Source organism: Streptomyces sp. NPDC056144, assembly GCF_042264145.1.
In the GTDB taxonomy this organism is placed as follows: Bacteria; Actinomycetota; Actinomycetes; order Streptomycetales; family Streptomycetaceae; genus Streptomyces.
Genome location: NZ_JBHJVF010000013.1, coordinates 1 through 55487 on the forward strand (window position 1 = coordinate 1; position 55487 = coordinate 55487).

The window sequence follows — 55487 nt, forward strand, 5'->3', positions numbered from 1 at the left end:
AGCTCGCCGCCTCCGGCTCCAAGGTGCTGCTGCACCGCTGCGTCGAGTACGCACGCCGCTACAACATCCCGATCCACGTCCGGTCCTCCTTCTCGGGACTTCAGGGCACGTGGGTCAGCAACGAGCCGCAAGGGGACCGCAAGGTGGAGCAGGCCATCATCTCGGGCGTCGCCCACGACACCTCCGAGGCGAAGATCACCGTCGTCGGCGTCCCGGACAAGCCGGGCGAGGCCGCGGCCATCTTCCGCGCCATCGCGGACGCCGAGATCAACATCGACATGATCGTGCAGAACGTGTCCGCGGCCTCCACGGGCCTCACGGACATCTCCTTCACCCTGCCCAAGGCCGAGGGCCGCAAGGCGATCGAGGAGCTGGAGAAGGCGAAGTCGACGATCGGCTTCGACTCGCTGCGCTACGACGACCAGATCGGCAAGATCTCGCTGGTCGGCGCCGGTATGAAGACGAACCCCGGCGTCACCGCCGACTTCTTCAAGGCGCTTTCCGACGCCGGTGTGAACATCGAGCTGATCTCGACCTCCGAGATCCGCATCTCGGTCGTGACCCGCGCCGACGACGTGAACGAGGCCGTGCGCGCCGTCCACACCGCCTTCGGTCTGGACAGCGACTCGGACGAGGCCGTCGTCTATGGAGGCACCGGCCGATGACGTCGAAGCCGACGCTCGCGGTCGTCGGTGCGACCGGAGCCGTCGGCTCGGTGATGCTCCAGATGCTCACGCACCACGCGGACGTCTGGGGCGAGATACGCCTCCTCGCCTCCCCGCGCTCGGCAGGTCGCAAGACCTCCGTGCGCGGGGAGGAGTGCGAGATCCTCGCGCTCGCTCCCGAGCACGAGGAGTACTTCGACGGCGTCGACGTGGCGCTGTTCCTCGTGCCCGAGGCGGTCGCCGCGCGCTGGGCGCCGGTCGCCGCCGCGAAGGGCGCGGTCGTCGTGGACACCTCCGGCGCCTTCCGGCACGACGACGACGTGCCGCTCGTGGTCCCCGAGGTCAACGCCCACGCGGCGCTCGTACGCCCCCGGGGCATCGTCGCGAGCCCCGGCTGCACCACCCTCGCGCTGATCGCGGCCGTGGGCGCGCTGCACGCCGAGTTCGGCGTCGCCGAGCTGGTCGTCACCGCCCAGCAGGCGGCGAGCGGCGCCGGTGCCGGGCGGGCGGGCGTGGAAGCGCTCCGCGCGCAGCTCGGCCTGGTGGCCGGCGGCGGTGACCTGGGCACGCAGCCCGGTGACGTACGCCGTGCCGTCGGCGAGCGCACCGGCCCCTTCCCCGGCCCCCTCGCGCTGAACGTCCTGCCCTGGTCGGGCACGGCCGGCGAGGACGGGGCCTCCTCCGAGGAGGAGCGCGTACGGGACGAGACGCGGCGGATCCTCGGGACGCCCGGTCTCCGGATCGCCGCCACCTGCGTGCGGGTGCCGGTCGTGACCGGCCACTCCGTCTCCGTGCACGCCCGCTTCGAGCACCCCGTCACGGTCGGGCGCGCCCACGAGGTCCTGGCGACCTCGCCGGGGGTCGTCCTCGTCGACGATCCCGCCGCGGGCGACTTCCCCACCCCGGCCGACGTCGTCGGGACCGATCCGGCCTGGGTCGGGCGGGTCCGGCGGTCCATGGACGACGAGCGCGCGCTCGACTTCTTCGTCTGCGCCGACAACCTCCGCAAGGGCGCCGCCCTCAACGCCCTCCAGGTCGCCGAGCAGATCGCCGCCTCGTTTGTCGGGAACATGTGATTTCTGTGAACGACTTGTGATCAATAATGCGTCAGAACGCTCTTGAACTGCGGTGATGTCGTGGCTGACGATGCACTTCCCCCTCGCTGCAACCAGTAGTTGGGCGGGTCGCGTCTCTGCGTTCACCCACGACCGCGTGGCGCGGACACGCGGTGAAAGCAGGGCATCGGGGGAGAACGGTTACGCATGAGGACAATCGGGTCACCGGCGAATTCGGTGACGTGCGCGTACAACCCCGGCCGGGTCAGACGAGTCCAACAGACGTGGCAGAGGTACTCGACATCGCGACACTCGCCCCGCTGCGCGGCGGCCGGGCGCTGCTCCCCGTGCGGAGCGGCACTCCCGTGCCCGTGCGGGGCGGCGTCGCCGTTCCCGTACGCAGCGCGCCGGACGCGCCGGCCAGGGGCGCCGTGCTCCTCCCGTTCGGCCGGGCACGCGGACTCGGCGGCCTGCCGGTGATCGCGCCCGTCCCCGCAGGACCCCGTACGAACGCGACGGTGGACGGCATCCCCGCCCCCCGCGCGAGCGCCGAAGGCGCGGACTCACCCGGCACCACCGTCGACCACCTCACCGAGACGTACCGTGCCCACTACCGGTCGCTGCTCGGTCTCGCGGCGCTCCTCCTCGACGACACGGCCTCCTGCGAGGACGTCGTGCAGGAGGCCTTCATCCGCGTCCACTCGGCCCGCAAGCGGGTCCGCGAGCCGGAGAAGACGCTCGCGTACCTGCGCCAGACGGTCGTCAACCTCTCCCGCTCGGCGCTGCGGCGCCGGATCCTCGGCCTCAAGCTGCTCTCCAAGCCCATGCCGGACATGGCGAGCGCGGAGGAGGGGGCGTACGACCAGCTGGAGCGGGACGACCTGATCAAGGCGATGAAGGGGCTCCAGCGGCGGCAGCGCGAGGTGCTCGTGCTGCGGTACTTCGCGGACATGACGGAGGCCCAGGTCGCGGAGACGCTCGGGATATCGCTGGGTTCGGTGAAGGCGTACGGCTCGCGGGGCATCGCCGCGCTGCGCGTCGCGATGGAGGCGACGGTATGAGCCACGACGAGCACGGTGGGCACGACGAGTACGGCGGACGCGACGAGTACGGCGGACGCGACGAGCGCGGTGGGCGTGACGACCGCGGTGGGCGTGACGTCCCAGAGGGGCACGACGAGCTGAGCGGGCGACGGATGCTGAACAACGGGGCCGACGGCGAGCACGGCGGCGGGTCCGGCGGCTCCGGGGACCTCGGCGGTTCCGGGGACCCTGAGCACCTCGGCGGTCTCGGCGGTCCTGGCGGTCTCGCAGGTCTCGGAGGTCTCGGCGGTCTCGGTGGTCCCGGAGGTCTCGGTGGCGATGGGGACACCGAGCTCGCGCTGCGGCGGCTGCTGCACGGTGCCGTCGCGGGGCTCGAACCCGCCGGCGGCACGCTCGACCACCTGCGCCGTGCCGTGCCCGCGCGGCGCGCCCGCCGGCGGCAGGCCGTCGTCGGCGCCGCCGCCGCGGCCGTCCTCGTCGGTACGGCCGTCCCGGCCTTCGTGCACGTCGCGAACTCCGGCGGCGTCGCCGCCAACCCCGCCAAGGCCGGTCACGGCGAGGCGGCCCAGGGCGGTACCGGCGCCGACACGGGCGTCGAGGGCGGCAAGGCCGCCACCAAGGGCCCGGCCACCACGGTCTCCCCCCGGCCGGACTCCGAGGCCGACGGGACGCCGGGCACGACGCGGCAGCCCACGCCGAAGGACAGCGCGGCCTCCGCGAGCTCCTCCGCGTCGAAGATCCCGGTGTTCGGCGGCACCGCGCCCTGCACGCCCTCCCAGCTGGGCGTCGCCTCGGCGTCGGTGGGCGGCCCCGGCGCCGAGGGAAGGGTCTACGGCTCGTTCCGCATCGCCAACGTCTCGGCGGAGCGCTGCGTCGTCAACGGCGGCGGAGTCGTCGGCTACGCGGCCGTGGGCGCCGCCGACCCGGCGCGTATCGAGGTCCACCCGCACACCCCGGGAGACGGCACCGGCCTGCCCGACACCACGGGGGAGTCGTACGCGACCGTGCTCGCGCCGGGCGGCTCCTACACGGTGAGGTTCGCCTGGGTGCCGAGCAGCACCTGCCCGACGGCCACCACGCCGCCGCCGACCACCGAGCCGACGACGGCACCGCCCACGACCCCGCCGGTGACCCCGGGGCCCACGACGCAGCCGCCCACGGTTCCGCCGACCACCCCGCCGACGACGGCGCCGACGGCGACCGTCGAGCCCTCGGCGAGCACGGACGCCGGGACGGAGACGCAGACGCCCGTCGGCGGCGAGGGCGGCCTCGCGCCGCAGCTCCTCACGGACGCCGGCGGCACGGCGGACGGCAGCGTCGTGGTCAGCCACACCGCCGAGCCCGGCGGCCCGGGCGCCTCGGTGACCATCCCCAACGCCTGCGCCGGGGCGATCTACCGTACGGGGCTCATCGCCGGCTCCTGAGCCGGAGAGGCGACGCGAGCGGGGGTAGGGCCGGCGCGGGCGGGGCGGGGTGTCGGGCTACAGGCCCAGCGCCTCGTCCCGGGAGGCCTCCGCCTCGCGGCGCACGAGGCGGAACCACATGAAGAGCACGAAGCCGGCGAAGACGAACCACTCCGCCGTGTAGCCGAGGTTCTGGAAGGCCTTCGCGTCCAGGCCGGTGCCCTGTGCCGCGGCCGCGGGGACCGGCGTGAGGCCCGCGGGGGCGTCGGCGAGGGTGATCCAGGCGTCGTACACGTCCTCCGAGACCACGTTCACCAGCGAGGCCGCGCTGATCATGCCGATCTGGCCCTCGGGCAGCCCGCCCTCCGCGTGCACGCCCTTGGTGCCGAGCGTCTCCGAGGCCTGGAGCGCGCCCACCGCCGTGACCTCGCCGGCCGGCGGCGCCGGGGCCTTCGCGCCCTCGGGCAGCCAGCCCCGGACCACGGGGAGCGACCGGCCCTCGTCCGTCCTGAGGAGCGTCAGGACGTAGCTCCCGGTGCGGCCGTCGAGGGCGCGGTCGGGGACGAGGAACTGCTCCCCGTACCGTCCGCGGGCCTCGGCCGACCGCCCCGAGGTCTCCTTGTCGACCGGCAGCAGCGAGTCCAGCGGCGCGGCCGCCGTCGAGCCCGCGGCGGGCCGGTCCTCGGCCTCGCGGTGGGTGTCGACGCGGTCCTCGAACTTGCCCAGCTGCCAGGTGCCCATGAACACGCAGAACGGGATCGCCAGGAGGACGAAGACGTTGATCCCCCACCAGCGGGGCGTTTTCAGGAACCGGTACACACCCCCACGGTACGGGTGCCGGATCAGCCGTCCGTCGGCCGGGTCCCCAGGTGCTTCGCGGCGAAGGCCAGGTCCAGGGCGACCTGCTTGATCCGCTCCTCCACGACGAGCGAGCCGTGGCCCGCGTCGTACCGGTACACCTCGTGGACCGCGCCCCGGGCCGCGAGTCTGTCCACGTAGTTGTCGATCTGCCGGATCGGGCAGCGCGGGTCGTTGACGCCGGCCGAGATGTGCACCGGGGCCGTCACCGCGTCCACGTAGGTCAGCGGGGAGGAGGCCGCGTACCGCTCGGGCACCTCCTCGGGCGAGCCGCCGAGCAGGGTGCGGTCCAGCGCCTTGAGGGCCTCCATCTCGTCCTCGTACGCCGTGACGTAGTCCGCGACGGGGACGGCGGCGAGGCCGACCGCCCAGACCTCGGGCTGGGTGCCCAGGCCGAGCAGGGTCAGATAGCCGCCCCAGGAGCCGCCGGAGAGGACCAGCCGCGCCGGGTCGGCGAGGCCGCTCTCCACCGCCCATGCGCGGACCGCGTCGATGTCCTCCAGCTCGATCAGGCCGACCCGGTGCTTGAGCGCGTCCGTCCACTCCCGGCCGTATCCGGTCGAACCCCGGTAGTTGACCCGCACCACCGCGTATCCGTGGTCGAGCCAGGCCGCCGGGCCCGAGGCGAAGGCGTCGCTGTCGTGCCAGGCGGGACCGCCGTGCACCTCGAAGATCGTGGGGAACGGCCCCTCGCCCGCGGCGGGCCGCTGCACGAGCGCGTGGATCCGGCCGCCCGGCCCGTCCACCCACACGTCCCCCACGGGCAGCGACGGCGGCGCCTTCGGGCCGGGCGGGTCGAGGACGATCCCGCCGTCCGTGGACCGCACCACCGGCGGCTCGGCCGCCGAGGACCAGAGGTACTCCACGCTGCCGTCGGGCCGCGGGGTCGCGCTCGACACCGAACCGGCCGGGGTCTCCACCCGGACGAGCGCGCGCGTGGCGATCTCGTACCGGAAGAGCTCGCTGCGGGCCTCGAAGCCGTGGACGATCAGCAGCCCGGACCCGTCCGGGTACCACTCCGCCGACACGTCGCCCGGCAGGTCGATCCCGAGGTCCGTCTCCGTGCCCGTCGCCACGTCCCACAGCATCGGCTCCCAGCGGCCGCGCCGCTGGTGCGCCACGAGCAGCCGCGTGTCGCCCGCCACCGGGGCGAAGCCGAGGACCGCGAGCCCCAGCTCCTCCGTGCCGCCCTTGGTGTCGTCGAGCTCCGCGACCACGCTCGCGTCGGACGCCCGCAGCACCCGCAGCGCCGAGTGCATCGCGTCCCCGTGCTCGGTGTGCTCGATCGCGACCAGCGAGCCGTCGTGCGCGAGGTCGCCGACCCCGGCGGACTCCCGGTGCCGGTAGATCTCCACGGGCGCGGCGGCCCCCGGCCGGACCAGATGGACCGTCGAGCCGTCCTCGTCCGTGGAGCGGCCGATCACGAGCGTGCCCTCCCGGCCGATCGCGAGACCGCCCGGATAGGAGGCGTCGAGGCCGGGCACGGCCGGCTCGTCGGGGCCGCCGTCGAAGGGCTGGCGCATCCACACGCCGAACTCGTCGCCGTCGGTGTCGGCGAACCACCAGATCCACGCGCCGTCCGGGGACAGCGTGCCCTCCGTCGTCCCGTTCGGCCGGTCCGTCACCTGCCGCTGCCCGCCGGTCGCCCGGTCCCAGGCGTAGAGCTCGTACGTCCCCGTCGCGTTGGAGACGAAAAGCGAACGGTCAGGGGCCTCCTCGGCCCACTCGGGCAGGGAGACGCGCGGCGCGCGGAACCGCTGCTCCCACGCGGGGGTCTCCTCGAAATCCTTGCTCTCGGTCATGGCCCCCATCATGCTCCGCCCGGCAGACAATCCGGTCGCGCTGTCCGCAACCTGTGGATAACCTCGCCGCCATGTACTCTCCGACCCCCGACGACTGGCACGAGGCCAACCGCGCCCGCTGGGACGAGCGCGTCCCGATCCACGCCGCCAGCGAGTTCTACGACCTCGACTCCTTCCGCGCCGGCAAGGACGCCCTGCGCGACTTCGAGCTCACGGAGGTCGGCGACGTCACCGGACGGTCCCTGCTCCACCTCCAGTGCCACATAGGCCTCGACACGCTGTCCTGGGCCCGGCACGGCGCCTCGCGCGTCGTCGGCCTGGACTTCTCCGAGCCCGCCGTCGAGACCGCCCGCTCGCTCGCCGCCGACCTCGGCTTCTCGCAGGACCGGGCGGCCTTCGTCGCCGCCGACGCGTACGACGCGGCCGAGGCCGTCCCGGACAGCTCGTACGACATCGTCTACACCGGCCTCGGGGCCCTGTGCTGGCTGCCCGACATCGACCGCTGGGCGGAGACCGCCGCCTCGCTGGTCGCCCCCGGCGGATTCCTGTACGTCGCCGAGTTCCACCCGATCGTCGACTCGCTCGACGACGAGACCGGCAGCCGGGTCGTCCACGACTACTTCGTCCGCGATCCGTGGGTGGACACCACGCCGGGCACGTACGCCGAGCTCGACGCCGAGACCGTCCACAACCGCAGCGTGGAGTGGGTGCACCCGGTCGGCGAGGTCGTCACGGCCCTCGCGAAGGCGGGCCTGCGGATCGAGTTCCTCCACGAGCACGACGCCACGCTGTTCCCGCGCTACGGCGCGCTCCAGCGCCACGAGGACGGCTACTACCGCTTCCCGGCCGACCGGCCGAGGATCCCGATGATGTACTCGATCAAGGCGTCGCGCCCGGCGTGAGCCTGATGACGGCGCGTCCGCCCTTCAGATCCACCGTGGAGTGGTGGGGCGGCGCGCCGTCCTCCTCGTCGTCACGCATGACGAGGGAGCTCTGCCGCTGCTTGAGCTCGTTCTGCTTGCCCGGCGAGAAGGTGGCGTGCAGCTGCTCGAAGCCGGTGGAGGAGACCTGGCCGGTGCGCTTGCCGCGTCCGGTCGCCCGCAGCAGCTGATCGGCGAAGGCGATCACGGTCAGCAGGATGACGAGGCCGGGCAGGGTCACGAACACGGCGAACTCCATGCCGTCCATCAAAACACGGGCCCTCGCGGGAGTGACAGCCTCTGTCAGGGCCTCCGTCAGGGCCTCCGTCAGGGCCTCGCGTCGGGTCGTACGTGGTGCATCCGCCGTCCGTCGGGCCCGAGGACCTGCGCCCCGATCTTGTGCGTGCGCAGCGCGACCAGGGTGCCCGTGATCCGCAGCGCGGGGGCGGTCCGTACGAGCGTCGCCGTCACCTCGTGCAGCTCCTCGACCGTACGGAGCCACATCGCGATGGCCATGTTGTGCGGCCCGGTGACCGAGGTGATCACCCGGCTGTGCCGCAGCCGGGTCAGCGCCGCCACGGTCTCCGGCACTTCGAGGGGCGGGATGTCGCCGGTGACCAGGGCCCACACGGGCCGCCCGGAGAACCTCGGCGCCGGCAGGCAGTGGTGGTGCAGCGCGCCGCCCGCCATCAGGGAGTCCAGCCTGCGCCGTACGGTCGACTCGCTCGTCCCGCACTGCCGGGCCAGCTCGGCGGCGCTGCGGCGGGCGTCCCCGGCCAGTTCCGCGACGAGCCGCCGGTCGAGGTCGGAGAAGATCGGCTGGGGGCGGCCGGGGACGTGGGCCCGCCGGTCGCCGCTGGTGGTCTCCGCGAGGAGCCGTATCTGGCCCGGGGGGAGCTGCTCGATCCGCGACCGGTACGGGCGGTTGTGCATGCGGGTGACGACCTGCGTGCGGGAGCGGAGCACGCCGCCGAGGCGCCGCACCCGGCCCGCGAGGTAGGTGTCGAGGGCGGGGAGGCTCGGACAGACGACGAGCAGCACCAGATCGGCGTCGCCGGTCACCTGGTGGACGCCGAGGGTGTACGCGTCGCCGGAGAGCTCGACCGCGGTGGCCTCGGTGGCTCCGGCGACGCACTCGATCTCGACCCAGGCGTAGAGCATCGTGTCGTCGTGCGCGATGAGCAGGGAACTCCAGGCCCAGCCGCCCGCCGTGAGGTGCTCCCAGCGGCGGGCGAGGGTGTCGGGGCTCGGTCCCAGGACGGCCGAGAGCTGGGTCCAGCTCGCGCGCGGAGCGATCTGCAATGCGTGGATCAGTGACAGATCCGCTTCTCCCAGGACGGATTCCCCGGTATGCATGTGCCTCCTTGGCCGATCCCTGGGAAACCTTGGGTATGGGCTCCAGGCCGCTCCAGGATGTGGACTGGGGCATATGCATTCAAGCCGGAGTGGCGATTGTTCGCCATTAAGGCAGGCATAAGTCACAGAAATGGACAGGAACAGAACAGAACAGAACAGGACAGGATGGTACGGGGGATGGAATCCATGGGGCACATGGGGAATCCAGGGAACCCGAGCAGTACGGGGAATCAGACGAAGAGCGGGGGCAGGGGGCACAGTCGAATTGCGGAGATTGTGGAGATTGCGGGGGTCGTACGGATTCCCGAACGGGTGGATCCGCCGGATGCCGAACTCCTGTGGGGCGAACCCGTCAGCCCGGACCAGCTGAACGCCGCCGAGCGCGGATACGCGCGGTGCGGCCCCGCCGAGAAACTCCTCTGGGAGCGGCTTTCCGTATTCGAGGGCGCCTTCGGGCGGGACGCCGTCCGCGAGGTCTGCGCCTCGGGCACGCTCCCCGCCGAGACGATCCAGGACGTCCTCGACCGCCTCGCGCCCCTCGCGCTGCTCCCCGTCGACGACCTCTTCGACGGCGAGGACGGCGCCCCCCGCTACTGGATGCCGCACCCCATGCGCGCCGTCGGCGCGCGACGGCTCACCGCGCGCGGCGACCGCTGGGCCGTCGTCCTGCACCACCGGAGGTGGTGCGTGAAGCTCGCCCGCAGGGCCGCCGACTGGTGGCAGAGCGGCCGGCAGACCGACGCCAGGGACCTCGCCCTGCGGGAACTCCCCGACCTGGTCGCCGCCATGGACCCGACGACCGCGCCGATCTCCCCGCGCGCCGAGGCCGAGACGTCCGTCGAGATCGCCGTCTCCCTCTGGTTCCTGTGGGTGGCCTGCGGGCGGATCGCCGAGGGCAGGACCCGGCTGCGGCACGCCCTCTCCCTGCACCCCGGCCCGCTGCCCGCGCGCGCCCTGTGGCTCGCCGCCTACCTGGAGCTGGAGTCCGGCCGCCCGGACGACGCCGACCCCCTCCTCGTCCAGGCCTGGTCGGCGGCGGTACGGGAGGGCGACGACCGCTGCCTGGCGCTCCTGGCCCACCTGCGGGGCTCCACCGCCCTCTTCCGGGGCCGTACGCGGGAGGCGGCGGCCGAGTTCCGCGAGGCGCTCTCCCAGATGGACGACTGCGCCGAGTTCGGGCCGAGCAGGGAGCTGTGCTGGGTCGCCCTCGCGCTCTGCCTCAGCAGGACCGACCCGGAGGCCGCGCAGGAGGCCCTGGACCGCGCCGCCCTCGATCCCGGGCCGCGGCGCGCCTGGGCCGGGCGCGACCTGTGGGCCGACGCCTGGGCGCACCACGCGCGCGCGGAGCTCCTCGCCTGGGACGGCGAACGCGAGCGAGCCGCCGAGCACGCCCGGCGCGCGCTGCGCGCGCACCTGTCGATGGGCACGGTCGTCGGCGCTGCCTCCGCGGCCGAACTCCTCGCCCAGATGCGGGTCATGGTCGGCCGGACGACCTCGGCCGCCCATCTCCTGGGCGCGGCCGACCTGTTGAGGGCCTCCGTCTTCGACGAGGCCTACCGCCCCGCGGCGTACTGCTCGTCGGCCAGGGACCGCAGCGAGACCCTGCTGCGCGCCCGGCTCGGCGCCCAGGAACTGCGCAGAGCGTACGAAGAGGGGGCGCGGCTCGGCCTGTTCGACCTGGCGCGCGAGGCGTAGGAACCACGCGCACCGGCCCCGCGGGAAGCGGCGATGTCTGTCGCGATGTTCGTCGCGATGTCAGTCGCGATGTCAGTCACGATGTCTACGATGTCGGAATGTTTGCCTTCGTCGCAGCCGCCGTGTTCCTGCTGCTCTTCGGGGCCGGTGTGCTGCGCGACCGGCGCCGCTTCGGCAATGCCGTCTATCTCGGTCTCGCCGTGACCTTCCTCGGGATCGGCCTCATCCTGGGGATCGACGCGGGCCCGCCCGGTCTCTCCGAGACCGTGATGATCCTGCTGCTGCTCGTGCTCGGCCTCGGCCCGGTGGTCCTCGCCGGACTGCTCTGCGCGAACGGCGTGAAGATGGTCCGCAAGGAGGGCAGACGCCCGGCGAACCTGCTCTCGCTCCTCGCGGGGCTCGGCATGTTCGGGGTCATAGGCCTGATGGTGGCCGCGTTCCTGACGAGTTCGCGCGCGCTCGGCCTGATCGCCGGCACGACCCTGCTCGTCGTCGGCTACGTGTCGTTCCTGTTCCTCTGCTTCGTCGGGTACGCGTTCCTCTACGGCCGCATGCGGATCCGCCGCGACGCCGACTACGTGATCGTCCTCGGCTCCGGCCTGATCGGCGGCCGCCGCGTGCCGCCGCTCCTCGCGAGCCGTCTGGACCGGGGCCGGCAGGTGTACGAGATGCTCGCCGCGCGCGGCGGCACGCGCCGGCTCATCGCCTCGGGCGGCCAGGGGCCCGACGAGGAGCTGCCCGAGTCGCACGCGATGGCGGACTACCTCGTGGAGCGCGGTTTCCCGGCGGAGGCGGTCGTGCGCGAGGACCGCTCGCGCACGACCGAGGAGAACATGCTGTTCAGCAAGGAGCTGATGGAGGCCGAGCGGCCCGGCTCCTCCTGCGTGATCGTCACCAACAACTTCCACGCGTTCAGAGCCGCCCTGATGGCCCGCAAGGTGGGGGTGGACGGCCAGGTCGTCGGCTCGCCCACCGCCGCCTACTTCTGGCCGTCGGCCACCATCCGCGAGTTCGCCGCGGTCTTCCTCCAGTACAAGGTGGTCAACCTCGGCATCTGCCTGATGCTGATCCTGCTGGGGTGCTTGGTGTGGTGGACGCGCTGACGCACGAGGTGCCTCCTCAGGGCGTGACGATCGGGAAGCCGGAGTCGGGCTTGGTGACGTACGAGAAGAGCCGCCCGAGCAGCGCCTGATCGCCTTCCGCGCCGACCCCGAGCTCCGACGGGCTCTTCCCGGCCAGCAGGCCGAGGAGCTGCGCCTTGCCGAGGGTCAGCGTCAGCCCGGCGGGGGTGCGGGGCTCGGCGACCACCCGGTGGGTGAGGGCGCCGTTGTGCAGGGTCAGCCGCCGCCGCTCGCCCGCGCCGGTCGGGCCGCCCTCGCCGCCGTCGGTCAGGACGAGGTCGATGACCAGGTCGTCGTCCCACGCGCGCGGCCCGTCGATCGCGATGGCGACGGAGTCGATCAGCATGGGGACGGTGAGGGCCATCGCCATCTCGGGGTTGGTCACGTCGACCATGTCGCCCATGACGCCCTCGCGGAGCTCCTGGGCGCCGCGCAGGTAGAAGTTCCGCCAGGTCGCGTTCTCGGCGCCGTACCCGAGTTGTTCGTACACCCCGGCGAGGAGCTGCTTCGCCTCCTCGTTGTCCGGGTCAGCGAAGACCACGTGGTTGAGGAGGGTGGCGGCGAAGCGCGGGTCGCCGTCCTCGACGTACGCGCGGGCCTTGGCGACCGCCTCGACGGGGCCGCCGGCGACCTCCACGTACCGCTGCGCGAGCGCCACCGGCGGGTGCTCCCACAGGTGGGCCGGGTTGCCGTCGTACCAGCCCAGGTAGCGCTGGTAGATCGCCTTGGTGTTGTGGCTGAGCGAGCCGTAGTACCCGCGCGCGTGCCAGGACTTCTCCAGGCCCGGCGGCAGCTCGATCAGCTCGGCGATCTCGACGCCCGTGTGACCGGCGTTGAGCAGCCGGAGCGTCTGGTCGTGCATGTACGCGTAGAGGTCGCGCTGCTCGGACAGGAAGGTCACCACGTTGTCGTGGCCCCAGGTGGGCCAGTGGTGGGAGGCGAAGCCGACGTCGTACCGCCCGTGGAAGTACTCGATGGCCTCGTCGAGGTAGTGCGCCCAGATCCGGGAGTCGCGGACGACGGCGCCGCGCAGGGTGAGCACGTTGTGCATGTTGTGCGTGGCGTTCTCCGCCAGGCACAGGGCGCGGTGGTCGGGGAAGAGGAAGTTCATCTCGGACGGGGCCTCGGTGCCCGGCGTCATCTGGAAGATGATCCGGACGCCGTCGACCGTCTCCTCCTGACCGGTCTCCGTGATGTCCACGGTGGGGGGGATCAGGCTGATGGTGCCGGTGGAGGTGGCCTGGCCGAGACCCACGCCGATCTGCCCCTCCGGGGACTTCGGCAGCCCGACGCCGTACATGAAGCTCGCCCGACGGGTCATCGCGGTGCCCGCGTAGACGTTCTCGCTGACCGCGTGCTCCAGGAAGCCGGCAGGAGCGAGGATCGGCACGCCCTCCTCCGTACCGTGCGGGAGCACACCCCGGACGCCGCCGAAGTGGTCGCCGTGCGAGTGGGTGTAGATCACGCCGGTGACCGGACGGTCGCCGCGGTGCTCCTTGTAGAGCGCGAGGGCGGCGGCGGCCGTCTCGGTGGAGATCAGCGGGTCGATGATGATCACGCCGCGGGTGCCCTCGACGATCGTCATGTTCGAGATGTCGAGGCCGCGCACCTGGTAGATGCCCGCGGTGACCTCGTACAGGCCCTGGCGCGAGCACAGCTGTCCCTGCCGCCACAGGCTCGGGTGGGCGGTGTCCGGGCACTCCGCCTTGAGGAAGTCGTACGCGTCGTTGTCCCAGACCACACGGCCTTCCGCGTTCGTCACGACGCCGGGGACGAGGGCGCCGAGGAAGCCCCGGTCCGCGTTGTCGAAGTCGGTGGTGTCGTCGAAGGAGGGCAGGGTCTCGCTCATGTACCGGGTGCTCCGTTTCCGCGCGTGCGCAAGGTAGCCGTACGCGTCCATCTGAACACCGGGCTACTACGACCGCACTTCGGAGAAGGGGCGGTGCGGCACCTCCGTACCTACCCTGGGAGTAGGCACGGAGGTGACTCATGAGCCGACGCCACCACTTCCACATCGACTACCTGGGGCACTCGATCTCCGCGACGGTCCAGACCGGGCACGCGCCCGTGGTCGAGGTCCTCGTCGACGGCAAGGAGACCGGGTACGCCACGACGAGGGACGACCGGCCCGTCACCGTCGCGATCGAGCTGCCGACCGACCCGCCGACCCCCGTGTCCGTACGGGCGACGCCGGGCCCCGGCGTACCGCGCTGCCTGCTGCTCGCGACGGGGGACGGGGATCCGCAGGTGATGGCGCCGAGGCTGTACTGAACAGAGAGGTCCCGCGGCGGGTCAGATCAGGGACATCCCGATGATCAGGAAGACGACGAACGCGATGGCCCCGGCGACGGCCGCGGTCTTGCGGGGCCGCCGCCGGGACAGCGCGGCGAGCCCGCCGGTGACGTTCCCGACGGCGGACCCGACGGCGGGGGCGGGCTCGCGGCGACGGGAGACGGGAGCGGCCTGAGCAGGAGAGGGAGCGGCAGCCGGGACAGGGGAAGGCGGCGGCTGGTGCCCCGGCGGCCGATGCGTCGGCGGCTGGTGGACCGGCTGCTGATGTGCCGGCGGCCGATGCACGGGCGGCTGCTGAGCCGCCTGGGGCTGGGGATACCCCCGCCACGCTCCGGACGAGAACCAGTCCGCGATCGCCTGCGCCGAGGGCCGCTGCTCCGGCTGCTTGGCGAGCAGACCGAGCAGGTACGCCTCGAAGGCGGGCGGCAGCGCGACCCCCACCTGGCTGGGCGGCACCGGCGGCGTGTCGATGTGCTGGTAGAGCAGGGCGGTGGCCGTGTCGGCGCGGAACGGCGTCTGGCCGGTGAGGAGTTGGTAGAGCACGCAGCCCAGCGAGTACACGTCCGAGGCCGAGGAGGCGGGCTGCCCGAGGGCCCGCTCGGGGGCGAGGTACAGCCCCGTGCCGACGATCTGACCGGTCGTCGTGAGCGCGCCCGAGGGGTCGTCGACGAACCGGGCGATGCCGAAGTCGGCGAGCTTGACGGTGCCCTGGGCGTCGACCAGGAGGTTCCCCGGCTTGATGTCCCGGTGCACGACACCCTGCCGGTGCGCGGCGGCGAGCCCGGCGGCGGCGTGCGCGGCGACCACGGCGACGCGCTCGGCGGGCAGGGCGATCGGGCGGGAGGGGTCGCCGGCGAGGCTGTCGCCGTCGACCAACTCCATGACGAGGAAGAGCTTTCCGTCCCAGGTGCCGAAGTCGAAGACGCCGACGACGTGCGGGTGGCTCAGCCGCGCGGCGGTCTGCGCCTCCAGGCGGAACCGGTCGGCGGCGGACGGGTCCGTGCCGTGACCGAGCATCAGCTTCACGGCGACGGGCCGGCCGAGGACCTCGTCGGTGGCCTGCCACACCTCGCCCATGCCGCCCCGGCCGATACACACATGAAGCCGATATCGGTCCGCGACCAGCACCGGGAGACCACCCTTTCGACGATCGATCAACCAGAAGCAAGGTGACCAGCGTAGAGCCGTCGCCGGGACCCGCTCGCCGCCCGCCCCCTCCAAGGTGAGAGCTGGGTGAACGGAGGGTGTCTTCGGGCGGCTAGCATCACGCCCGGGAGGGCCGTCGAGCGCTCTCGACGATCGTCGGACGGAGTGGGTCGTGGCACGACCGCGTATGGGTGTGGCGGTACTGACGATGGGCACGCGCTCCACCGAGCTGCGGGCCCTGCTGGACGCCGTGGCGCGCCAGGACGAGCCGGCCGCCCGGATCGTCGTCATCGGCAACGGCGTGGGCACCCTCCCCGAGCTTCCCGACGGCGTCCACGGCGTCGAACTGCCGGAGAACCGGGGCGTGTCGGGCGGCCGGAACGTGGCCATCGAGACCCTGCGCGGCTTCGGCGACGTCGACGTGGTCGTGGACCTCGACGACGACGGCCTCCTCGTCGACACGGACGTCTTCCGCCGCCTCGGCGACCTGTACGAGGCGGACCCGGCTCTCGGCGTGGTCTCCTTCCGGATCGCCGACGAGACGGGCGAGACGCAGCGCCGCCACGTCCCGCGCCTGGGCGCCAAGGACCCGATGCGCGGCGGCGAGGTCACGACCTTCCTCGGCGGCGGCCACGGCCTGTCGATGCGGATGCTCGACGAGATCGGCGGCTGGCCGGAGGACTTCTTCTTCACCCACGAGGAGACGGACCTCGCCTGGCGGGCGCTCGACGCGGGCTGGAAGGTCGTGTACGCCCCCGAGCTCCTCCTCCAGCACCCGAAGACCTCGCCGGCCCGGCACTCCGTCTACTACCGGATGACGGCCCGCAACCGCGTCTGGCTGGCCAAGCGGAACCTCCCGGTCCCGCTGGTCCCGGTCTACCTCGCGGTCTGGACGCTCCTGACCCTGGCCCGTACGCGCTCCGCCCCCGGCCTGGCGTCCTGGTGCGCGGGCTTCGCCGAGGGCGTCCGCCGCCCGTGCGGCCCCCGGCGGCCCATGCGCTGGTCGACGGTGGTCCGCATGACCAGGCTGGGCCGCCCGCCCATCATCTGAGGCCGCTCAGGTCCACTGCTCGGACGGCTTGACGCCGGGCAGCGGCTTGCCGACGAGGGCGAGCGGGACGAAGAAGCTGACCTGCCCGATGGCGAGGACGAGCGTGGTGAGCGCCTTCTCGTCGTAGTGCGCGGCGACGCGGGCGTACAACTCGTCGGGGACCCGCTCGCCGTGCGCGGCGGGCAGGAGTACGGCCTCGACGAGCTCCAGGGCGAGGGCCTCGGCCGCGGTGAAGTACGGGGCGTCCCGCCAGGAGGCGACGGCGGTGATCCGCTCCTCCGCCTCGCCGGCCTTCCGCAGGCTCTCGGTGTGCATGACGGTCAGGTACGTGTTCCCGACGATCTGCCCGGCGCGCAGCTGGAGCAGGTCGATCGTGCCCTGCGGTACGGCTCCGTTGCCGACGGCCTTGTAGAGCGCGCCGGCCACGGGGCCGAGCTCGGGGACGAGGCGGAGGGGGTTGGAGAGCCGGGAGGTGGGGACCGAAGCAGCCATGATCATGTCCTCTCAATCACTGGTGAATGCCTTCACCCCTCTGACGGACCGCGAGAGCCGGATGTGACAGCGGACGACGCCAAGGAAATGGCCCGTCCCAGACCAAGATCGCGAACTACGGTGGCCCCATGACACGGGGACCCCACCAGACCGACCTGTCCACGCCCGCCCTGACCGCCGCCGAGGCGCCCAGGCGCCAGGCCCGAAACTCCGCGGCCTTCTGGGCCGCCACCGGCCGGAGCCGGGGCCACGAGGTGATCCGCGAGCGCGGGTTCCTCGCGGTCGAGGGCGGAGAGCGCGCCGGACTGCGCATCCTGATCCAGGAGCCCGACCTCGACGTGGGCGAGCGTGCCGGGCTGAGCTCGCTCGTGCGCCGGGCCGCGGGCCCGGTGAACGTCGAGGACCCCTTCGACGCGACCGACCTGGACCACCTGGGGATGCGCAGCTGGCAGATGCCGGTGATGTTCCGCGGCCCCGGCCCCGCCGCCGCACCGGCACTCGACGTCGCCCGGGCGGAACGCCCCGAGGACCTCGCGGCGGCCGAGCGGATCGTGATCGAGGGCTTCGAGCTGACGGGCTTCGCACCGCACCGCCCCGGCGAACTCTTCCCGGCGGCGCTGGTCGAGGAGCCGGGCGTGGACGTGTTCGTCGCGTCGATCGACGGCGTACCGGCGGGAGCCGGGGTCACGGTGACCGACGAGGGCCTCGCGAGCCACTACTGGGTGGCGACGCCCCCGGCCTTCCGGTCACGCGGAGTGGCCCGCGCGGTCATGCTCGGCTCCCTGGCCCACCTGACGCCCCTGCCGGCCACCCTCACCGCCTCGAAACTGGGCCGCCCGCTCTACGAGTCCCTCGGCTACACGGCCGCGTCCCCCGCAACCTGGTGGTCCCGCCCCCCGGCCGCGAACTGAGCCCGCCGCCCCCTCCGCCCGCACCGCACGAGAAGCGGGCGGAGGGGGCGGGCATCGGCACACAGAAACAGGTGAGGCCGGTACTGGAATCAGTACCGGCCTCACCTGCTGTTACGGCTGTCGGGGTGGCGGGATTTGAACCCACGACCTCTTCGTCCCGAACGAAGCGCGCTGCCAAGCTGCGCTACACCCCGATGTCGCTGCTTTGTTCTTCACGTCGCGGCGACATCGATTACTTTAGCCCACGCGCGCGCTGAGGCGAAATCCGGTTTCGGGAGAGCCGCACCGCAGGTCGGATGCGGTCGAGGCCGACGATGGCGAGACCCAGGGCGTAGAAGGCTGCGCCGAGGACCACCGCGTTGAGGAGGACCTCCCCGTAGCCGAGCTCGGCGACGTCGATGAAGGGGTACGTGTACCGGGTCGGGGCGTCGGGGGAGAGCAGGGCGCCGCGGATCAGGGCGAAGGTGAAGTAGAGGAGCGGGGCCGCGAGCCACTGGGCGGCGTGGCGCCGGCGGAGGGCGCCGGGGAGGGTGAGGAGGAGGAAGTCGAGCGCCACGCCGATCGGGGAGACGGTGTGGAGCAGCTGGTTGGCGACGGCCTTCCCGCCGGTGAGCGCGTCGATCGCGGCCGCCTGGTTGAACTGGCTCGACGGGTTGTCGAGGACCAGGTGGAAGACGAGGCCGACCACCGTGATGCAGAGCAGCGCCCCGCCGGTCCACACCGGAGGCAGCGGAGGACGGCGGGTCCAGGCGCGTACGGCGCTCCAGCCGACGACCACGGCGACCAGGATGTTCGACCAGATCGTGAAGAAGCTCAGGACGACGAGCGGGCTGCCGAGGACGCACTCGATGACGATGCCCGTCGCCGCGCTCAGGGCGATCAGCGCCCGGAACGCCGCCGCGAAGGGGCGCCGGGCGGTGGGTATGACGGCGGAGGCCGGCACGGCCGCGGACCGGGGCTGTGGCTGGGGCGTGATCATCCCCCCACCGTAGGACGTCAGGCGCGCGCCGTCAGCGTGAGCAGCGTGACCTCGGGCGGGCAGGCGAAGCGGACCGGGGTGAACCGGTTGGTGCCGCAGCCGGCCGAGACGTGGAGGTACGAGGTCCGGCCGCCCGCCGTGTGGGTCGACAGGCCCTTCACGCGGTCGGTGTCCAGGTCGCAGTTGGTGACGAGCGCCCCGTAGAAGGGGACGCACAGCTGCCCGCCGTGCGTGTGCCCGGCGAGGACCAGCTCGTACCCGTCCGCCGTGAACGCGTCGAGCGCGCGCAGGTACGGGGCGTGGACGACGCCCACCGTGAAGTCGGCCGACGCGTCGGGGCCGCCGGCGACCCGCTCGTACCGGTCGCGCTTGATGTGCGGGTCGTCGAGGCCGGTGAAGGCGATCTCCGCGTCGGGCAGCTTGAGGCGCCCGCGCGTGTTCGTGAGGTTGACCCAGCCGGCCGCGTCGAAGGCGTCCCGCATGCCCTCCCACGGGTTGTGGACGGCGCCGACGACCGGCTTGTTGCCGTTGAGCCCGTGCCGGCCCTGGACCTTCTCCAGGAGGTAGCGGGCGGGGTTGCGGAGCCGCGGGCCGTAGTAGTCGTTGGAGCCGAAGACGTACACGCCCGGGAACTCCATCAGCGGGCCGAGCGCGTCCAGGACCTCCGGTACCGCCTCCGTGTCGGAGAGGTTGTCGCCGGTGTTGACGACGAAGTCCGGGCGCAGGCCCGCGAGGGACTGGAGCCACTTCCGCTTCTTGCCCTGGCCGCCGACCATGTGGATGTCGGAGACCTGAAGGACCCGCAGGTCGCGCATGCCGCGCGGGAGGACCGGAACGGTCACCCGGCGCAGCCGGAAGGAGCGGGCCTCGATTCCGGCCGCGTAGACGATTCCGGCCGCTGCCGTGGCCGTGAGGCCTGCCGTGACCTTCAGGGGGATCCCGTACCGTGCGCGCATCCCCCCATCGTCGCAGACCCACGGAGGGTAAATGCGCGGGCGGGCGGGGCGGGGCACCTGCCACACTTGTCCCCATGACCACGCTCAAGGAGAAGCTCCAGGCCGACCTCAACACCGCGATCAGGGAGCGCGACGAACTCCGCTCCTCGACCCTGCGGCTGACCATCACCGCGATCCAGAAGGAGGAGGTCGCGGGCAAGACGAAGCGCGAACTCTCCGACGACGAGGTGCAGAAGGTGATCGCCAAGGAGGCGAAGAAGCGCCGCGAGGCCGCGGACGCCTTCGCCCAGGGCGGCCGGCACGAGTCGGCGGAGCGCGAGAAGGCGGAGGGCGTCCTCCTGGACGCGTACCTGCCGAAGCAGCTCAGCGACGAGGAGCTCGACGGGATCGTCGCGGCGGCCGTCGAGGAGGCGAAGGCGGCGGGCGCCGAGGGGCCGCGGGCCATGGGCGCCGTCATGAAGATCGTGAACCCGAAGGTGGCCGGCCAGGCCGACGGCGGGCGTGTCGCCGCCTCCGTGAAGAAGCTGCTCGCGGGCTGACCCGGAGAAGGACAGCGGAAAGGGCGCCCCACCGTTCGGTGGGGCGCCCTTCTCGTGTGCGTTCCGTCAGCGGTTTCCGCCGCGGGGCTTGCCGTGCCCGCCGCCGAGCAGGTCCGGCGGGAGCGTGATCCCGCCGATCGGGTCGGCGTCGGCCGGGGGCTTCGTGTCGCCCGGCTTGTCGTCGCCCCGCTTGCCCGGCTTGTCGTCGCCCTTGTCCTTCGGCTTCTCCTTGGGCTTCGCCCGCGGTACGGGGACGGTGTTGAAGCCCGGAGTCTCGGAGGCGTCGAGGGCGCCGGTCATCGCGATCCGCCAGATGGGGCCGGGGAGGCAGCCACCGCAGACCTTGTCGTAGTACTCGCCACCGATGGTGAGGTCGTACATCGACTTCTTCTCGCCGACGTCGTCACCGACCCAGACGGCGGTGGAGAGGTTCGGGGTGTAGCCGACGAACCAGGCGTCCTTGCGGTCGTTGGTCGTACCGGTCTTGCCCGCGTTGTCGCGGTCGCTGAGGCCGGCCCGGGTACCGGTGCCGTCCTCGACGACGCCCTTCAGCATCTGGTTGATCACGTCGGCCGTGCGGTCGCTCATCGCCCGCGAGCACTTGGTCTGCGGCACGTTCAGCTTGTCGCCGTTGGCCGCCTTGATCGACTCGATGGCGACCGGCGTGCAGTACACGCCCCGGTTGGCGAAGGTCGCGTAGGCGGAGGCCATGTCGAGCGGGGTGCTCTCGACGGCGCCGAGCGTGACGGAGGGGCTCTGCTTGATGGGCTTGCCCAGCTCGCGCTCGTAGCCGACGTTCTTTGCCATCGTCAGCGTCTCGCACAGGCCGGCCATCTGCTCCAGCTTGGCGAAGTACGTGTTGATGGACTTCCCGAGGGCACTCGTCATGTCGTACATGCCCTTTTCCGACTCGAGCTCGTTTCCGATCTCCCAGTCGGCGTACCCGGCGGGCTTCCCGTCGCAGCGGGTGTAGTCCTCCTCCGGGATGGTGATCTTCCACGGCGTGTCGAAGCTCTGCGCCGGGCTGATGCCCTTCTCCAGAGCCGCCGCGGCCGTGATCGGCTTGAAGGTCGAGCCGACCTGGAAGCCGTACGTCGTGCCGCCCATCCTGCTGCCGACGGCGAGGTTGAGCGTGGTCTGGTGCTGCTTCTGGTCCAGGCCGTACGGGCGGGACTGACCCATCGACAGGATGCGGCCGGTCTTCGGCTGGACCTGCACGACGGAGGCGGCGACCGGGTCGTCCTTGTTGATCTTCGCGACGGCGGCCTCGTTGGCGGCGGCCTGGGCGCGCGGGTCGAGCGTGGTCCTGATGGTGAGACCACCGAGGTTCCACAGCTTCGTGCGCTCCTCGGCCGTCTTGCCGAAGACCGGGTCGCTGAGGATCGTCTTGCGGACGTAGTCGCAGAAGAAGCCGGCGCCGTCGACGGCGGTGATGCAGCCGTTCTTCGGCGTCTTGACCTTCAGCTTCAGCGGCGCGGCCTTCGCCTTGTCGGCCTCCGCCTGGCTGATGTCCTTCACGTCGGCCATCCGCTGGAGGACCACGTTGCGGCGCTTGGTGGCTTCCTGGATGTCGTTGATGGGGTCGTAACGGCTCGGGGACTGCACGAGCCCGGCCATCATCGCGGCCTCGCCGAGGCTCAGGTCGGCGGCGTGCTTGGAGAAGTACCGCTGGGACGCGGCCTCGATGCCGTACGCCTGCTGCCCGAAGAACGTGATGTTGAGGTAGTTCTCCAGGATCTTCTTCTTGCCCAGCTCCTCCTCGACCTGGATCGCGTACTTCAGCTCGCGGACCTTGCGGCCGATGGTCTGCTGGGTGGCCTGCGCGACCTTCTCCGGGTCGTCGCCCGCCTCCTCGACGAAGACGTTCTTCACGTACTGCTGGGTCAGCGTGGACGCGCCCTCGGAGACTCCGCCGGACTGCGCGTTCTTGTTGATCGCGCGCAGCACGCCCTTGAGGTCGATCGCCCCGTGCTCGTAGAAGCGGCCGTCCTCGATCGCGACGATCGCCTTCTGCATGTACGGGGAGATCTTCTCCAGCGGGACGACCTTCCGGTCCCGGGAGTACACCGTGGCGATCAGTCCGCCCTCGGCGTCGAGAATCGTGGTGCGCTGACTCAGCGGCGGTGTCTTCAGATTGGAGGGGATCTCGTCGAACCCTTCCACCGTGCCCTTGGCGGCCAGTCCGAGCGCACCGGCCGCGGGCAGGGCGATACCCGCCAGCACGGCTCCGGAGAGCACACTGACACCGAGGAACTTGGCGGCCTGCTGGGTCCCGGTCAGACCACCGCCCGAGCGCTTCTTTGGCATGGGGGCAGCCTAATCCGTAGTTATGAGCGATCCGCAGGAGCAGGGGCTTCTCGGAGCGTTCGAGTACCAGACCGTGACATCCAGGTGCAGTCGGGCCGTCAAGGCCTCAACGTAGATCGGTTCGCGGTCTGGTGCGAGTGGTGGCGGTCACGTGGGCGCCGGGCGGATGCCTTCGCCAGACCGGACCGTGATGTCTCGATGCAGAGCGGCGACGCTCGGCGTCTCCGTGGCCGCCACCACCATCGAGGAGTGTTGGCGTATGTCGGTGCTGGACGGATGCCTTATGCACGCCGGGCCTTGAGGCCTCCTACCAGAGCGGCGGCGTCCAGGGCCGTCATGCGTCAACACCTGCCGACTTGATCATTCGTTGCTGTTGGTGGTGCGAGCCCACCGCACGGTGACCTCTCGATATGCCCGAGCCGTCTGAGCTCTCGTATAGACCGAGGCCCGTGGGATGCGCTGGTGCCACGAACGGCTAGTGAGGTGGCGGCCCGACCGCAACGCGGTCGAGGCCTGGGATTAGGTCGCTGCGTGGCCCGCATGCGCTCGTGACCAGCGCAAATACCGAACTCTGGGGAGGGAATCTTGATCTACTGCGGAATCGACTGGGCGGAACGCACCCACGACGTCGCCCTGGTCGACGACACCGGCCAGCTGCTCGCCAAGCGCCACATCAGCGACGACGCGGCCGGCTACAAAGTCCTGCTGGAACTGCTCGCCGAGTACGGCGACACCGCCGAGAACCCGATCCCGGTCGCGATCGAGACCTCCCGCGGCCTGCTCGTCGCGGTGCTGCGGACCGGCACGCGGAAGGTGTTCGCGATCAACCCGATGGCCGCCGCCCGCTACCGCGACCGACACAGCGTCTCGCGCAAGAAATCCGACCCAGGCGACGCCCTGGTCCTGGCTAACATCCTCCGAACCGACATGCACGCCCACCGGCCCCTGCCCGACGACTCCGACCTCGGCCGCGCAATCGCCGTCCTGGCCCGCGCTCAGCAGGACTCTCTGTGGAACCGGCAACAGCTCGCCAACCAGCTCCGTTCCCTGCTGCGCGAGTACTACCCCGCCGCCCTGGCCGCCTTCGCCGCCTGGGCCAACGGCCTGTGCAGGCCCGAGGCCCGTGAACTCCTCAAGACCGCCCCGACCCCCACGCGGGCTGCACGGCTGACCCGCACCCAGATCCAGGCCGCGCTCAAGCGCGCCGGCCGCCAGCGCGGCATCGAAGCCGAGGCCGACCGCCTCCGCGAAGTCTTCCGCGCCGAGTGGGCCCACCAGCCGCCACTGGTCGAGGAGGCGCTCGGCAAGCAGATGCTCGCCCTCCTCATCCAGCTGGATGCCGCCTGCACCGCCGCCGACCAGCTCGCCGAAGCGGTCGAAGAGGCATTCCCGCAGCACCCCGACGCCGAGATCCTGCTGAGCTTCCCCGGCCTCGGCATCCAGCTCGCCGCCCGCGTCCTGGCCGAGATCGGCGACGACCGCACCCGCTTCGCCGACGCCCGCGGCCTCAAGGCCTACGCCGGCTCCTCACCCATCACCCGCGCCTCCGGCAAGAAGTCCGCCATCACCAGACGCTGGGTGAAGAACGACCGGCTCAACCACTCCGGCTACCTCTGGGCGTTCGCCGCCCTGCGGCATTCGCCCGGGGCTGGCACCCACTACCGGCGTCGCCGCGAGGCCGGGGACTGGCACGCCGCCGCCCAGCGCAATCTCTTCAACCGCATGATCGGACAGCTCTACCACTGCCTGAAGCCGGGCAGGACCTACGACGAGTCGCTCGCCTTCGGGGCCCCTCCCACCGAGGCCGCTGTCACCGCAGCTTGATCCGGTCAGCGGGGAGCGAGGCAGGCCTCAAGGGCGGCTCGCTGTTGGGGTGGCAGGTGGTCGCCCAGCGGGACTTTGCGAGAGCTGTAATCGCCCTCGCAGAGCCAGCTCCGCTCGTCATCGTCGAACCACCACTCCTCGGCGCCCCACATGGGGTGCTCCTGAAGCAGCTGTCTGGCCAACCCCTCGCTCGCCGCTGGCGCACCCTGAGCGACCAGAGCCTCGACCACCGCCGTCACGGCCTCCTCCGAAACCGCTGCGTCGCCGAGAACAGGCAGAAGAAGGAGGAGACGGGCGTGAGGGTCGGTGACGCATGCCGCACCCGGTGGTGCCTCCAGCAGGGCGGCGAGCTCGGGCCAGCACAGCCCGGGGCCGATGCGGTCCTGATCGTCGCTGGCCAGGACGAGGTCCTGGCTCCAGTCGGCATGCGTGAGGAAGTAGTCCGTGGTCGTGAACTCCTCGCCGCTGTTGAAGTGCACGACGATCGCGAAGCCGCCGGCCAGCGGCACCGTGAACATGGGCCATGCCGACGGGTCGTGGAGCGTGTCCAGCACGGCCTCCGCGTCGCCCGCGTCCGATCCGAAGGCCTCCGGCGCGAACCCCTCGGCCAGGTCCGCCAAGTACGCAGGCCAGAAGCCCGGCTCATCCAGGAGCGGGTGCCCGTCCACGACGGGCGACGAGGAGTACCAGTGCCGTGCCATCACCATGCCGGGATTCTCTCCAAGCCCGGTCGGGGCTGTTCGAAGACCCCGGCCCTCAGAGCCGTCCGGCTTGACGGCATAGCAACGTGAGGTGTCTACGTTCTCATTCGCCGGACACGCGTATATGCCTTGGCCTAAGCTGCTCACAACTGTCACAGCAGTGTGGTCTCGCATCAAGACCCGTGCGTGACATCGGCATGAATTCCCGTGACCCCGAAACACGGGAAGCTCGTGTCCGTTTCCGAATCATGCGTCACTCGATGCCCGGAGTAGGGCCGACGAGGAAGGGCATATCCGCGAGCTATGTCCTTTATCACGCACATGTCCTTCGATCACTCCCCTGGGTGATCTGACGCGTACGCATAGTCCGTTCGGGCCATTCAAGATTGGGCCCGAAGGGGGTGTTGCGCTGTGCCCGCCTTCCGTAACGTCCCAACTGGCAGCGGTGAATATGCCGCTACCGCCGTGGGGGAGCCTCGATTCGGGAGAGGACGGCGCCGGTATGGGCTGGGTAGCTGACTGGAGTGCGCAGGCGGCCTGCCGCACTACCGATCCGGATGAACTTTTCGTGCAGGGAGCGGCGCAGAACAGGGCCAAGGCGGTGTGTACCGGATGCCCGGTGCGGACCGAGTGCCTGGCGGACGCCCTCGACAACCGCGTGGAGTTCGGCGTGTGGGGCGGCATGACGGAGCGCGAGCGCCGCGCCCTGCTGCGCCGCCGGCCGACCGTCACCTCGTGGCGTCGGCTCCTGGAGACCGCGCGCACCGAGTACGAGCGCGGCGCGGGCCTGCTGCCCGTCGCGATCGACGACGACGCGACGTACGAGGCATACGCGGCGGTCGGCTAGTCGCGGTCGGGCCGGACGCAGCCGGGTCAGACGCGACGCGCGCGACCGGCCGTGAGCCGGTCGCCTATGGCCCGCAGCCCGGCGAGGTCGTGCACATCGCCGGGCAGGGCGGCCACCTCGACGACCGCCACCTCGGGGTGGCGCGCGGTGAAACCGTCCCGCGTGCGCTGCTCACGCGCCAACACCCGCATGCGCTCGGCATGCAGGCGGAGGAGTCCGGCGGTGAGATGTCGTACGTCTTGTGCTGCTTCTTGCTCTTCGGCTGTGGGGGCAGCCTCGGGCGCGGAAGATGCGGAGTGCGCGGAAGATCCGGAAAGTGCGGCGGCGGTGGCGAGGTCGGAGTCCCGACCTGAGTCGCGGACAGTCTTCCCGCCCCCCGGATCCGTCATGCGCCCCGCCTCAAGATTTTCCGCGGCGGCCCGCGCCCGCTCGGCCGACAGGCCGGCCGCTTCGCTGCCGTGGACACGGTTGAGGACGAGACCCGCCAGGGGCATCCCCTCGGCGGCGAGCCGCTCCACGAAGTACGCGGCCTCGCGCAGCGCGTCGGGCTCCGGCGTGGCGACGACGAGGAAGGCCGTGCCCGGCGCCTGGAGCAGCCGGTACGTGGCGTCGGCGCGGGTGCGGAACCCGCCGAACATCGTGTCCATCGCCGCCACGAAGGTCTGGACGTCCTTGAGGAACTGACCGCCCAGCAGCTTTCCGAGCGTCCCCGTCATCATCGACATGCCGACGTTGAGGAACTTCATCCCGGCCCGGCCGCCCGCCTTCGCCGGGGCCATGAGCAGCTTGATGAGCTTCCCGTCGAGGAACGAACCGAGCCGCTTCGGCGCGTCGAGGAAGTCCAGGGCGGAGCGGGACGGGGGAGTGTCGACGACGATCAGGTCCCACTCGTCGCGCGCCCTGAGCTGGCCCAGCTTCTCCATCGCCATGTACTCCTGCGTACCGGCGAAACCGGCCGACAGGGACTGGTAGAAGGGGTTCTCCAGGATCGCCCGGGCCCGCTCGGCGTCCGCGTGCGCCTCGACGATCTCGTCGAAGGTCCGCTTCATGTCGAGCATCATGGCGTGCAGTTCGCCGCCGTCGGATCCCTTGATCCCGTCCACCTTGCGGGGCGTGTTGTCGAGCGAGTCGATGCCCATCGACTGGGCGAGCCGGCGCGCCGGGTCGATGGTCAGCACGACCACCCGCCGCCCGCGCTCCGCCGCCCGCACGCCCAGCGCCGCCGCCGTGGTCGTCTTGCCGACGCCCCCGGAGCCGCAGCAGACGATGATGCGGGTGCCCCGGTCGTCGAGGAGCGCGTCGAGATCGAGGTCGAGGCCTGGCACGGGAGTGCCCGGCGCCGTGTCGGCGTCGTCCGTCACTTGCTGCGTCACGCCTCGCCCACCCCTTGCTTCCGCAGTTCCTTCGCCAGCCGGTAGATCCCCGCGATGTCCCCGCCGTCCCCCAGGTAGGGCAGCTCGTACGACGGGACGCCGATGCCCGCCAGGACCGCCCGCTGCTCCCGCTCCAGCTCCACCCGCCGGGCGTGCTCGGCCGCCTGGCCGAGGAGCGGGTCGACGAGCAGGGCGGCGTCCGCCAGGCCGACGGAGGCCAGGCTCCGCGCGACCGCGTCCCGGTGGTCGCCGGAGGCGGCCCGTACCGCCTCCTCGTCGAGGACGTGCGGGCGGACCATGTTCACCACGACCCGTCCCACCGGCAGTTCGGCGGCGCGGAGCTCCGCGATGCCGTCCGCCGTCTCCTGGACCGGCATCTCCTCCAGGAGCGTCACCAGGTGGACCGCCGTCTCGGGGGACTTGAGGACCCGCATGACGGCCTGTGCCTGGTGGTGTATCGGGCCGATCCTGGCCAGGCCCGCCACCTCGTCGTTGACGTTGAGGAAGCGGGTGATGCGGCCCGTGGGCGGCGCGTCCATGATCACGTGGTCGTAGGTGTGGCCGCCGTGCTTCTCCCGGCGCCGCACCGCCTCGCACGCCTTGCCGGTCAGCAGGACGTCACGGACCCCCGGGGCGATCGTCGTCGCGAAGTCGATCGCGCCGAGTTTCTTCAGGGCCCGTCCCGCGCTGCCCAGTTTGTAGAACATCTGGAGGTAGTCGAGGAGTGCGCGCTCGGCGTCGATCGCCAGCGCGTACACCTCGCCGCCGCCCGGTGCGACGGCGATCTTGCGCTCCTCGTACGGCAACGCCTCCGTCTCGAAGAGCTGTGCGATGCCCTGTCTGCCTTCGACCTCGACGAGGAGCGTCCGCTTCCCCTCCGTCGCGAGGGCGAGGGCGAGGGCGGCGGCGACCGTCGTCTTACCGGTACCGCCCTTGCCACTGACGACCTGGAGCCTGCTCACGTTGTCGAGCCTAACCACTGGCGGCGTCCGGCAATCAGCAGGCCGCCCCGGAGAAGCTCCCTAGGGGAAGCCTCGGGGACGGCCTCGAGGAGCGACCTCGGCCACAGCGGATACAGTCGGTCCCATGACCAAGTGGGAGTACGTCACGGTGCCGCTTCTGGTGCACGCGACGAAGCAGATTCTGGACACCTGGGGCGAGGACGGCTGGGAGCTCGTCCAGGTCGTGCCCGGGCCGAACCCCGAGCAGCTCGTGGCCTACCTGAAGCGGGCCAAGTCGTGAGCGGGGCCGTGGAGGCGAAGCTCGCCGAACTCGGACTGACCCTGCCCGACGTCGTGCCGCCGCTGGCCTCGTACCAGCCGGCCGTGCAGTCCGGCGTGTACGTCTACACCTCGGGCCAGCTCCCGATGGTGGACGGCCAGCTTCCGACGACCGGCAAGGTCGGCGCCGAGGTCACCGCGGAGGAGGCCAAGGAGCTCGCCGCCCGCTGCGCGCTGAACGCGCTCGCGGCCGTGAAGTCCGTCGCCGGTGACCTGGACCGCATCAAGCGCGTCGTGAAGGTCGTGGGCTTCGTCGCCTCCGCCTCCGACTTCACCGGCCAGCCCGCCGTCATCAACGGCGCCAGCGAGCTGCTCGGCGCCGTCCTCGGCGACAAGGGCGTGCACGCGCGCAGCGCCGTCGGCGTGGCCGTGCTGCCGCTCGACGCGCCGGTCGAGGTCGAGGTCCAGGTCGAGCTGACCGAGGCCTGAGCCCGGCACAGCCCGTACGCGCACGCGTGGAGCCGGTTCTCCCCTCCCGGGAGGATCGGCTCTCGTGCATTCCGGTGCTTGCGCATAGCATCCGCCCATGTCGAAGCAGACGAACGGCCAGTGGTACCCGCCGGAGTGGCCCGACCGGATCCGCGCCCTCGCCGCCGGCGAGCTCACCCCCGTGAGCCCCCGGCGCGCCGCCACCGTCCTCCTCCTGCGGGACGGGGCCGCCGGGCCCGACGTCCACATGCTGCGCCGCCGCACCTCCATGGCCTTCGCGGGCGGCGCGTACGCCTACCCCGGCGGCGGCGTCGATCCGCGCGACGAGCAGCCGGTGCGCTGGGCCGGCCCGTCCCTGGAGAGCTGGGCGGAGCGGCTCGGCCTCGACGACCCCGCCCAGGCCCAGGCCGTGGTCTGCGCCGCCGTGCGGGAGACCTTCGAGGAGGCGGGCGTCCTGCTCGCCGGGGAGGCCGCGGACACCGTGGTCGGCGACACCACCGGCGAGGACTGGGAGCGGGACCGCGAGGCGCTCGTCGCCCGCGAGCTGTCCTTCGCCGACTTCCTCGACCGCCGCGGGCTCGTCCTGCGCTCCGACCTGCTCGGCGCGTGGGCCCGCTGGATCACCCCCGAGTTCGAGCAGCGGCGGTACGACACCTGGTTCTTCGTGGCCGCCCTCCCGGCGGGCCAGCGCACCCGGGACGTGTCGGGCGAGGCGGACCGCACGGTCTGGATCCGCCCGGCCGAGGCCGCCGCGGGCTACGACCGGGGCGAGCTGACGATGATGCCGCCGACGATCTCGACGCTGCGGACCCTGGAGCCGTACGGCACGGCCGCCGAGGTGCTCGCGGCGGCGCGGGACCAGGACATGGCCCCCGTACTGGCGCAGGCGCGACTGGAGGGCGACGAACTGGTGCTCAGCTGGCCCGGGCACGAGGAGTTCACCAAGATCATCTCGATCGGGACGGGGCTCGGGGGCGGACGATGAGCGACGCAGCCGCCCTCCCCGGCCAGCCGCGCGGAACCGTCTCCTCCGGGCCCGCGACCGCCCGCGCCGTGAACGTCCTGGCGCCGAACCCCTCCGCGATGACGCTCGACGGCACCAACACCTGGCTGCTCTCCGAGCCCGGCTCCGACCTCGCCGTCGTCGTCGACCCCGGGCCGCTCGACGAGGGCCACCTGCGGCAGGTGGTCGACACCGCCGAGCGGCTGGGCAAGCGGGTCGCGCTGACCCTGCTGACCCACGGTCACCCGGACCATGCCGAGGGCGCCGGCCGCTTCGCCGAGCTGACGAGGACGGCCGTACGGGCCCTGGACCCGGCGCTCCGCCTCGGTGACGAGGGGCTCGGCGCGGGGGACGTACTGGCGGTCGGCGGCCTGGAGCTGCGGGTCGTCCCGACGCCCGGCCACACCTCCGACTCGCTCTCCTTCCACCTGCCGGCCGACCGGGCGGTGCTGACCGGCGACACGATCCTGGGGCGCGGGACGACGATGGTCGCGCACCCGGACGGGCGGCTCGGCGAGTACCTGGACTCGCTGCGGCGGCTGCGCTCGCTCACGGTCGACGACGGCGTGCACACGGTCCTGCCGGGGCACGGGCCGGTCCTGGAGGACGCCCAGGGGGCCGTGGAGTTCTACCTCGCCCACCGCGCGAGCCGCCTGGCGCAGGTCGAGACGGCGGTCGCGGCCGGCTACCGGACGGCGTCCGAGGTCGTCGCGCACGTGTACGCGGACGTGGACCGCTCCCTGTGGCCGGCGGCCGAGCTGTCCGTACGGGCGCAGCTGGAGTACCTGCGGGAGCGCGGCCTGGCCTGACGGTGGGTCGGCCTGATGGTGGGTCGGCTTACCGGAATCATCAAGTCCATTTATCCGACCCCGGGAACCTCGGGGTCTTCCCCGATGTCTTACGCTCCGCCTACATCCGGCCATAGCTCTCCATCGGGGGAATCCGTGTTCTTCATAGCCATCCTGCTGGTGATCGCCGCAGTGGTGCTCTTCTTCGTCGGTCGCGCCACCGGCTCCAAGGGCCTGAGGTTCGGCGCCCTCGGCGCGGCGCTCGCCGGCCTGTTCTCGCTGGTCGCGAGCATGACGTACGTGATCAGCGCGTACGAGGTCGGCGTGCCGGTCGCCTTCGGCAAGGTGGGCTCGCCGATGACCTCGGGCATGCACGTGAAGTCCCCGTTCACCGACGTCACGACCTTCTCGACCCGCCCGGTCGACCTCAACCTCTCCGACAAGGACGTGGTCGAGGTCCGCTCCTCGCAGGGCGGTGTCATGTACGCCGAGGTGACGGTGAAGTGGGCCGTCGTCCCGTCGAAGTCCGTCGAGCTCTACAAGCTCGCGGGCAGCGAGGACGCCATCCAGCAGCGGCTCGTCTTCCCCGACAGCCGGGAGATCGTTCGGAACGTCTTCGCCCGCTACACGAGCGAGCAGGGGTACGCCTCCGACCGCGAGGAGATCAACGCCGAGATCGGCGCCCTGATCAAGCAGCGCCTGGCCCCGCGCGGCATCGACGTCACCACGGTCAACCTGCGGAACGTGAAGCCCTCGGAGGCCCTCCAGGGCCAGATCGACCGCAAGATCCAGCAGCAGCAGGCCACCGAGCGGGCCACCGAGGCCTCCCGTACGGCCAAGGCGGAGGCCGACCGGCGTCGCATCGAGGCGGAGGGCATCGCCCGCGCCAACAAGATCCTCAACGACTCGCTGACCGACAAGGTCCTCATGAACCAGTGCATCGACGCGTTCAAGGAGGCCGCCGCGAAGAACCCGGTCTACGCGGTGCCCTGCGGGAACTCCGGCTCCGCCCCCGTGATCGTGGACGGCACGAAGCGCTGACCCCGGAGGCGTGGGTACGCGAAAGGCCGCCCGGGTCCATCGGACCGGGCGGCCTTTCCCGTACGCCCCAGGGGGTACGGAGGAGGTACTAGCGCGAGCGCTTCGCGAGGCGCTCCACGTCGAGGAGGATCACCGCGCGGGCCTCCAGACGCAGCCAGCCGCGCTGGGCGAAGTCGGCGAGCGCCTTGTTGACCGTCTCGCGGGAGGCGCCGACCAGCTGGGCCAGCTCTTCCTGGGTGAGGTCGTGGACGACGTGGATGCCCTCCTCCGACTGCACGCCGAAGCGGCGCGACAGGTCGAGGAGCGCGCGGGCGACACGGCCCGGGACGTCGGAGAAGACCAGGTCGGACATCTGGTCGTTGGTCTTGCGGAGGCGGCGGGCGACGGCGCGGAGCAGCGCGGTGGCCACCTCGGGGCGGGCGTTCAGCCAGGGCTGGAGGTCGCCGTGGCCGAGGCCGAGCAGCTTGACCTCGGTCAGCGCCGTCGCGGTCGCGGTGCGCGGGCCCGGGTCGAAGAGGGACAGCTCGCCGATGAGCTCGCCGGGGCCGAGGACCGCCAGCATGTTCTCGCGGCCGTCGGGGGAGGTGCGGTGCAGCTTCACCTTGCCTTCGGTGACCACGTACAGGCGGTCACCGGGGTCGCCCTCGTGGAACAGCGCGTCGCCACGGGCGAGCGTCGCCTCACTCATCGAGGCGCGCAGCTCGGCGGCCTGCTCGTCATCGAGCGCCGCGAAGAGCGGGGCGCGCCGCAGAACGTCGTCCACGAGTTCTCTCCATACTGTCGACCTGCTCAAAGGACCTGAGTCCCATGATGCCGGACGCACAAAACAGTGCGATCAATCACAACAAGTTTGACGCACTTGGCTACCGGTGCGTACGGCAGGGGCCCGATTGGGGCCCCCTCGGCCATGCCTGAGGCGGATGTCACCGGTGGCCCCTAGGCTGACCGGGTGTCCAACTCGCCGGTGAGAGCACAGGCCAAGGGGGTCGGAAGAGTGCCGGAAGAAGCTGATTCCGCTGTGGGCGAACACGGCGTGTCGAAACGGGTGAAAGCGACAAATCGGAAGCCGAAGGCGGTTTCGAAGGTGTCGGCGAAGGCTCCCGCGAAGGCGTCGGCGAAGGCCTCTCCGAAGCCGACCGCGAGCCCGGCCGCGAAGCCGACCGCGAAGACGCCGAAGCCCGAGTCGCGGCTCGCCATGGTCCGGCGGGCGCGCAAGATCAACCGCGAGCTCGCCGAGGTCTACCCGTACGCCCATCCGGAGCTCGACTTCCGGAACCCCTTCGAGCTGCTCGTGGCGACCGTCCTCTCCGCGCAGACCACCGACCTGCGGGTGAACCAGACCACCCCGGCCCTCTTCGCGGCGTACCCGACCCCCGAGGACCTCGCGGCGGCCGTCCCCGAGGAGGTCGAGGAGATCATCCGCCCGACCGGCTTCTTCCGGGCCAAGACCAAGTCGATCATGGGCCTCGCCGCGGCCCTCAGGGACGACTTCGGCGGGGAGGTCCCCGGCCGCCTGGAGGACCTGGTCAAGCTGCCCGGCGTGGGCCGCAAGACCGCGTTCGTCGTCCTCGGGAACGCCTTCGGGGTCCCCGGCATCACCGTCGACACCCACTTCATGCGCCTGGTCAGGCGCTGGAAGTGGACCGAGCAGGAGGACCCGGTCAAGATCGAGGCCGAGATCGCCGAGATCTTCCCGAAGAGCGAGTGGACGATGCTCTCGCACCGGGTGATCTTCCACGGCCGCCGGATCTGCCACGCCCGCAAGCCCGCCTGCGGCGCCTGCCCGATCACCCACCTCTGCCCGTCGTACGGCGAGGGCGAGACGGACCCGGAGAAGGCGAAGAAGCTCCTGAAGTACGAGAAGGGCGGCTTCCCCGGCCAGCGTCTCAACCCGCCGCCGGGCTACCCGGGCCGCCCGGCACCGCCGCTCGGGGCGAGCGGCTGAGCCCTCCGGCCGCTGAGCACTCAGGCCTTCGGGCCTTCCGGCTTTCGGGCCTTCCGGCCTCGGGAGCCCTCCGGCTTTCGGCCTTCCGGCCTCGGGAGCCCTCCGGCCCTCGCGCCCTCGACCGCGTCCAGGGAACGAACCGGTCCACCGATCGCGTTGGGAAACACGGGGTGTCTATGACGCGCACTGACGAAGACCTTGATCACGGAAACGGCGGCGGTCTCCTCGACCGCTCCGGTCTGCCCGACTGGCTCGCGCCCGTCGACCGGGCCGCCCGCACGGTCGCGCCCGAGCAGCTGAGCCGCTTCCTGCCGCCCGCGAGCGGCGCGGGCCGCCAGTCCGCCGTCCTCGTCCTCTTCGGCGCGGGGGAGCGCGGTCCCGAGCTGCTCCTCATGGAGCGCGCGGGCAGCCTCCGCTCGCACGCGGGACAGCCCTCCTTCCCCGGCGGCGCCCTCGACCCCGAGGACGGCGACCCGGCGGACGGCGGTCTGCTGCGCGCCGCCCTCCGCGAGGCCGAGGAGGAGACCGGGCTCGACCCGTCCGGCGTCCAGATCTTCGGCGTCCTGCCCCGGCTCTACATCCCGGTCAGCGGCTTCGTCGTCACCCCGGTCCTCGGCTGGTGGCGCGCCCCCAGCCCGGTCGGGGTCGTCGACCCCGCCGAGACCGCCCGTGTCTTCACGGTCCCCGTGGCGGATCTCACGGATCCGGCGAACCGTGCGATGGCGGTCCATCCGAGCGGTCACGCGGGCCCCGCGTTCCTCGTCGCGTCCGCTCTGGTCTGGGGTTTCACGGCCGGTGTGATTGACAGACTTCTGCACTTCGCGGGTTGGGAGCGCCCGTGGGACCGGGGCAAGCAGGTCCCACTCGACTGGCGGTCATGACAGGCTGACCCTTCGGGGCGAACGAGGCGACGGAACGAATCTGCGAGGCTAACCACGGTGAACGTGCTGGACATCCTGCTGCTGCTCGCCGCCGTGTGGTTCGCCGTCATCGGGTATCGCCAGGGATTCGTGGTCGGCATCCTGTCGGTGATCGGCTTCCTCGGCGGCGGGCTCGCGGCCGTGCTGCTGCTCCCGATCCTCTGGGACCAGCTGACCGACCACAGCGAGGTCTCGACCACGGCGACGATCATCTTCGTGATGATCGTCATCGTCGCCGCCTCCGTCGGACAGGCCTGCACCACGCACCTCGGCAACAAGCTCCGCCGGCACATCACCCGCTCGCCCGCCCGCGCCCTGGACGCCACCGGCGGCGCCCTGGTGAACGTCGTGGCGATGCTGCTCGTCGCCTGGCTGATCGGCTCCGCCCTCGCCCGTACGTCCCTGCCCACCCTGGGCAAGGAGGTGCGGAACTCCAAGGTGCTCCTCGGCGTGGAGCAGGTGATGCCGGATCAGGCCTCACGCTGGTTCGGCGACTTCAGCTCCACCCTGGCCCGCAGCGGCTTCCCGCCGGTCTTCAGCCCCTTCGCCAACGAGCCGATCACGCAGGTCCTGCCGCCCGACCCGAAGCTCGCCGACAGCCCGGTCGCCGACCTCGCGCAGCGCTCCATCGTGAAGGTCGTCGGCACGGCGCAGAGCTGCGGCAAGGTCCTCGAAGGCACCGGCTTCGTCTTCTCGGACCGCAGGGTCATGACCAACGCCCACGTCGTCGGCGGGGTCGACGAGCCGACCGTCCAGATAGGCGGCGAGGGCAAGCTCTACGACGCCAAGGTCGTCCTCTACGACTGGCAGCGCGACATCGCCGTCCTCGACGTCCCGGCGCTCGACGCCACCCCGCTCGCCTTCACCGAGGAGGACGCCCACAGCGGCGACGGCGCGATCGTGGCCGGCTTCCCGGAGAACGGTTCGTACGACGTGCGCTCGGCGCGCGTGCGGGGCCGTATCAGCGCGAAGGGCCCCGACATCTACGGTCGCGACGAGGTGCGCAGGGACGTCTACTCGCTGTACGCGACGGTCCGCCAGGGCAACTCCGGCGGCCCGCTCCTCACCGAGGACGGAAAGGTGTACGGCGTGATCTTCGCCCGCTCCCTCGACGACGCGAACACCGGCTACGCCCTGACGGTCGACGAGATCCGTCCCGACATCGAGCGCGGCCTGACCGCCAACCAGCAGGTCGACACCCAGGGCTGCGCCCTGTAGAGCCCGTAGGGGGCGCTCAGTCCCGGGGATGGCGGAGGCGGGCCGAGACCCAGCGGGCCCGGCGGCGCAGGATGCGCGAGATCCCCACCCCCTGCGCGGGGATGCCCACCCCCTGCACGGCGTGCACCCGGCCCTGCTCCTGCGGGCCGCCCCTCTCGCGGGAGGCAGGCCCCCCGGCCGAGCGGCGGTTGCGTGCGGTCGTCTCGTAGTCGTGCGTCCAGCCCATACTCCGACGTCTGCCCGTGGCCCAAGGTCGGTAACCGCCCGGGGGCCCGCCAATTGGAGTATGCGCCGGGCACATGGCCGTTCGAGGGACGCCTGTACGCCCTCAGGGGGATTGAGTGACCGTCAGCGCCTGGCTCACGGGGCGTCATCGGGCACCGTACGGACCGTCAGCGATCCGGCTCGGGGTCCTTCAGCCAGTTGACGAGCTCGGTCGTGAAGGCCGCCGGGTCCTCCTCGTGGGGGAAGTGCCCGAGGCCGTCGAAGAGCCGCCAGCGGTACGGAGCCTCCACGTACTCGCCCGATCCGGCCGCGCTGCGCGTCCGCATCACCGGGTCCAGCGAGCCGTGCAGATGCAGCGTGGGGACCCGTACGGGCCGCTTCATGCGGCGGTTGAACTGGATGCCGTCCGGGCGGGCCAGCGAGCGCACCATCCAGCGGTACGGCTCGATCGAGCAGTGCGCGGTCGAGGGGACCAGCATCGCCCGCCGGTACACCTCGATCGCCTCCTCGTCGGCGGGGCGCGGCCCCGACCAGTCCTGGATCAGGTCGCCGACGAGCGCCGCGTCGTCCGCGACGAGCTGACGCTCCGGCAGCCACGGCCGCTGGAAACCCCAGATGTGCGAGCCGGCCCGCGACTGGGCGAAGTCGGCGAGCATCGCCGAGCGCCAGCGGCGCGGGTGCGGCATCGAGGAGACGACCAGGCGGCGGACCAGCTTCGGCCGCATGACGGCCGCCGTCCAGGCGAGGTAGCCGCCCAGGTCGTGGCCGACGAGCGCCGCGTCCGGCTCGCCGAGCGAGCGGATGACGCCGGTGATGTCGAGGGCCAGGTTGGCGGGGTCGTAACCCCGGGGCGTGCGGTCGCTGCCGCCGACCCCGCGCAGGTCCATCGCGACGGCCCGGAAGCCGGCCTCCGCGAGGGCGGGCAGCTGGTGGCGCCAGGTCCACCAGAACTGCGGGAAGCCGTGCAGGAGCAGCACCAGCGGGCCGTCACCCATCTCGGCGATGTGGAAGCGGGCGCCGTTGGCGGCCACGTCGCGGTGGGTCCACGGCCCGTCGAGCCGTACGGGCCCGCCGTTGCCGCTGCTGCTCTCGGGGAGGGTCATACGGACGAGCGTGCCACAGCGGCGGCCTTGTCCTGCGTCGTGGCCGGCTCGGGACGCGGGTGCGGCTTCACGGTGGAGAGCACGGCGGCCGTCTGCTTGGCGGAGGCGATGGACTTCTCCGGCGGCTTCACCTTGCGGAACTTGGCGTACGCGACGACGCCGAGGAGGACCGCGATCAGCACGTTCGCGGCGAAGGAGAGCAGGAAGCACCAGGCCAGGTTCCAGCCGCCCTCGCCGTTGTGCCCGCCGGTCCAGCTGTTGATGCCGTAGGCGAGCGCGAAGCTCAGCATCGGCAGCGAGAACAACAGCACGACGGCTGCCGTGATGCCCGCCGCGCTGCCGATCGCCCCGCGCTTGACGTCCTGCCGGATCTCGGCCTTGGCCAGGGCGATCTCGTCGTGCACCAGCGCCGACATCTCGGCGGTCGCCGAGGCGACCAGCTGGCCGAGGCTGCGCTCGGTTCCGTCGAACGGGTCGCTCATCGCTGCTCCCTTTTCTCTTCTGTGGTCGAGTCAGATCATGCCGGACGGTCGGCCCCGTCGCGCGATGCCCCCGCCAGTTGGGCGCGCTCGCGGTGTTCGGCCGCCTTCCGTTCGTGGATCTCGGCCATCCGGAGGTGGTACTCCGGCGTGTGCTCCTCGTAGACGTCGGGGATGCCGTCCTCGTCCTCGTCGCGCTCCTCCTCGGCGATGAGCGCCTGGTAGTGGCGGACCCGCATCTTCAGCAGGACGGAGGCGAGGAGGGCCGCGACGAGCGAGCCGATGAGGACGGCGGCCTTCACCTCGTCGGTGAGCCGCTCGTCGCCGGCGAAGGCGAGTTCGCCGATGAGGAGCGAGACGGTGAAGCCGATGCCGGCGAGGGTGGCGACGGCGAAGACGTCGGGCCAGCGCAGGTCGGGGTTGAGCTCGGCCTTGGTGAAGCGGGCCGCGAGCCAGGTGCCGCCGAAGATGCCGACGGCCTTGCCGACGACGAGGCCGAGGACGACGCCGAGGGTGACGGGCTGGGTGAAGACGTCGCGGATCGCGCCGCCGGTGACGGTGACGCCGGCGGAGAAGAGCGCGAAGAGCGGCACGGCGAGGCCGGCCGAGATCGGGCGGACGAGGTGCTCGATGTGCTCGCCGGGGGAGTGCTCCTCGCCCTCGCGGGTGGTGCAGCGCAGCATCAGGCCCATGGCGACGCCGGCGATGGTGGCGTGGACGCCGCTGTTGTACATGAGGGCCCAGATGACCAGGGCCAGCGGCACGTACACGTACCAGCCGCGGACTTCCTTGCGGAGCAGGAACCAGAAGAGGACGAGGCCGGCGACGGCGCCGCCGAGGGCCGCGAAGTTCAGGTCGCTGGTGAAGAAGATCGCGATGATCAGGATCGCGAAGAGGTCGTCGACGACGGCGAGGGTGAGCAGGAAGGCGCGGAGCGCGGACGGCAGCGAGGTGCCGATGACGGCGAGGACGGCCAGCGCGAAGGCGATGTCGGTCGCGGTGGGGACGGCCCAGCCGTCCATGGAGCCGTTGCCGACCGTGTTGACCAGGACGTAGACGAGGGCGGGCGCGGCCATGCCGCAGAGGGCGGCGATGACGGGGAGCGCGGCGGCCTTGGGGTCGCGGAGCTCGCCCGCGACGAGCTCGCGCTTGAGCTCGATGCCGGCGACGAAGAAGAAGATCGCGAGCAGGCCGTCGGCGGCCCAGTGCTGGATGGAGAGGTCGAGTCCGAGGGCGGCCGGGCCTATGTGGAAGCCGCTGACGGAGTCGTAACTTTCCCCGAAGGTGTTCGCCCAGACGAGTGCGGCGACGGCGGCGACGAGGAGCAGGACACCGCCGACGGTCTCGGTGCGCAGGGCGTCGGCGACGTAGCGGTGCTCGGGGAGCGAGAGCCGGCCGAGGAACTTGCGGTCGGTCGGGGATGGCGCGGACACGTGGGGAACCTCCGTCAGGTGGGCAGGGCGAAGCACATGCCGACCAGACTTCCCGGCGCACCTTAGGTTTTCCTGTCGCGTCCTTGACGCGGTCCTTACTTTACCTAACGAGCCCCGGGATGTGTCCGGCGAGGTTCACTTTATGGAGATATGCAGCATTCGTCCCGCCGACTCGGTCGACGGGACGAATGCCTGCGGCGGGGGCTGTCAGTCCTCGCTGGACGCGGCCGGGAGCTGCGTCTGGATGAGCGACATGACCGAGGAGTCGGTCAGCGTGGTGACGTCGCCCAGCTCCCGGTTCTCCGCCACGTCACGCAGCAGACGGCGCATGATCTTGCCCGAGCGGGTCTTCGGCAGCTCCGCCACCGGCAGGATCCGCTTCGGCTTGGCGATCGGGCCGAGGGTCGCGCCGACGTGGTTGCGGAGCTCGGCGACGAGGTTCTCGTCGTTGGTCGCCGTGCCGCGCAGGATGACGAAGGCGACGATGGCCTGACCGGTCGTCTCGTCGGCGGCGCCGACGACGGCCGCCTCGGCGACGGCCGGGTGCGAGACGAGCGCCGACTCGACCTCGGTGGTGGAGATGTTGTGGCCCGAGACGAGCATGACGTCGTCGACGCGGCCGAGCAGCCAGATGTCGCCGTCCTCGTCCTTCTTCGCGCCGTCACCGGCGAAGTACTTGCCCTCGAAGCGGGACCAGTACGTGTCGATGTAGCGCTGGTCGTCGCCCCAGATGGTACGGAGCATCGACGGCCACGGCTCGGTGAGGACCAGGTAACCGCCGCCGCCGTTCGGGACCTCCTGGGCCTCGTCGTCGACGACGGTCGCGGAGATGCCCGGCAGGGCGCGCTGGGCGGAGCCCGGCTTGGTCTCGGTGACGCCCGGCAGCGGCGAGAGCATCATCGCGCCGGTCTCGGTCTGCCACCAGGTGTCCACGATCGGACACTTGTTCGCGCCGATGTGCTCGCGGTACCAGATCCAGGCCTCGGGGTTGATCGGCTCGCCGACCGAACCCAGCACGCGGAGGCTGGTGAGGTCGAACTTCGCGGGGATGTCGTCGCCCCACTTCATGAACGTGCGGATCAGCGTCGGCGCCGTGTAGAGGATGGTGACGCCGTACTTCTGCACGATCTCGAAGACCCGGCCCTGGTGCGGGGTGTCCGGGGTGCCCTCGTACATGACCTGCGTCGCGCCGTTGGCCAGCGGGCCGTAGACGATGTACGAGTGGCCGGTGACCCAGCCGATGTCGGCGGTGCACCAGTAGACGTCGGTCTCCGGCTTGAGGTCGAAGACGGCGTGGTGCGTGTACGCGGCCTGGGTCAGGTAGCCGCCGGAGGTGTGCAGGATGCCCTTCGGCTTACCCGTCGTCCCCGAGGTGTAGAGGATGAAGAGCGGGTGCTCGGCCGGGAAGGCCTCCGGGGTGTGCTCGGCGGACTGGCGGGTGACGATGTCGTCCCACCAGACGTCGCGGCCCTCGGTGAAGGCGGTCTCCTGGCCCGTACGGCGGACCACGAGGACGTGCTCGACCTGCGGGCACTTGGCGACGGCCTCGTCGATGGCCGGCTTCAGCGCGCTCGGCTTGCCGCGGCGGTAGCCGCCGTCGGCGGTGACGACCACCTTGGCGTCGGCGTCCTGGATACGGGAGGCCACGGCGTCGGCCGAGAAGCCGCCGAAGACCACCGAGTGGGCGGCGCCGATGCGGGCGCAGGCCAGCATGGTGACGGCCGCCTCGGGGATCATCGGCAGGTAGACGGCGACGCGGTCGCCCGCGCGGACGCCCAGCTCGGTCAGGGCGTTGGCGGCCTTGGAGACCTCGTCCTTGAGCTCGGCGTAGGTGATCGCGCGGCTGTCGCCCGGCTCGCCCTCGAAGTGGATGGCGACCCGGTCGCCGTTCCCGGCCTCGACGTGCCGGTCGACGCAGTTGTACGCCACGTTCAGCTCGCCGTCCGCGAACCACTTGGCGAACGGCGGGTTCGACCAGTCGAGTGTCTCGGTCGGCTCGGTGGCCCAACTCAGCCGCTTGGCCTGCTCGGCCCAGAAGCCCAGCCGGTCAGCCTTGGCCTGCTCGTACGCCTCCGCCGTCACATTGGCGTCCGCGGCCAGCTCGGCGGGCGGCGCGAATCGCCGCTCTTCCTTGAGCAGGTTGGCCAAGGATTCGTTGCTCACGACATCTCCCTTTCCCAGGGCGTCCTCTGTGCGTATGTGTCCCGCGTCATAGCTCACCAGTCGAAGGCCCGGGTGACAAGAGCAACCGGGTAATTGGTTTAGACCTGTGTTCCGACCGGCGAGTCGTCCGACATGCGGTGGCCCCTCCTTCCCGGGGGGCGGGAGAAGGGGCCACACAGTCTCACGGGCGGGAGGATCCGAAGGTTCAGCACACGCGGTGCCGCGCCTCCGGCTCAGGACGCGCGGGCCGTCTCCCGGTGCTCCGAGGGCAGGACCTGCGTGAAGACGTCGTCGTAGCTGTGCACCTCGTCCGTGCCCGAGAGCAGGTACGCCTGCGCCTCGCCCACGTGGAAGTACACGCCGTGCAGCGTGAGGCTGCCGTCGGCGAGACGGCGCGCCACCGACTCGTACGCCCGCAGGTGCTCCAGCTGCTGGACCACGTTGGTCAGGCAGAGCTGCTCGACGGCGTCGGCCGGCAGCCGCCCGGAGATCCGGGCCCAGGCGTGTCTTCTGCTCGCCATCCGCTCCAGGCTGGGCCGGCCGTGGCGCAGCCAGCGGCGCAGCGGGGTCCGGGGCGCCGTCAGGTCCTCCGGGCCACTGCCCAGCAGGGCCTGCATCGCGCCGCAGCCGGAGTGGCCGCAGACGGTGATGGACTCGACCCGCAGGACGTCCACGGCGTACTCGATCGCGGCCGCGACCGAGTCGTCGCCGCTCTCCTCGCCGGGGAGGGGGACGAGGTTGCCGACGTTCCGCACGGTGAACAGGTCGCCGGGGCCGCTTGAGGTGATCATGCTGGTGACCAGGCGGGAGTCGGCACAGGTCAGGAAGAGCTGCGAGGGGCGCTGGCCCTCCCGGGCGAGCCGGGCCAGCTCGTCCCTGACGAGCGGGGCCGTGTTCCGCTGGAACTTGCCGATGCCGCTGGCCAGGCGGAGCCCCGCGGCCTGGGCGGGCGCCTCGCTCTCGGGCCGCTCGGCGACCGGTTCCCCGCACTGGTGGTTGTGCCAGGGCGTCCAGGGGCGGCAGCAGGCGTGCGAGGCGGCGGCCGAGGCCGTGTCGGCGGAGGTGGCGGGCTCGGCGATGCGGACACCGGAGGGGTTGGTCGTCTCGACCGTGCCGCCGTGGGCGATGTGCCCGCTGGTCCAGTCGCTCAGCGTCTCGTAGGCCGCGTGGTCCATGAACGAGCCGTCCAGCTCGACCACCACGTGGGAACCCTGGGGCAGTTGGTGCAGCGCCCTGCTGAGCCGGGGGACGGCGAGGAAGGTCAGCTGGCCGCGGACGCGCAGGAGTTGGTGCCCGTCGCGCTCCTCGCGGGTGATCCGGGTCCGGGCGAGCCGGTGCAGGGCGACCGCGATGGCCACGGCGATGCCGAGGGCGACCCCCTCCAGGATGCCGATCAGGGTGACGCCGGTCAGGGTCACCGCGTACACGACGACCTCGCGGTGACGCGTGACGCTGCGGATGTGGGTGATGCTGACCATCTGGACGCCGACGACCATGACGAGGGCGGCGAGCGCGGGCAGCGGGATCAGGTCGAGGGCCGGCGTGAGCAGCAGGGCCGCGAGCACGACCCACAGGCCGTGCAGCATCGTGGACGTACGGCTCACGGCGCCGGCCGAGACGTTGGCGACGCTGCGGACCGCGACACCGGCGACCGGGAGGCCGCCGAGCACGCCGGAGACGACGTTTGCCGCGCCCTGACCGGCGAGTTCGCGGTCGAGGTCCGCGCGCGGGACCCCGGCGCCGCGGTCCTCGCGGGCGGCGACGAGCTTGTCGACGGCGACGGCGGAGAGCAGCGACTGCACGCTCGTGACCAGCGTGATCGTGAGCACGCCGGCCGCGATGCCGAGCACCGGGCCCTCGGGCAGCCCCGGCAGGGCGTGGCTGCTCCAGGACGGCAGGTCGACGCGGGGCACGGCGAGCCCGGCGAACGCCGCCACCGCCGTCGCCCCCACCACCGCGACGAGCGCGGCCGGCAGCTTCCGGGCGAGGCGCCCGGCCCGGCCGGGCAGTCTCGGCCAGCCGAGCAGGACGGCCACCGTGAGAGCGCTGATGGCGAGCGCGGCCGGCTGGGCGTGCGCCAACTGGGCGGGCAGGCCCAGGGCGTTGGCCACGGCCGAGCTCTGCGGGGTGCCGCCGAGCACGATGTGGAGCTGGGCGAGGGCGATGGTGACGCCGATGCCGGCCAGCATGCCGTGCACGATCGCGGGGGAGACCGCGAGGGCCGAGCGGGCCACGCGCAGGGCGGACAGGGCGAGTTGGGTGAATCCGGCGAGGACGGTGATGGCGCAGGTGGTGCGCCAGCCGTAGCGCTGGATGAGCTCGGCGGTCACGACGGTGAGACCGGCGGCGGGTCCGCTCACCTGGAGCGGGGCGCCGCCGAACCGGCCGGCGACGATGCCGCCGACGGCGGCGGCGACCAGGCCGGACTGGAGCGGGGCTCCGGTGGCGAGCGCGATGCCCAGGGAGAGGGGCAGGGCGATCAGGAAGACGGCGACCGAGGCGGAGAGGTCCGCGCCGGCGATGCGGAAGCGGCGCGGTCCGTCCGGCGGGCTGTGGGGCCGCTGGACTCGGGGCCGGGTGGTCGTGCGGGCGGGGGTGCAGAGGGTCATGTTCCCGTCTCCTCCGGGGCAGCGCGGTCGCGGCTCGTGCGGGGTGATGCGGCGGGGACACCGAAGAGCTAACTCTCGGTAAATGGATAGTAATGGAGAGTAAAGACTGCGGCATTATTTTCAGGGCAAATAGGGCAATGATTCACCGGTTCCGGTGACAGAACGTGCGCATGCCGCTTGTCGTTGACGCTCCCAGGTCCCGGCGGTGCGACCTTGACGCCGCTTGTACGGAAATCCGAGGAACCGAGGAGAGGTGCGGGGATGACAGCCGCCGGGAGAACGACCACAGTCCAGAAGAGGGCGCTCGCCGTCGGCGCCCTCGTCCTGGCTCTCGCCACCGGCCTCGCCGGCTGCTCGGGCTCCGACGGCGCCGAAGCGGGCACGAAGGGCGCGCCGGGCGGCGCGGGCGGCAAGAAGGGCCCGGCCGCCGCGCCTCAGGCCGCGCCCCGGCTGATCGGCGACGGCTCCACCGCCTTCACGGGGGCGCAGCCGCACCAGCCCGTCTGGAAGCGGCTGAAGCCGGGGGAGACCCCGCCGCAGTTCGTGGTCTTCTCGTGGGACGGCGCGGGCGAGGACAGCCAGAAGCTCTTCTCGCACTTCCGTTCAGTGGGGAAGAAGTACGACGCGAAGATGACGTACTTCCTCAGCGGTGTGTACCTGCTCCCGGAGGACAAGCGGAAGCTCTACGACCCGCCGCAGCACAGCGCGGGCCGCTCGGACATCGGCTTCAACGACGTCGAGGGCATCCGTGACACCGTCCGCGAACTCCGCGGCGCGTGGCTGGAGGGCAACGAGGTGGGCACCCACTTCAACGGGCACTTCTGCGGGGCGGACGGCGGCGTCGGCACCTGGTCCGTCGAGGAGTGGAAGAGCGAGATCTCCCAGGCGAAGTCCTTCGTCAAGAACTGGAAGTCGAACGCCGGCCTCCGCGCGGAGCAGCCGCTGCCCTTCGACTACGACAAGGAACTCGTCGGCGCCCGCACCCCCTGCCTCGAAGGGCGGAAGAACTTCGTCCGGGCCGCGGCGGAGCTGGGCTTCCGCTACGACACGAGCGGTGTGAACGACCAGATCTGGCCCAAGCGGGAGCTGGGCCTCTGGGACCTGTCGATGCAGCTCGTCCCGGTCCCGGGCCGCGCGTTCCAGACGCTCTCGATGGACTACAACTTCCTCGTCAACCAGTCCCCCGGTACGACGCAGGGCGACTCCTCGCAGCACCAGTACTGGGGCGACCAGATGCGGGACGGCCTGGTGCAGGCCTTCGAGCGCTCCTACCGGGGCAACCGCGCGCCGCTCATCATCGGCAACCACTTCGAGTCCTGGAACGGCGGCACGTACATGCGTGCCATCGAGGAGACCATCGCGACCGTCTGCGTACAGAAGGACGTCGAGTGCGTGTCCTTCCGGCAGCTCGCCGACTGGCTCGACGCGCAGGACCCCGAGGTGATCGCCAAGATGCGGACCCTGAAGGTCGGCGAAGCCCCCCAGGGCGGCTGGCGCACCTTCCTGGCCGCCCAGCCGCCCGCCCCCGTCTCCGCCCCGGCGCCCGCCAAGCAGGCCGCGCAGCACTGAGCCTCTCGGACACCACGAACCCGGGGTCGACCTGCGCCGCCAGGTCGACCCCGGGCCCCTTTCTCTTCCGCTCTCTTCCGCCTCGCTCGCGCCGCTGGGCGTCAGCCGAGAGCGGGTGCGACCAGCGGTTCACCCAGCACGAACCCGGGATCGACCTGTGCCGCCAGGTCGGCCCCGGTCTTGGCGTTGCCCCAGCTCTCCGCGTTGCGGAGGTGGAAGTGGACCATCTGGCGGGTGTAGCGCTCCCAGTCGCGGTGCGCGTACGAGTCGTCGGCCGCGTCCTGGAGGGCCTGGAGCGCCATGCGGTTGTCCGCCTCCAGGAGTTCGAAGCGCGGCGGGCGGCCCTTCTCCATCGCGCGGACCCAGTCCGAGTGGCCCACCGTCACGAGCAGGTCCTCGCCGACCTCCGCGCGCAGGAAGTCGAGGTCGTCCTGGCCCTGCACCTTGTTGCCGACGACCTTGAGCGCGACGCCGAAGTCCCGCGCGTACTCCTTGTACTGGCGGTAGACGGAGACGCCCTTGCGGGTCGGCTCGGCGACCAGGAAGGTCATGTCGAAGCGGGTGAAGAGGCCGGAGGCGAAGGAGTCGGAGCCCGCCGTCATGTCGACGACGACGTACTCGTCGACCCCGTCCACCAGGTGGTTGAGGCAGAGCTCCACCGCGCCGACCTTGGAGTGGTAGCAGGACACCCCGAGGTCCGACTCCGTGAAGGGGCCGGTCGCCATCAGCCGGACGTCGCCGTCGTCGAGCGGGACCGTGCGCGCGCAGGCCTCGTACACCGGGTTCTCCTCGCGGACCCGCAGCAGCCGCGAACCCTCCCCGGGCGGCGTCGTCTTGATCATCGTGTCCGCGGAGACGATCCGCGGGTTGGAGCCCCGCAGGTACTCCTTGATGAGCGGCAGGTGCGCGCCCATCGCGGGCATCGCGGCGGCCTCGGACTCGGGCAGCCCGAGCGCCGCACCCAGGTGCTGGTTGATGTCGGCGTCGACGGCGACGACGGGGTACTCGGTGGCTGCGAGGTGGCGGATGAAGAGCGAGGACAGCGTCGTCTTGCCGCTGCCGCCCTTCCCGACGAAAGCGATCTTCATGTTCACCTAGCGTAGTGGCATGAGTGCGCGGTGTGGTCAAGATGCGTGAAGAAGACCACTCCATCGTGGGGCGGGGCACCGGGGCGCGTAGCCTCCCTACTTATGAGTACGCACGCCTCTGACCCCTTGGCCGCCCTCGGTTCCCTGCCGGGCGTCGCCGACGCGGTGGACTCCGTACGCAAGGCCGTCGACCGGGTCTACGGCCACCGCGTGATGCGCCGCCGCAGCAACGAGATCTCCTCCGAGGCCGCGCTGCGCGGGGCCCGCGGCTCGGCCGCCCTGTCCGGCGCCGACTGGGCCCTGGAAGAGGTCCGCCGGCGCACCGACTTCAGCGCCGACGCCGAGGCCCGCACGGTCGGCGCCGCCCTGCGCCTGGGCGCGGAGGCGGGCCAGCTGCTCTCCATCTGGCGCCAGTCGCCCCTGCGCGTCCTCGCCCGCCTCCACCTGGTCGCCGCGGGCGACGCCGGTGTCCCGGGCGGTGGCCCGGGCGACTCCGTCGGGCGTCCGCGCCTCGACGGCGAGACGGTCGACGAGCCGTTGGTCCAGGCCCCGCTGCCGACGCCCGCCGAGGTCGCCGGCCGTCTCGACGGCCTCGCGGAGCTGATCGTCACGGGCAGCGAGGCCCCGGCGCTCGTGACGGCCTCGGTCGTCCACGCCGAACTGCTCGCCCTGCGCCCCTTCACCTCGTACAACGGGCTGGTCGCGCGCGCGGCCGAACGGATCGCGCTGGTCGGCAGCGGTCTCGACCCCAAGGCCATCTGCCCCGCGGAGGTCGGCCACGCCGAGCAGGGGCGCGCGGCCTACCTCGCCGCGTTCGAGGGCTATCTGTCGGGCACCCCGGAGGGCGTCGGCGCCTGGATCGCGCACTGCGGCCGCTCGGTCGAGCTGGGAGTCCGTGAATCGACGGCCGTCTGCGAGGCGCTCCAGCGCGGCGCGGCCTGAGAATTCCCGGGCCCGGAAAGCCGAGGCTTTCCGGGCCCGGAAAGGGTTGCGGCGGCACCAGGTCAGGTACCGCCGCTGGCACGTCTACCCAGTTACCATGCGTCCTCGATATGTGCCCATCAGGCCGGGAACTTTGCCCATGGCCTGGTGTGGCTGGCCCGTAATCGACGGGTCGACGTCGCGTGGGTGCTCGGTTTCTGTGCTAGGTCCGTGGGGCCTTCATGCTCAACAGGTGATCCTCTCGGATGTCCTTGGTCTCGCGGGCCTGCTTCCTTTCTACTCCTGTCGGAGGGGAAGCGAAAGTGGTGACTCCGCTTCTTTGCTCTTGACTCAAATTCGGGCAAAGCCCTCGGCAAGCCGATGGGCCCGCACCGCCTGGCGCCGCCGGGAGGCGTACCAGACCAGCCCGGCGGTGGCCGCCGCCGCACCCACGGCCGCCGCCGCGACGAGCGCCGGACGCGGCGGCATCCGGAACTCGGGCAGCCGCTGCTTGAGGCGCACCGGCTTCTCGAAGGAGAGCACCGGCCACTCCCGCGTGACGGCCTCGCGCCGCAGCGTGCGGTCGGGGTTGACCGCGTACGGGTGCCCGACGGCCTCCAGCATGGGGATGTCGGTCGCCGAGTCGCTGTACGCGTAGCACCGGGAGAGGTCGTAGCCCTCCGACTCGGCGAGCTCGCGGACGGCCTCCGCCTTGGTGGGTCCGTAGGCGTAGTACTCCACCTCCCCGGTGAAGCAGCCGTCCTCGCCGACCACCATCCGGGTGGCGACGACACGGTCGGCCCCGAGCATCTCGCCGATCGGCTCGACGACCTCGGCACCGGAGGTCGAGACGATCACGACGTCGCGGCCGGCGGCGTGGTGCTCTTCGATGAGGGAGGCGGCCTCGTCGTAGATGATCGGGTCGATCAGGTCGTGCAGGGTCTCGGCGACGAGCTCCTTGACCTGGGAGACGTTCCAGCCTTTGCAGAGCGCGGAAAGATATTCACGCATCCGCTCCATCTGGTCGTGATCGGCTCCGCCGACCAGGAAGACGAACTGGATGTAGGCCGTCCGCAGGGCGGCGCGGCGGCTGATCAGTCCGCCCCGGTAGAAGGACTTGCTGAAGGTCAGCGTCGAGGACTTCGCAATGACCGTCTTGTCCAGGTCAAAGAAGGCGGCTGTGCGCGGCAAGGAGTGGTTTTCCACAACGCTGAGCATAGGTGCCCGCCATTCGGCGTACGCTGGGGCGCGTGGGTTTGCCTGAGAAGGCTCTCGGGTACACCATGGAAGTCACGGATCGTTCGCGACCGTGCTAACCCGGTCCGGCTCCTCCCCCCCCGAGTCGGCCGGAAAGACGACCCCCGCTCTCCCCCCCGGCGGGGGTCGTCGCATGTCCGGAGCCGTTTTGGCGCTCCGCCTCATCACTCTCTCCTCTGTCTGCGCGTCGTGGCCGCGAGCCGGCCAGGCTGCTGTCGAGCACTCGATTCGTCACTCAGAGTAACCATGGGGCTGCGCTTCGGGAAGTCCCCGGAGGAGTGGTCGAGATATTCACAGGCGCTTGGTTATCCACAGTTTTTTGTTGGGTTCCGCACGATTTCCCGTACGGCCTCACGGTGATTCCTGTCGCGAAGTTCGCGGACGACGGGAATCACGAGAGGGGTGGGTGCCGTGGAGACGACAACGACTTCCGGGGCCGGGAGCGGGAAGACGTCGCGTGGGGCGACTTCGGCGGGCGCGGGGGAGCCGCGGCGGGCCGGGCCCCTGATCGTCACCGAGGATCTCGCGCTCCTCGACGACCTGCTGAGGCTGTGCGCGGCCGCCGGCGTCGATCCCCAGGTGCATCACCGGGTGCCGGAGCGACGGGCCAGCTGGACCGATCCGCCGCTCGTCCTCCTCGGCGAAGACGTGGCGACCCGCTGCAGGGCGGCGGCGCGCAGGCCCGGGGTCGTCCTGGTCGGCCGAGAGCAGGACGACCCGGCGGTCTGGCGGCTCGCCGTCGAGGTCGGCGCGGAGTCCGTGCTGCGTCTGCCGGAGGCGGAGGGCCTCCTCGTCGGGCGCATCGCCGACGCGGCCGAGGGCGGGGGACGCCAGGCACTGACCGTCGGGGTCGTCGGCGGCAGGGGCGGTGCCGGGGCCTCCACCCTGGCCTGCGGCCTCGCCCTGGCCGCCGCGCGGACCGGGCGGCGCACGCTGCTCGTCGACGGAGACCCGCTGGGCGGGGGACTCGACGTGTTGCTCGGCGGCGAGCGCGAGGACGGCAGACGCTGGCCCGACTTCGCCGCCTCGAAGGGCCGGCTCGCCGGCGGCGCCCTGGAGGAGTCCCTGCCCTCGGTGCGGGGTGTGCGGGTGCTGAGCTGGGGCAGGGAGCCGGCCGCGTCCGTGCCGCCGGAGGCCGTGCGGTCCGTGCTCGGCGCCGCGCGCCGACGCGGCGGGATCGTCGTGGTCGACCTGCCGCGCGGGGGCGACGAGGCGGCTGTGGAGGCCCTGACCCAGCTCGACCTCGGACTGCTCGTCGTACCGGGAGAGCTGCGCGCGGTCGCGGCGGCCCATCGGGTGGCCATGGCCCTCGGCATGGTCGTGCGCGACCTGCGGGCCGTGGTCCGCGGGCCGTACGCCGCCGGGATCGACGACCTCTGGGTCGCTGACGCGCTGCGGCTTCCCCTGGCGGGCGAGCTCCCCTACGACCCGGGGATCGTCGCCGACCAGGACGCCGGAGTGCCGCCGGGGGCGGAGCCCCGCGGGGCGCTCGGCCGGTTCTGCACCGCCTTCTGGGAGCGCGCGCTCGTCCCCGGAGGTGCGGTGTGAACGGGGTGACGGGCTCCGGTGGCGCCGTCCTGCTCGACGCCGTGCGGCAGCGGCTCGCCGCGAGCGGCGCCGATCCGACCCCCGCGCGTGTGGCGGCGGCCCTGCGGGCTCAGGGACGGCTCCTCGGCGACGCGGAGGTGCTCGGCGCGGCCGAGGAGCTGAGGTGCGAGCTGATCGGCACCGGGCCGCTGGAGCCGCTGCTCGCCGATCCGGCGGTCACCGACGTCCTCGTCTCGGCACCCGACCGGGTGTGGGTGGACCGGGGCGCCGGTCTCGAAAGGGCCCCGGTGTCCTTCCCCGACGCCACCGCCGTACGGCGGCTCGCGCAGCGCCTGGCCGCGGTGGCGGGGCGCAGGCTCGACGACGCCAGGCCCTGGGTGGACGCGCGGCTGCCCGACGGCACCCGCATGCACGCGGTGCTGCCGCCGGTGGCGGTCGGCTCGACCTGTCTCTCCCTGCGGGTCGTGCGGCCGCGCGCCTACTCCCTGGAGGAACTGGTGCGGGCGGGCACCGTGCCTCCGGGCGGGGACACGGTCCTGCGGGCGCTGATCGACGCCAGGGTGTCGTACCTGGTCAGCGGCGGCACGGGCACAGGGAAGACCACGCTGCTCGCCTCCCTGCTGGGCTTCGTGGGGGAGCGGGAGCGGATCGTGCTGGCCGAGGACTCGGCGGAGCTCCGGCCGGACCATCCGCACGTGGTGCGGCTGGAGGCGCGGCCCGCCAACCAGGAGGGCGCGGGGCTCGTGACCCTGCGGGACCTGGTCCGCCAGGCGCTGCGGATGCGGCCCGACCGGCTCGTGGTCGGCGAGGTCAGGGGCGGCGAGGCCGTCGACCTGCTCGCCGCCCTCAACACGGGCCACGAGGGCGGCTGCGGGACGGTTCACGCCAATACGGCGGCGGACGTGCCGGCCCGTCTGGAAGCGCTCGGGACGGCGGCCGGGCTCGACAGGGCCGCCCTGCACAGCCAGCTGGGCGCCGGGCTCTCGGCGGTGGTGCACCTCGTGCGGGACCGGGACGGGCGGCGGCGGATCTCCGAGATCCACGTCCTGGAGCGGGACAGGGACGGGCTCGTGCGGACGGTCCCCGCCCTGCGCTGGGGCGTCGACGGATTCACGCACGAGCGGGGCTGGGAGCGGCTGCGGTCGCTGATCGGAGGCGGGGCATGGTGACGACGGCGGCGGCGGAGGGGGCGGCGGTGCTCTGCGCGGGCTTCCTCCTGTGGTGGGCGGCGGAGCGGCGGCGCGTTGCGGGCCGGACGAGGGCAGTCCTGGCGGGCGCCTTTCCCGAGGAGTACGACGAGCGCGAGGTGTCGTCCCCGAGGGCGGTGGCCGCGCGATGGTGGGGCCTGGCGCGGGGGCGGCGCGCCTGGCTGTGTCTGCCGGTGGCGGGGGTGATCGCGCTCCTGGGCGAGTCGCCGCTGCCGCTCGTGGCCGGCGCGCTCGCCGTGCCGTTGCTGACGCGACGGCTGCGGGCGGCCGGGCGGCGGAAGGAGCGGGAGGCGCGGGCCGATCGGGTGGTGGCCCTGTGCGGGGCCGTCGCGGGTGAGCTGAGAGCCGGATGGCAGCCGGCCCAGGCGCTGACCTTCGCGGCCCGGCAGACGGGGGCGCTGGGCGAGGAGGAGGCCGAGGTGCTCGCCGCCGCGCGGTTCGGCGGCGACGTGCCGGAGGCCCTGCGGAAGGCGGCCGGGCGGGACGGGGCCGACGGTCTCGCGGGTCTGGCGGCGTGCTGGCAGGTGGCCGTGGACGGCGGGGCGGGCCTCGCGGCGGGGCTCGACCGGCTGGAGGCGGCTCTGCGGAGCCACGGGGAGCAGAGGGACCGGCTGCGGGCCGAGCTGGCCGGGTCCTGGGCGACGGTGACGGTCCTCGCGGCCCTCCCGGTGGCCGGGCTCGCCCTAGGAGCCGCGCTGGGCGCCGATCCCCTGCGGGTGTTGCTGCACACGCCGGCCGGCCTCGGGTGCCTGGCGGTCGGCGGGTCACTGGAAGCGGTCGGGCTGTGGTGGGCCGCGCGGATCGTCAGGGGAGGGGAGCGGACATGAGGTCGGTGGTTCAGGCCGCGGAGCTCTTGATGGTGGTCATGGGGCTGTACGCGCAGGCCGTCTGGGAGGAGGTCGTGCGCCTGCGACGGGCGCGAGGGACCCGACGGCGGGTGACGGACCTGCTGGGGGCGCCCGCGCCTCGGCCGCCACGGTTCCCGAGGCCCGACGGCGGGTGGCCGCCGTGGCTGCGGCACGGGGGTGTCCCGTTCGCGGCAGCGGTCCTCGGCGGGGTGCTGCTCGGCTGGCTCGGTGGGTTGTGCGCCGGTGTCCTCGCCGTCTGTGCCACGCGGTGGCGGGAGAAGGAGAACCGGCCCGCCACCGCGGCGGAAGAGGAGGCGGCGGTACGTCACCTGCCGCTCGCGGCGGATCTGCTGGCTGCGTGCGCCTCGGCGGGGGCGAGTCCCGGCGAGGCGGCGGAGGCGGTCGGGCGATCCCTGGGAGGCGCCCTCGGGGAGCGCCTGGCGCGTACGGCGGCCGAGTTGCGGCTCGGTGGCGAACCGGTCGAGGTGTGGCGGAGGTTCGGCGCGATACCGGGCGCGGAGGGGCTGGCTCGCTGCATGGAGCGGGCCGGTTCCTCGGGCGCCCCCGCCGCGGAGGCCGTGGCCCGGCACGCGGCCGGCCTGCGGGCGGCCCGGGCCCGCGCGGCGGCGGCCCGGGCGCGCCGGGCACAGGTGCTCATCAGCGCGCCCGTGGGGCTCTGCTTCCTGCCCGCCTTCCTGGCGGTGGGAGTGGCCCCGGTGGTGATCGGACTGGCGACGGGACTGATGGACGGATGAATCCCACCAAGAGGAAAGGCAAGGAGATCGACATGGCCGAGATGGCGGAGATGACGGGGACGACCGAGATGGCGCGAGTGGCGGAGACGGCGGACGTGAAGGCGCGCGGGTCGACGAGGAGGGCCGTACGGGACTGGTGGCGGGCCCGACGGAAGGCCGTGCGGGAGGACGCGGGGATGACGACCTCCGAGTACGCGGTGGGGACCGTCGCCGCGGCGGCCTTCGCCGCGGTGCTCTACAAGATCGTGACGAGCGGGGCCGTCTCGGGCGCCCTCGAGTCCGTGATCGGCAAGGCCCTCGATGCGCCGTTCTGACCGGGGGTTCGTGACCGTGGAGGCGGCCATGGTCCTCCCCGTTCTCGCCCTCTTCACCGTGACCCTCCTCTGGGCCCTGGCCGCGGCCGCCGCGCAGATCCGCTGTGTGGACGCGGCCCGGGCCGGAGCGCGGGCGGCGGCCCGGTCCGAACCGGCCGCCTCGGCGGAGCGGGTCGCCCGGGCCGCCGCGCCCGAGGGGGCCCGGGTGTCGGTGACGAGGGCGGGCGATCTGTGGCGGGTGACGGTGGAGGTGGCGGCCCCGGGACCTCGGGGCATGGGACTCACGCTCAGAGCGGGTGCCGCCGCCCTCGCCGAGGACACGGTGGGCGAGGCGCCGGGTCGGGCCTCGGCGGCCGGGGGGTTGCCATGAGGGCGGTCCGTCGTGGGGATCGGGGTGCGGCGACGGTGTGGACGGCCTTCGCGGCCTGCGCGCTGTGCGTGGTGTTCGGGGTGGTCCTGGCGCTCGGGCAGGCGGTGGCGGCCCGGCACCGGGCCGGAGGGGCCGCAGACCTGGCCGCTCTGGCGGCCGCCGACCGGGCTCTGTGGGGCGAGACCGAGGCGTGCGCCGTTGCCACGCGGGTGGCCGCGGCCCAGGGCGCCGAGCTGCGGGGGTGCGCCGTGCGCGGGGAGATCGCCGAGGTGACCGCGCGGGTGGCGGCGGGCCCGTACCGGCCGGAGATCAGGTCGCGGGCGGGTCCTCCGGGGCCGCCGTCTCCGGGGCCGCCTCCTCCGCCGGCGGTTCCGGGGCCGCCCGCAGGAGTTCCGTGAGGAGGCGTACGGCGCCCCGCTTGTGCAGGGGGTCGTTGCCGTTGCCGCACTTCGGGGACTGGACGCAGGAAGGGCAGCCCGCCTCGCACTCGCAGGCGGCGATGGCCTCGCGGGTCGCGGTCAGCCAGGCCTTGGCCGTGTGGAAGGCCCGCTCGGCGAAGCCCGCGCCGCCCGGGTGGCCGTCGTACACGAAGACGGTCGGCAGCAGGGTGTCCGGGTGGAGCGGGACGGAGACGCCGCCGATGTCCCAGCGGTCGCAGGTGGCGAAGAGCGGCAGCATGCCGATGGAGGCGTGCTCGGCGGCGTGCAGGGCGCCTCCGAGGATCTCCGGGTTGATCCGGGCGGCGTCGAGCTGGTCCTCGGTGACCGTCCACCACACGGCCCGGGTGCGCAGGGTGCGGGGCGGCAGGTCGAGCTTGGTCTCGCCGAGCACCTCGCCGGTGATGAGACGGCGGCGGAGGAAGGAGACGACCTGGTGGGTGACCTCGACGGAGCCGTAGCAGAGGCGGCCGGCTCCCCAGGGGATCTCGGTGTCGGTTTCGAGGACGGAGACGGAGGTGGTGTCGCGGGCGGTGGTCGAGTACGGGGGCGCGGCCTCCTCCACGAGGGCCACGGAGTCCTTGAGGTCGAGCTCCCGCACCAGGTAGGTGCGGCCCTGGTGGAGGTGGACGGCGCCCTCGTGGACGGAGGCGTGGGAGGCGGCCTCGTCGACCGTGCCGAGGAGGCGGCCGGTGCCGGCCTCCACGATCCGGACGGGGCTGCCTCCGCCGCCCCGGATGTCGGTGAGGTCGACCGCCCGCTCGCGGCGGGTCCAGTACCAGCCGGCGGCCCGGCGGCGCAGTAGCCCGGCGGCCTCCAGCTGGGGCATCAGGCCCGGCGCGGCCGGGCCGAAGAGCGACAGGTCGGCCTCGGTCAGCGGAAGCTCCGCGGCGGCGGCGCAGAGATGGGGGGCGAGGACGTAGGGGTTGTCGGGGTCGAGGACGGTCGACTCGACCGGCTGGTCGAAGATCGCCTCCGGGTGGTGGACCAGGAAGGTGTCCAGCGGGTCGTCCCGGGCGACGAGGACCGCGAGGGCGCCCTCGCCCGAGCGGCCGGCGCGGCCCGCCTGCTGCCAGAGCGAGGCCCGGGTGCCCGGGTATCCCGCGATCACGACGGCGTCCAGGCCGGAGACGTCGACGCCCAGCTCCAGGGCGGTGGTCGCGGCCAGGCCGAGGAGCTCGCCCGAGTGCAGGGCCCGCT

53 protein-coding genes and 1 tRNA gene (1 of these 54 running past the window's edge) are annotated in these 55487 nt (G+C 72.2%); 30 read left to right on the top strand and 24 right to left on the bottom strand.

All coding sequences use genetic code 11. The features are described 5' to 3' along the window. From ACFC0Z_RS29340 to ACFC0Z_RS29355, 4 genes are all read left to right on the top strand, one after another. A partial coding sequence (locus ACFC0Z_RS29340; RefSeq protein ID WP_376444163.1) for an ACT domain-containing protein occupies positions 1–665 on the top strand: 665 nt, incomplete at its 5' end. Next, complete coding sequence (locus ACFC0Z_RS29345) at positions 662–1741, top strand: aspartate-semialdehyde dehydrogenase (RefSeq protein WP_376444166.1); 1080 nt, start codon at positions 662–664, stop codon at positions 1739–1741. The genes ACFC0Z_RS29340 and ACFC0Z_RS29345, both read left to right, overlap by 4 nt. Before the next feature lie 263 nt (positions 1742–2004). Continuing rightward, positions 2005–2781 carry a SigE family RNA polymerase sigma factor gene (locus tag ACFC0Z_RS29350; RefSeq protein ID WP_376444169.1) on the top strand — a complete coding sequence of 259 codons (777 nt, stop codon included), beginning with the start codon at positions 2005–2007 and terminating at the stop codon, positions 2779–2781. Further along, the gene (locus tag ACFC0Z_RS29355) at positions 2778–4187 is read left to right on the top strand and encodes a hypothetical protein (RefSeq protein ID WP_376444172.1); all 1410 of its coding nucleotides are present in this window, start codon (positions 2778–2780) and stop codon (positions 4185–4187) included. Before ACFC0Z_RS29350 ends, ACFC0Z_RS29355 begins: the two co-directional genes overlap by 4 nt. A gap of 57 nt (positions 4188–4244) precedes the next feature. Here ACFC0Z_RS29355 and ACFC0Z_RS29360 read toward each other — a convergent pair whose 3' ends face one another. Together ACFC0Z_RS29360 and ACFC0Z_RS29365 are read right to left on the bottom strand one after the other, a co-directional pair. After that, entirely contained in the window at positions 4245–4985 is a 741-nt protein-coding gene (locus ACFC0Z_RS29360; RefSeq protein ID WP_376444175.1) for an SURF1 family protein, read from the bottom strand. 23 nt (positions 4986–5008) lie between these two features. Further along, a complete protein-coding gene (locus tag ACFC0Z_RS29365; protein ID WP_376444178.1) occupies positions 5009–6835 on the bottom strand; it encodes a prolyl oligopeptidase family serine peptidase in 1827 nt (608 codons plus the stop codon). A 62-nt stretch (positions 6836–6897) separates the two neighbouring features. Here ACFC0Z_RS29365 and ACFC0Z_RS29370 point away from each other — a divergent pair, with 62 nt between their 5' ends. Next, a complete protein-coding gene (locus tag ACFC0Z_RS29370; RefSeq protein ID WP_376444181.1) occupies positions 6898–7728 on the top strand; it encodes a class I SAM-dependent methyltransferase in 831 nt (276 codons plus the stop codon). On the opposite strand, the gene ACFC0Z_RS29375 is transcribed toward ACFC0Z_RS29370, so the two are convergent. Together ACFC0Z_RS29375 and ACFC0Z_RS29380 are read right to left on the bottom strand one after the other, a co-directional pair. Next, positions 7706–8005, bottom strand: coding sequence for a DUF6191 domain-containing protein (locus tag ACFC0Z_RS29375; protein ID WP_376444184.1), 300 nt, complete (start codon positions 8003–8005; stop codon positions 7706–7708). The two genes, ACFC0Z_RS29370 and ACFC0Z_RS29375, sit on opposite strands and share 23 nt — an antisense overlap. Before the next feature lie 68 nt (positions 8006–8073). Further along, positions 8074–9102: an Lrp/AsnC family transcriptional regulator gene (locus ACFC0Z_RS29380; RefSeq protein ID WP_376444187.1), complete on the bottom strand. Its 1029-nt coding sequence runs from the start codon at positions 9100–9102 to the stop codon at positions 8074–8076. A gap of 312 nt (positions 9103–9414) precedes the next feature. Between ACFC0Z_RS29380 and ACFC0Z_RS29385 the strand changes: the two genes are divergently transcribed. Both ACFC0Z_RS29385 and ACFC0Z_RS29390 read left to right on the top strand, forming a co-directional pair. Beyond that, positions 9415–10797, top strand: a complete 1383-nt coding sequence (locus ACFC0Z_RS29385; RefSeq protein ID WP_376444189.1) for a tetratricopeptide repeat protein — start codon at positions 9415–9417, stop codon at positions 10795–10797. Positions 10798–10895: 98 nt separating this feature from the next. Further along, the gene (locus ACFC0Z_RS29390; protein WP_376444192.1) at positions 10896–11900 is read left to right on the top strand and encodes a YdcF family protein; all 1005 of its coding nucleotides are present in this window, start codon (positions 10896–10898) and stop codon (positions 11898–11900) included. A gap of 16 nt (positions 11901–11916) precedes the next feature. Here ACFC0Z_RS29390 and ACFC0Z_RS29395 read toward each other — a convergent pair whose 3' ends face one another. Next, entirely contained in the window at positions 11917–13767 is a 1851-nt protein-coding gene (locus ACFC0Z_RS29395; RefSeq protein ID WP_376444195.1) for an alkyl/aryl-sulfatase, read from the bottom strand. Between the two features lie 140 nt (positions 13768–13907). Between ACFC0Z_RS29395 and ACFC0Z_RS29400 the strand changes: the two genes are divergently transcribed. Continuing rightward, complete coding sequence (locus tag ACFC0Z_RS29400) at positions 13908–14189, top strand: hypothetical protein (RefSeq protein WP_376444198.1); 282 nt, start codon at positions 13908–13910, stop codon at positions 14187–14189. 21 nt (positions 14190–14210) lie between these two features. Here ACFC0Z_RS29400 and ACFC0Z_RS29405 read toward each other — a convergent pair whose 3' ends face one another. After that, a complete protein-coding gene (locus ACFC0Z_RS29405; protein WP_376444201.1) occupies positions 14211–15338 on the bottom strand; it encodes a serine/threonine-protein kinase in 1128 nt (375 codons plus the stop codon). A 190-nt stretch (positions 15339–15528) separates the two neighbouring features. Between ACFC0Z_RS29405 and ACFC0Z_RS29410 the strand changes: the two genes are divergently transcribed. Further along, the gene (locus ACFC0Z_RS29410; protein ID WP_376444203.1) at positions 15529–16407 is read left to right on the top strand and encodes a glycosyltransferase family 2 protein; all 879 of its coding nucleotides are present in this window, start codon (positions 15529–15531) and stop codon (positions 16405–16407) included. Positions 16408–16413: 6 nt separating this feature from the next. Here the strand turns inward: ACFC0Z_RS29410 and ACFC0Z_RS29415 are convergent, their stop codons facing one another. After that, positions 16414–16899, bottom strand: a complete 486-nt coding sequence (locus tag ACFC0Z_RS29415; RefSeq protein ID WP_376444206.1) for a carboxymuconolactone decarboxylase family protein — start codon at positions 16897–16899, stop codon at positions 16414–16416. A gap of 128 nt (positions 16900–17027) precedes the next feature. On the opposite strand from ACFC0Z_RS29415, the gene ACFC0Z_RS29420 reads away from it, so the two are divergent. After that, positions 17028–17810 (top strand): GNAT family N-acetyltransferase, encoded by a 783-nt coding sequence (locus tag ACFC0Z_RS29420; RefSeq protein ID WP_376444208.1) that lies wholly within the window; start codon positions 17028–17030, stop codon positions 17808–17810. Between the two features lie 120 nt (positions 17811–17930). Here the strand turns inward: ACFC0Z_RS29420 and ACFC0Z_RS29425 are convergent. The 3 genes from ACFC0Z_RS29425 to ACFC0Z_RS29435 form a co-directional block, all read right to left on the bottom strand. Further along, a tRNA-Pro gene (locus ACFC0Z_RS29425) sits at positions 17931–18004 on the bottom strand. A gap of 38 nt (positions 18005–18042) precedes the next feature. Further along, a complete protein-coding gene (locus ACFC0Z_RS29430) occupies positions 18043–18789 on the bottom strand; it encodes a Pr6Pr family membrane protein (RefSeq protein ID WP_376444210.1) in 747 nt (248 codons plus the stop codon). A gap of 17 nt (positions 18790–18806) precedes the next feature. Continuing rightward, complete coding sequence (locus ACFC0Z_RS29435; RefSeq protein WP_376444212.1) at positions 18807–19745, bottom strand: metallophosphoesterase; 939 nt, start codon at positions 19743–19745, stop codon at positions 18807–18809. Positions 19746–19819: 74 nt separating this feature from the next. Between ACFC0Z_RS29435 and ACFC0Z_RS29440 the strand changes: the two genes are divergently transcribed. After that, on the top strand, positions 19820–20284 hold the full coding sequence (locus tag ACFC0Z_RS29440) for a GatB/YqeY domain-containing protein (protein WP_376444215.1): 465 nt from the start codon (positions 19820–19822) through the stop codon (positions 20282–20284). 66 nt (positions 20285–20350) lie between these two features. Here the strand turns inward: ACFC0Z_RS29440 and ACFC0Z_RS29445 are convergent, their stop codons facing one another. After that, positions 20351–22591 carry a transglycosylase domain-containing protein gene (locus ACFC0Z_RS29445; RefSeq protein WP_376444217.1) on the bottom strand — a complete coding sequence of 747 codons (2241 nt, stop codon included), beginning with the start codon at positions 22589–22591 and terminating at the stop codon, positions 20351–20353. 585 nt (positions 22592–23176) lie between these two features. Here ACFC0Z_RS29445 and ACFC0Z_RS29450 point away from each other — a divergent pair. Continuing rightward, positions 23177–24415, top strand: a complete 1239-nt coding sequence (locus tag ACFC0Z_RS29450; protein WP_376444220.1) for an IS110 family transposase — start codon at positions 23177–23179, stop codon at positions 24413–24415. Positions 24416–24420: 5 nt separating this feature from the next. Here ACFC0Z_RS29450 and ACFC0Z_RS29455 read toward each other — a convergent pair whose 3' ends face one another. After that, positions 24421–25122: a hypothetical protein gene (locus ACFC0Z_RS29455; RefSeq protein ID WP_376444223.1), complete on the bottom strand. Its 702-nt coding sequence runs from the start codon at positions 25120–25122 to the stop codon at positions 24421–24423. Between the two features lie 496 nt (positions 25123–25618). On the opposite strand from ACFC0Z_RS29455, the gene ACFC0Z_RS29460 reads away from it, so the two are divergent. Further along, on the top strand, positions 25619–25963 hold the full coding sequence (locus ACFC0Z_RS29460) for a WhiB family transcriptional regulator (protein WP_181924596.1): 345 nt from the start codon (positions 25619–25621) through the stop codon (positions 25961–25963). 26 nt (positions 25964–25989) lie between these two features. Here the strand turns inward: ACFC0Z_RS29460 and ACFC0Z_RS29465 are convergent, their stop codons facing one another. Both ACFC0Z_RS29465 and ACFC0Z_RS29470 read right to left on the bottom strand, forming a co-directional pair. Next, on the bottom strand, positions 25990–27324 hold the full coding sequence (locus tag ACFC0Z_RS29465) for an ArsA family ATPase (protein ID WP_376444609.1): 1335 nt from the start codon (positions 27322–27324) through the stop codon (positions 25990–25992). 8 nt (positions 27325–27332) lie between these two features. Next, positions 27333–28298, bottom strand: a complete 966-nt coding sequence (locus ACFC0Z_RS29470) for an ArsA family ATPase (RefSeq protein WP_376444225.1) — start codon at positions 28296–28298, stop codon at positions 27333–27335. Between the two features lie 124 nt (positions 28299–28422). Here ACFC0Z_RS29470 and ACFC0Z_RS29475 point away from each other — a divergent pair, with 124 nt between their 5' ends. The 5 genes from ACFC0Z_RS29475 (at position 28423) to ACFC0Z_RS29495 (ending at position 31877) form a co-directional block, all read left to right on the top strand. After that, complete coding sequence (locus ACFC0Z_RS29475) at positions 28423–28578, top strand: hypothetical protein (protein ID WP_351785977.1); 156 nt, start codon at positions 28423–28425, stop codon at positions 28576–28578. Continuing rightward, positions 28575–29045, top strand: a complete 471-nt coding sequence (locus tag ACFC0Z_RS29480; RefSeq protein ID WP_376444227.1) for a RidA family protein — start codon at positions 28575–28577, stop codon at positions 29043–29045. The genes ACFC0Z_RS29475 and ACFC0Z_RS29480 overlap by 4 nt, the downstream gene beginning before the upstream one ends. Before the next feature lie 97 nt (positions 29046–29142). Next, entirely contained in the window at positions 29143–30030 is an 888-nt protein-coding gene (locus ACFC0Z_RS29485) for an NUDIX hydrolase (protein WP_376444230.1), read from the top strand. Beyond that, on the top strand, positions 30027–30857 hold the full coding sequence (locus tag ACFC0Z_RS29490; protein WP_376444232.1) for an MBL fold metallo-hydrolase: 831 nt from the start codon (positions 30027–30029) through the stop codon (positions 30855–30857). Before ACFC0Z_RS29485 ends, ACFC0Z_RS29490 begins: the two co-directional genes overlap by 4 nt. A gap of 135 nt (positions 30858–30992) precedes the next feature. Beyond that, complete coding sequence (locus ACFC0Z_RS29495; protein ID WP_376444235.1) at positions 30993–31877, top strand: prohibitin family protein; 885 nt, start codon at positions 30993–30995, stop codon at positions 31875–31877. A gap of 88 nt (positions 31878–31965) precedes the next feature. Here ACFC0Z_RS29495 and ACFC0Z_RS29500 read toward each other — a convergent pair whose 3' ends face one another. Continuing rightward, complete coding sequence (locus tag ACFC0Z_RS29500; RefSeq protein ID WP_015034542.1) at positions 31966–32640, bottom strand: Crp/Fnr family transcriptional regulator; 675 nt, start codon at positions 32638–32640, stop codon at positions 31966–31968. Between the two features lie 321 nt (positions 32641–32961). Between ACFC0Z_RS29500 and nth the strand changes: the two genes are divergently transcribed. From nth to ACFC0Z_RS29515, 3 genes are all read left to right on the top strand, one after another. Next, positions 32962–33822 carry an endonuclease III gene (nth, locus tag ACFC0Z_RS29505; protein ID WP_376444238.1) on the top strand — a complete coding sequence of 287 codons (861 nt, stop codon included), beginning with the start codon at positions 32962–32964 and terminating at the stop codon, positions 33820–33822. Between the two features lie 176 nt (positions 33823–33998). After that, on the top strand, positions 33999–34703 hold the full coding sequence (locus tag ACFC0Z_RS29510) for an NUDIX hydrolase (RefSeq protein WP_376444241.1): 705 nt from the start codon (positions 33999–34001) through the stop codon (positions 34701–34703). A 57-nt stretch (positions 34704–34760) separates the two neighbouring features. Then, positions 34761–35960, top strand: coding sequence for a MarP family serine protease (locus ACFC0Z_RS29515; RefSeq protein ID WP_376444244.1), 1200 nt, complete (start codon positions 34761–34763; stop codon positions 35958–35960). A 16-nt stretch (positions 35961–35976) separates the two neighbouring features. Here the strand turns inward: ACFC0Z_RS29515 and ACFC0Z_RS29520 are convergent, their stop codons facing one another. The 6 genes from ACFC0Z_RS29520 to ACFC0Z_RS29545 form a co-directional block, all read right to left on the bottom strand. Continuing rightward, a complete protein-coding gene (locus ACFC0Z_RS29520; protein WP_376444247.1) occupies positions 35977–36186 on the bottom strand; it encodes a hypothetical protein in 210 nt (69 codons plus the stop codon). Positions 36187–36352: 166 nt separating this feature from the next. Further along, complete coding sequence (locus ACFC0Z_RS29525; protein WP_376444250.1) at positions 36353–37288, bottom strand: alpha/beta fold hydrolase; 936 nt, start codon at positions 37286–37288, stop codon at positions 36353–36355. Next, positions 37285–37770 carry a phage holin family protein gene (locus tag ACFC0Z_RS29530; protein ID WP_376444253.1) on the bottom strand — a complete coding sequence of 162 codons (486 nt, stop codon included), beginning with the start codon at positions 37768–37770 and terminating at the stop codon, positions 37285–37287. Before ACFC0Z_RS29530 ends, ACFC0Z_RS29525 begins: the two co-directional genes overlap by 4 nt. 35 nt (positions 37771–37805) lie before the next feature. Beyond that, positions 37806–39200, bottom strand: a complete 1395-nt coding sequence (nhaA, locus tag ACFC0Z_RS29535) for a Na+/H+ antiporter NhaA (RefSeq protein WP_376444256.1) — start codon at positions 39198–39200, stop codon at positions 37806–37808. A 207-nt stretch (positions 39201–39407) separates the two neighbouring features. Continuing rightward, a complete protein-coding gene (gene acs / locus ACFC0Z_RS29540) occupies positions 39408–41363 on the bottom strand; it encodes an acetate--CoA ligase (RefSeq protein ID WP_376444259.1) in 1956 nt (651 codons plus the stop codon). A gap of 233 nt (positions 41364–41596) precedes the next feature. Next, positions 41597–43972, bottom strand: a complete 2376-nt coding sequence (locus ACFC0Z_RS29545) for a bifunctional SulP family inorganic anion transporter/carbonic anhydrase (RefSeq protein ID WP_376444262.1) — start codon at positions 43970–43972, stop codon at positions 41597–41599. A gap of 261 nt (positions 43973–44233) precedes the next feature. Between ACFC0Z_RS29545 and ACFC0Z_RS29550 the strand changes: the two genes are divergently transcribed. Then, positions 44234–45541 carry a hypothetical protein gene (locus ACFC0Z_RS29550; protein WP_376444265.1) on the top strand — a complete coding sequence of 436 codons (1308 nt, stop codon included), beginning with the start codon at positions 44234–44236 and terminating at the stop codon, positions 45539–45541. Between the two features lie 101 nt (positions 45542–45642). On the opposite strand, the gene ACFC0Z_RS29555 is transcribed toward ACFC0Z_RS29550, so the two are convergent. Continuing rightward, on the bottom strand, positions 45643–46629 hold the full coding sequence (locus ACFC0Z_RS29555; RefSeq protein ID WP_376444268.1) for an ATP-binding protein: 987 nt from the start codon (positions 46627–46629) through the stop codon (positions 45643–45645). A 102-nt stretch (positions 46630–46731) separates the two neighbouring features. Here ACFC0Z_RS29555 and ACFC0Z_RS29560 point away from each other — a divergent pair, with 102 nt between their 5' ends. Beyond that, a complete protein-coding gene (locus tag ACFC0Z_RS29560) occupies positions 46732–47571 on the top strand; it encodes an oxidoreductase (RefSeq protein WP_376444271.1) in 840 nt (279 codons plus the stop codon). Between the two features lie 330 nt (positions 47572–47901). Here the strand turns inward: ACFC0Z_RS29560 and ACFC0Z_RS29565 are convergent, their stop codons facing one another. Continuing rightward, positions 47902–48768, bottom strand: a complete 867-nt coding sequence (locus ACFC0Z_RS29565; protein WP_376444272.1) for an HAD family hydrolase — start codon at positions 48766–48768, stop codon at positions 47902–47904. Between the two features lie 543 nt (positions 48769–49311). On the opposite strand from ACFC0Z_RS29565, the gene ssd reads away from it, so the two are divergent. From ssd to ACFC0Z_RS29600, 7 genes are read left to right on the top strand one after another with little or no spacing between them, the layout of a single operon-like run. Continuing rightward, entirely contained in the window at positions 49312–50355 is a 1044-nt protein-coding gene (ssd, locus tag ACFC0Z_RS29570; protein WP_376444612.1) for a septum site-determining protein Ssd, read from the top strand. After that, positions 50352–51524, top strand: coding sequence for a TadA family conjugal transfer-associated ATPase (locus ACFC0Z_RS29575; protein WP_376444274.1), 1173 nt, complete (start codon positions 50352–50354; stop codon positions 51522–51524). The genes ssd and ACFC0Z_RS29575 overlap by 4 nt, the downstream gene beginning before the upstream one ends. Beyond that, positions 51518–52390, top strand: a complete 873-nt coding sequence (locus ACFC0Z_RS29580; protein ID WP_376444277.1) for a type II secretion system F family protein — start codon at positions 51518–51520, stop codon at positions 52388–52390. The genes ACFC0Z_RS29575 and ACFC0Z_RS29580 overlap by 7 nt, the downstream gene beginning before the upstream one ends. Beyond that, entirely contained in the window at positions 52387–53166 is a 780-nt protein-coding gene (locus ACFC0Z_RS29585; RefSeq protein ID WP_376444279.1) for a type II secretion system F family protein, read from the top strand. The genes ACFC0Z_RS29580 and ACFC0Z_RS29585 overlap by 4 nt, the downstream gene beginning before the upstream one ends. 32 nt (positions 53167–53198) lie before the next feature. Then, positions 53199–53480, top strand: coding sequence for a DUF4244 domain-containing protein (locus ACFC0Z_RS29590; protein ID WP_376444282.1), 282 nt, complete (start codon positions 53199–53201; stop codon positions 53478–53480). A gap of 28 nt (positions 53481–53508) precedes the next feature. Continuing rightward, the gene (locus tag ACFC0Z_RS29595; RefSeq protein ID WP_376444285.1) at positions 53509–53850 is read left to right on the top strand and encodes a TadE family type IV pilus minor pilin; all 342 of its coding nucleotides are present in this window, start codon (positions 53509–53511) and stop codon (positions 53848–53850) included. Continuing rightward, a complete protein-coding gene (locus ACFC0Z_RS29600) occupies positions 53847–54248 on the top strand; it encodes an Rv3654c family TadE-like protein (protein ID WP_376444287.1) in 402 nt (133 codons plus the stop codon). The genes ACFC0Z_RS29595 and ACFC0Z_RS29600 overlap by 4 nt, the downstream gene beginning before the upstream one ends. Here ACFC0Z_RS29600 and ACFC0Z_RS29605 read toward each other — a convergent pair. After that, positions 54160–55487, bottom strand: the 3' portion of a protein-coding gene (locus tag ACFC0Z_RS29605; protein ID WP_376444289.1) for a DEAD/DEAH box helicase. The gene runs 1180 nt beyond the window's last position; the window shows 1328 of its 2508 coding nt (coding positions 1181–2508); the start codon falls outside the window, past its right edge; the stop codon is at positions 54160–54162. The two genes, ACFC0Z_RS29600 and ACFC0Z_RS29605, sit on opposite strands and share 89 nt — an antisense overlap.

Bases quoted from the DNA above. Each gene is read 5' to 3' on its own strand.
- ACFC0Z_RS29345 (WP_376444166.1), top strand. From the start codon at position 662: ATGACGTCGAAGCCGACGCTCGCGGTCGTCGGTGCGACCGGAGCCGTC.
- ACFC0Z_RS29355 (WP_376444172.1), top strand. From the start codon at position 2,778: ATGAGCCACGACGAGCACGGTGGGCACGACGAGTACGGCGGACGCGAC.
- ACFC0Z_RS29365 (WP_376444178.1), bottom strand. From the start codon at position 6,835: ATGGGGGCCATGACCGAGAGCAAGGATTTCGAGGAGACCCCCGCGTGG.
- ACFC0Z_RS29370 (WP_376444181.1), top strand. From the start codon at position 6,898: ATGTACTCTCCGACCCCCGACGACTGGCACGAGGCCAACCGCGCCCGC.
- ACFC0Z_RS29375 (WP_376444184.1), bottom strand. From the start codon at position 8,005: ATGGAGTTCGCCGTGTTCGTGACCCTGCCCGGCCTCGTCATCCTGCTG.
- ACFC0Z_RS29380 (WP_376444187.1), bottom strand. From the start codon at position 9,102: ATGCATACCGGGGAATCCGTCCTGGGAGAAGCGGATCTGTCACTGATC.
- ACFC0Z_RS29390 (WP_376444192.1), top strand. From the start codon at position 10,896: ATGTTTGCCTTCGTCGCAGCCGCCGTGTTCCTGCTGCTCTTCGGGGCC.
- ACFC0Z_RS29395 (WP_376444195.1), bottom strand. From the start codon at position 13,767: ATGAGCGAGACCCTGCCCTCCTTCGACGACACCACCGACTTCGACAAC.
- ACFC0Z_RS29400 (WP_376444198.1), top strand. From the start codon at position 13,908: ATGAGCCGACGCCACCACTTCCACATCGACTACCTGGGGCACTCGATC.
- ACFC0Z_RS29415 (WP_376444206.1), bottom strand. From the start codon at position 16,899: ATGGCTGCTTCGGTCCCCACCTCCCGGCTCTCCAACCCCCTCCGCCTC.
- ACFC0Z_RS29420 (WP_376444208.1), top strand. From the start codon at position 17,028: ATGACACGGGGACCCCACCAGACCGACCTGTCCACGCCCGCCCTGACC.
- ACFC0Z_RS29430 (WP_376444210.1), bottom strand. From the start codon at position 18,789: ATGATCACGCCCCAGCCACAGCCCCGGTCCGCGGCCGTGCCGGCCTCC.
- ACFC0Z_RS29435 (WP_376444212.1), bottom strand. From the start codon at position 19,745: ATGCGCGCACGGTACGGGATCCCCCTGAAGGTCACGGCAGGCCTCACG.
- ACFC0Z_RS29440 (WP_376444215.1), top strand. From the start codon at position 19,820: ATGACCACGCTCAAGGAGAAGCTCCAGGCCGACCTCAACACCGCGATC.
- ACFC0Z_RS29445 (WP_376444217.1), bottom strand. From the start codon at position 22,591: ATGCCAAAGAAGCGCTCGGGCGGTGGTCTGACCGGGACCCAGCAGGCC.
- ACFC0Z_RS29455 (WP_376444223.1), bottom strand. From the start codon at position 25,122: ATGGTGATGGCACGGCACTGGTACTCCTCGTCGCCCGTCGTGGACGGG.
- ACFC0Z_RS29460 (WP_181924596.1), top strand. From the start codon at position 25,619: ATGGGCTGGGTAGCTGACTGGAGTGCGCAGGCGGCCTGCCGCACTACC.
- ACFC0Z_RS29475 (WP_351785977.1), top strand. From the start codon at position 28,423: ATGACCAAGTGGGAGTACGTCACGGTGCCGCTTCTGGTGCACGCGACG.
- ACFC0Z_RS29485 (WP_376444230.1), top strand. From the start codon at position 29,143: ATGTCGAAGCAGACGAACGGCCAGTGGTACCCGCCGGAGTGGCCCGAC.
- ACFC0Z_RS29490 (WP_376444232.1), top strand. From the start codon at position 30,027: ATGAGCGACGCAGCCGCCCTCCCCGGCCAGCCGCGCGGAACCGTCTCC.
- ACFC0Z_RS29510 (WP_376444241.1), top strand. From the start codon at position 33,999: ATGACGCGCACTGACGAAGACCTTGATCACGGAAACGGCGGCGGTCTC.
- ACFC0Z_RS29520 (WP_376444247.1), bottom strand. From the start codon at position 36,186: ATGGGCTGGACGCACGACTACGAGACGACCGCACGCAACCGCCGCTCG.
- ACFC0Z_RS29525 (WP_376444250.1), bottom strand. From the start codon at position 37,288: ATGACCCTCCCCGAGAGCAGCAGCGGCAACGGCGGGCCCGTACGGCTC.
- ACFC0Z_RS29530 (WP_376444253.1), bottom strand. From the start codon at position 37,770: ATGAGCGACCCGTTCGACGGAACCGAGCGCAGCCTCGGCCAGCTGGTC.
- ACFC0Z_RS29545 (WP_376444262.1), bottom strand. From the start codon at position 43,972: ATGACCCTCTGCACCCCCGCCCGCACGACCACCCGGCCCCGAGTCCAG.
- ACFC0Z_RS29550 (WP_376444265.1), top strand. From the start codon at position 44,234: ATGACAGCCGCCGGGAGAACGACCACAGTCCAGAAGAGGGCGCTCGCC.
- ACFC0Z_RS29555 (WP_376444268.1), bottom strand. From the start codon at position 46,629: ATGAAGATCGCTTTCGTCGGGAAGGGCGGCAGCGGCAAGACGACGCTG.
- ACFC0Z_RS29560 (WP_376444271.1), top strand. From the start codon at position 46,732: ATGAGTACGCACGCCTCTGACCCCTTGGCCGCCCTCGGTTCCCTGCCG.
- ACFC0Z_RS29565 (WP_376444272.1), bottom strand. From the start codon at position 48,768: ATGCTCAGCGTTGTGGAAAACCACTCCTTGCCGCGCACAGCCGCCTTC.
- ACFC0Z_RS29580 (WP_376444277.1), top strand. From the start codon at position 51,518: ATGGTGACGACGGCGGCGGCGGAGGGGGCGGCGGTGCTCTGCGCGGGC.
- ACFC0Z_RS29585 (WP_376444279.1), top strand. From the start codon at position 52,387: ATGAGGTCGGTGGTTCAGGCCGCGGAGCTCTTGATGGTGGTCATGGGG.
- ACFC0Z_RS29590 (WP_376444282.1), top strand. From the start codon at position 53,199: ATGGCCGAGATGGCGGAGATGACGGGGACGACCGAGATGGCGCGAGTG.
- ACFC0Z_RS29595 (WP_376444285.1), top strand. From the start codon at position 53,509: ATGGTCCTCCCCGTTCTCGCCCTCTTCACCGTGACCCTCCTCTGGGCC.
- ACFC0Z_RS29600 (WP_376444287.1), top strand. From the start codon at position 53,847: ATGAGGGCGGTCCGTCGTGGGGATCGGGGTGCGGCGACGGTGTGGACG.